The sequence below is a fragment of the Streptomyces sp. NPDC048504 genome (assembly GCF_043200035.1).
Classification (GTDB): domain Bacteria; phylum Actinomycetota; class Actinomycetes; order Streptomycetales; family Streptomycetaceae; genus Streptomyces.
In genome coordinates, this window is record NZ_JBICXA010000002.1 from 1 (window position 1) to 56,216 (window position 56,216).

51 protein-coding genes (1 of these 51 running past the window's edge) are annotated in these 56,216 nt (G+C 70.6%); 22 read left to right on the plus strand and 29 right to left on the minus strand.

What is annotated here, in order from left to right; translation table 11 throughout:
• Nucleotides 1-158 precede the first annotated feature (158 nt).
• The 6 genes from ACGFY9_RS04265 to ACGFY9_RS04290 all read right to left on the minus strand — a co-directional run bounded on the left by ACGFY9_RS04265 (nt 159) and on the right by ACGFY9_RS04290 (nt 6,610).
• Nucleotides 159-1,139, minus strand: a complete 981-nt coding sequence (locus tag ACGFY9_RS04265; RefSeq protein ID WP_393751808.1) for a cation diffusion facilitator family transporter — start codon at nt 1,137-1,139, stop codon at nt 159-161.
• Nucleotides 1,140-1,284: 145 nt separating this feature from the next.
• Nucleotides 1,285-2,436 carry a mannose-6-phosphate isomerase, class I gene (gene manA, locus ACGFY9_RS04270; RefSeq protein WP_393751810.1) on the minus strand — a complete coding sequence of 384 codons (1,152 nt, stop codon included), beginning with the start codon at nt 2,434-2,436 and terminating at the stop codon, nt 1,285-1,287.
• Between the two features lie 109 nt (nt 2,437-2,545).
• Nucleotides 2,546-3,673, minus strand: a complete 1,128-nt coding sequence (locus ACGFY9_RS04275; protein ID WP_393751812.1) for an SIS domain-containing protein — start codon at nt 3,671-3,673, stop codon at nt 2,546-2,548.
• A gap of 31 nt (nt 3,674-3,704) precedes the next feature.
• Entirely contained in the window at nt 3,705-3,875 is a 171-nt protein-coding gene (locus tag ACGFY9_RS04280; protein ID WP_019072213.1) for a Trm112 family protein, read from the minus strand.
• Between the two features lie 646 nt (nt 3,876-4,521).
• Nucleotides 4,522-5,886 carry a phosphomannomutase/phosphoglucomutase gene (locus ACGFY9_RS04285; protein ID WP_393751814.1) on the minus strand — a complete coding sequence of 455 codons (1,365 nt, stop codon included), beginning with the start codon at nt 5,884-5,886 and terminating at the stop codon, nt 4,522-4,524.
• A gap of 292 nt (nt 5,887-6,178) precedes the next feature.
• The gene (locus ACGFY9_RS04290; protein WP_078532602.1) at nt 6,179-6,610 is read right to left on the minus strand and encodes a DUF3499 domain-containing protein; all 432 of its coding nucleotides are present in this window, start codon (nt 6,608-6,610) and stop codon (nt 6,179-6,181) included.
• A 279-nt stretch (nt 6,611-6,889) separates the two neighbouring features.
• Here ACGFY9_RS04290 and ACGFY9_RS04295 point away from each other — a divergent pair, with 279 nt between their 5' ends.
• Nucleotides 6,890-7,339, plus strand: coding sequence for a metallopeptidase family protein (locus tag ACGFY9_RS04295; RefSeq protein WP_366498950.1), 450 nt, complete (start codon nt 6,890-6,892; stop codon nt 7,337-7,339).
• A 31-nt stretch (nt 7,340-7,370) separates the two neighbouring features.
• On the opposite strand, the gene ACGFY9_RS04300 is transcribed toward ACGFY9_RS04295, so the two are convergent.
• From ACGFY9_RS04300 to ACGFY9_RS04310, 3 genes are all read right to left on the minus strand, one after another.
• Nucleotides 7,371-8,861: a DUF5719 family protein gene (locus ACGFY9_RS04300; RefSeq protein ID WP_393751816.1), complete on the minus strand. Its 1,491-nt coding sequence runs from the start codon at nt 8,859-8,861 to the stop codon at nt 7,371-7,373.
• Nucleotides 8,858-12,580 (minus strand): glycosyltransferase, encoded by a 3,723-nt coding sequence (locus ACGFY9_RS04305; RefSeq protein ID WP_393751818.1) that lies wholly within the window; start codon nt 12,578-12,580, stop codon nt 8,858-8,860. Before ACGFY9_RS04305 ends, ACGFY9_RS04300 begins: the two co-directional genes overlap by 4 nt.
• A 198-nt stretch (nt 12,581-12,778) precedes the next feature.
• Nucleotides 12,779-13,042, minus strand: a complete 264-nt coding sequence (locus ACGFY9_RS04310; RefSeq protein ID WP_003975777.1) for a WhiB family transcriptional regulator — start codon at nt 13,040-13,042, stop codon at nt 12,779-12,781.
• A gap of 610 nt (nt 13,043-13,652) precedes the next feature.
• Between ACGFY9_RS04310 and ACGFY9_RS04315 the strand changes: the two genes are divergently transcribed.
• The 4 genes from ACGFY9_RS04315 (at nt 13,653) to ACGFY9_RS04330 (ending at nt 17,643) form a co-directional block, all read left to right on the plus strand.
• Nucleotides 13,653-14,162 carry a cysteine dioxygenase gene (locus ACGFY9_RS04315; protein WP_393751820.1) on the plus strand — a complete coding sequence of 170 codons (510 nt, stop codon included), beginning with the start codon at nt 13,653-13,655 and terminating at the stop codon, nt 14,160-14,162.
• Nucleotides 14,163-14,206: 44 nt separating this feature from the next.
• A complete protein-coding gene (cofD, locus tag ACGFY9_RS04320; protein ID WP_393751822.1) occupies nt 14,207-15,166 on the plus strand; it encodes a 2-phospho-L-lactate transferase in 960 nt (319 codons plus the stop codon).
• Entirely contained in the window at nt 15,163-16,479 is a 1,317-nt protein-coding gene (locus ACGFY9_RS04325; RefSeq protein WP_393751824.1) for a coenzyme F420-0:L-glutamate ligase, read from the plus strand. The genes cofD and ACGFY9_RS04325 overlap by 4 nt, the downstream gene beginning before the upstream one ends.
• 162 nt (nt 16,480-16,641) lie before the next feature.
• Nucleotides 16,642-17,643, plus strand: coding sequence for a DNA-3-methyladenine glycosylase family protein (locus ACGFY9_RS04330; RefSeq protein ID WP_393751825.1), 1,002 nt, complete (start codon nt 16,642-16,644; stop codon nt 17,641-17,643).
• A gap of 110 nt (nt 17,644-17,753) precedes the next feature.
• On the opposite strand, the gene ACGFY9_RS04335 is transcribed toward ACGFY9_RS04330, so the two are convergent.
• Both ACGFY9_RS04335 and ACGFY9_RS04340 read right to left on the minus strand, forming a co-directional pair.
• Nucleotides 17,754-18,836, minus strand: coding sequence for a sugar phosphate nucleotidyltransferase (locus tag ACGFY9_RS04335; RefSeq protein WP_393751827.1), 1,083 nt, complete (start codon nt 18,834-18,836; stop codon nt 17,754-17,756).
• Between the two features lie 150 nt (nt 18,837-18,986).
• On the minus strand, nt 18,987-20,318 hold the full coding sequence (locus tag ACGFY9_RS04340) for a peptidoglycan recognition protein (protein ID WP_393751829.1): 1,332 nt from the start codon (nt 20,316-20,318) through the stop codon (nt 18,987-18,989).
• A 138-nt stretch (nt 20,319-20,456) separates the two neighbouring features.
• Here ACGFY9_RS04340 and ACGFY9_RS04345 point away from each other — a divergent pair, with 138 nt between their 5' ends.
• The 4 genes from ACGFY9_RS04345 (at nt 20,457) to ACGFY9_RS04360 (ending at nt 26,214) form a co-directional block, all read left to right on the plus strand.
• Nucleotides 20,457-21,194, plus strand: coding sequence for a TIGR03089 family protein (locus tag ACGFY9_RS04345; protein ID WP_393751831.1), 738 nt, complete (start codon nt 20,457-20,459; stop codon nt 21,192-21,194).
• Nucleotides 21,195-21,398: 204 nt separating this feature from the next.
• Nucleotides 21,399-22,580: an LCP family protein gene (locus ACGFY9_RS04350; RefSeq protein ID WP_393752834.1), complete on the plus strand. Its 1,182-nt coding sequence runs from the start codon at nt 21,399-21,401 to the stop codon at nt 22,578-22,580.
• Between the two features lie 208 nt (nt 22,581-22,788).
• The gene (locus ACGFY9_RS04355) at nt 22,789-24,516 is read left to right on the plus strand and encodes an LCP family protein (protein WP_393751833.1); all 1,728 of its coding nucleotides are present in this window, start codon (nt 22,789-22,791) and stop codon (nt 24,514-24,516) included.
• Between the two features lie 129 nt (nt 24,517-24,645).
• Nucleotides 24,646-26,214: an LCP family protein gene (locus ACGFY9_RS04360; protein ID WP_393751835.1), complete on the plus strand. Its 1,569-nt coding sequence runs from the start codon at nt 24,646-24,648 to the stop codon at nt 26,212-26,214.
• A 32-nt stretch (nt 26,215-26,246) separates the two neighbouring features.
• Here ACGFY9_RS04360 and ACGFY9_RS04365 read toward each other — a convergent pair whose 3' ends face one another.
• On the minus strand, nt 26,247-27,281 hold the full coding sequence (locus ACGFY9_RS04365; RefSeq protein WP_393751837.1) for a glycosyltransferase family 2 protein: 1,035 nt from the start codon (nt 27,279-27,281) through the stop codon (nt 26,247-26,249).
• A 126-nt stretch (nt 27,282-27,407) separates the two neighbouring features.
• Here ACGFY9_RS04365 and ACGFY9_RS04370 point away from each other — a divergent pair, with 126 nt between their 5' ends.
• Entirely contained in the window at nt 27,408-28,865 is a 1,458-nt protein-coding gene (locus tag ACGFY9_RS04370) for an LCP family protein (protein WP_393751839.1), read from the plus strand.
• Between the two features lie 58 nt (nt 28,866-28,923).
• Here the strand turns inward: ACGFY9_RS04370 and ACGFY9_RS04375 are convergent, their stop codons facing one another.
• On the minus strand, nt 28,924-29,448 hold the full coding sequence (locus ACGFY9_RS04375; RefSeq protein ID WP_266769310.1) for an acyl-CoA thioesterase: 525 nt from the start codon (nt 29,446-29,448) through the stop codon (nt 28,924-28,926).
• Between the two features lie 118 nt (nt 29,449-29,566).
• On the opposite strand from ACGFY9_RS04375, the gene ACGFY9_RS04380 reads away from it, so the two are divergent.
• Entirely contained in the window at nt 29,567-30,859 is a 1,293-nt protein-coding gene (locus tag ACGFY9_RS04380; protein ID WP_393751841.1) for an LCP family protein, read from the plus strand.
• Nucleotides 30,860-30,869: 10 nt separating this feature from the next.
• On the opposite strand, the gene ACGFY9_RS04385 is transcribed toward ACGFY9_RS04380, so the two are convergent.
• Nucleotides 30,870-31,682 (minus strand): methyltransferase domain-containing protein, encoded by an 813-nt coding sequence (locus ACGFY9_RS04385; RefSeq protein WP_393751843.1) that lies wholly within the window; start codon nt 31,680-31,682, stop codon nt 30,870-30,872.
• A 70-nt stretch (nt 31,683-31,752) separates the two neighbouring features.
• Nucleotides 31,753-32,910, minus strand: coding sequence for an acyl-CoA dehydrogenase (locus ACGFY9_RS04390; RefSeq protein WP_393751845.1), 1,158 nt, complete (start codon nt 32,908-32,910; stop codon nt 31,753-31,755).
• A gap of 178 nt (nt 32,911-33,088) precedes the next feature.
• On the opposite strand from ACGFY9_RS04390, the gene ACGFY9_RS04395 reads away from it, so the two are divergent.
• The 6 genes from ACGFY9_RS04395 to ACGFY9_RS04420 all read left to right on the plus strand — a co-directional run bounded on the left by ACGFY9_RS04395 (nt 33,089) and on the right by ACGFY9_RS04420 (nt 39,172).
• Complete coding sequence (locus tag ACGFY9_RS04395) at nt 33,089-34,432, plus strand: UDP-glucose dehydrogenase family protein (RefSeq protein WP_393751847.1); 1,344 nt, start codon at nt 33,089-33,091, stop codon at nt 34,430-34,432.
• 409 nt (nt 34,433-34,841) lie between these two features.
• Nucleotides 34,842-35,471, plus strand: coding sequence for a hypothetical protein (locus ACGFY9_RS04400; protein ID WP_393751849.1), 630 nt, complete (start codon nt 34,842-34,844; stop codon nt 35,469-35,471).
• Nucleotides 35,468-36,826, plus strand: a complete 1,359-nt coding sequence (locus ACGFY9_RS04405; RefSeq protein ID WP_393751851.1) for a copper resistance CopC/CopD family protein — start codon at nt 35,468-35,470, stop codon at nt 36,824-36,826. Before ACGFY9_RS04400 ends, ACGFY9_RS04405 begins: the two co-directional genes overlap by 4 nt.
• A gap of 27 nt (nt 36,827-36,853) precedes the next feature.
• On the plus strand, nt 36,854-37,849 hold the full coding sequence (locus tag ACGFY9_RS04410) for a plastocyanin/azurin family copper-binding protein (RefSeq protein ID WP_393751853.1): 996 nt from the start codon (nt 36,854-36,856) through the stop codon (nt 37,847-37,849).
• 118 nt (nt 37,850-37,967) lie between these two features.
• Nucleotides 37,968-38,462, plus strand: coding sequence for a hypothetical protein (locus ACGFY9_RS04415; RefSeq protein WP_393751855.1), 495 nt, complete (start codon nt 37,968-37,970; stop codon nt 38,460-38,462).
• Complete coding sequence (locus ACGFY9_RS04420; protein WP_393751857.1) at nt 38,459-39,172, plus strand: plastocyanin/azurin family copper-binding protein; 714 nt, start codon at nt 38,459-38,461, stop codon at nt 39,170-39,172. The genes ACGFY9_RS04415 and ACGFY9_RS04420 overlap by 4 nt, the downstream gene beginning before the upstream one ends.
• Here ACGFY9_RS04420 and ACGFY9_RS04425 read toward each other — a convergent pair.
• Nucleotides 39,169-39,687 (minus strand): CGNR zinc finger domain-containing protein, encoded by a 519-nt coding sequence (locus ACGFY9_RS04425; RefSeq protein ID WP_393751859.1) that lies wholly within the window; start codon nt 39,685-39,687, stop codon nt 39,169-39,171. The genes ACGFY9_RS04420 and ACGFY9_RS04425 overlap by 4 nt on opposite strands.
• An 84-nt stretch (nt 39,688-39,771) precedes the next feature.
• Here ACGFY9_RS04425 and ACGFY9_RS04430 point away from each other — a divergent pair, with 84 nt between their 5' ends.
• Together ACGFY9_RS04430 and ACGFY9_RS04435 are read left to right on the plus strand one after the other, a co-directional pair.
• Nucleotides 39,772-40,137, plus strand: a complete 366-nt coding sequence (locus ACGFY9_RS04430; RefSeq protein ID WP_393751861.1) for a VOC family protein — start codon at nt 39,772-39,774, stop codon at nt 40,135-40,137.
• A gap of 34 nt (nt 40,138-40,171) precedes the next feature.
• Nucleotides 40,172-40,555: a VOC family protein gene (locus ACGFY9_RS04435; protein WP_393751863.1), complete on the plus strand. Its 384-nt coding sequence runs from the start codon at nt 40,172-40,174 to the stop codon at nt 40,553-40,555.
• A 10-nt stretch (nt 40,556-40,565) separates the two neighbouring features.
• Here ACGFY9_RS04435 and ACGFY9_RS04440 read toward each other — a convergent pair whose 3' ends face one another.
• The gene (locus ACGFY9_RS04440) at nt 40,566-41,708 is read right to left on the minus strand and encodes a dipeptidase (protein ID WP_393751865.1); all 1,143 of its coding nucleotides are present in this window, start codon (nt 41,706-41,708) and stop codon (nt 40,566-40,568) included.
• A gap of 366 nt (nt 41,709-42,074) precedes the next feature.
• On the opposite strand from ACGFY9_RS04440, the gene ACGFY9_RS04445 reads away from it, so the two are divergent.
• Nucleotides 42,075-42,929 carry a helix-turn-helix domain-containing protein gene (locus ACGFY9_RS04445; RefSeq protein ID WP_393751867.1) on the plus strand — a complete coding sequence of 285 codons (855 nt, stop codon included), beginning with the start codon at nt 42,075-42,077 and terminating at the stop codon, nt 42,927-42,929.
• Nucleotides 42,930-43,353: 424 nt separating this feature from the next.
• Here the strand turns inward: ACGFY9_RS04445 and ACGFY9_RS04450 are convergent, their stop codons facing one another.
• The 5 genes from ACGFY9_RS04450 to ACGFY9_RS04470 all read right to left on the minus strand — a co-directional run bounded on the left by ACGFY9_RS04450 (nt 43,354) and on the right by ACGFY9_RS04470 (nt 46,843).
• Nucleotides 43,354-43,605, minus strand: coding sequence for a hypothetical protein (locus ACGFY9_RS04450; RefSeq protein ID WP_393751869.1), 252 nt, complete (start codon nt 43,603-43,605; stop codon nt 43,354-43,356).
• Between the two features lie 50 nt (nt 43,606-43,655).
• Complete coding sequence (locus ACGFY9_RS04455; protein WP_393751871.1) at nt 43,656-43,868, minus strand: DUF397 domain-containing protein; 213 nt, start codon at nt 43,866-43,868, stop codon at nt 43,656-43,658.
• A gap of 106 nt (nt 43,869-43,974) precedes the next feature.
• Nucleotides 43,975-45,153: a dipeptidase gene (locus tag ACGFY9_RS04460; protein WP_393751873.1), complete on the minus strand. Its 1,179-nt coding sequence runs from the start codon at nt 45,151-45,153 to the stop codon at nt 43,975-43,977.
• A gap of 5 nt (nt 45,154-45,158) precedes the next feature.
• The gene (purE, locus tag ACGFY9_RS04465) at nt 45,159-45,695 is read right to left on the minus strand and encodes a 5-(carboxyamino)imidazole ribonucleotide mutase (RefSeq protein ID WP_393751875.1); all 537 of its coding nucleotides are present in this window, start codon (nt 45,693-45,695) and stop codon (nt 45,159-45,161) included.
• Nucleotides 45,692-46,843, minus strand: coding sequence for a 5-(carboxyamino)imidazole ribonucleotide synthase (locus tag ACGFY9_RS04470; RefSeq protein WP_393751877.1), 1,152 nt, complete (start codon nt 46,841-46,843; stop codon nt 45,692-45,694). Before ACGFY9_RS04470 ends, purE begins: the two co-directional genes overlap by 4 nt.
• 163 nt (nt 46,844-47,006) lie before the next feature.
• Between ACGFY9_RS04470 and ACGFY9_RS04475 the strand changes: the two genes are divergently transcribed.
• Nucleotides 47,007-47,525, plus strand: coding sequence for a GtrA family protein (locus ACGFY9_RS04475; RefSeq protein ID WP_393751879.1), 519 nt, complete (start codon nt 47,007-47,009; stop codon nt 47,523-47,525).
• Between the two features lie 22 nt (nt 47,526-47,547).
• On the opposite strand, the gene ACGFY9_RS04480 is transcribed toward ACGFY9_RS04475, so the two are convergent.
• Entirely contained in the window at nt 47,548-48,825 is a 1,278-nt protein-coding gene (locus tag ACGFY9_RS04480; protein WP_393751881.1) for an ATP-binding protein, read from the minus strand.
• 126 nt (nt 48,826-48,951) lie between these two features.
• A complete protein-coding gene (locus ACGFY9_RS04485) occupies nt 48,952-49,629 on the minus strand; it encodes a response regulator transcription factor (protein ID WP_174447603.1) in 678 nt (225 codons plus the stop codon).
• 337 nt (nt 49,630-49,966) lie between these two features.
• On the opposite strand from ACGFY9_RS04485, the gene ACGFY9_RS04490 reads away from it, so the two are divergent.
• On the plus strand, nt 49,967-51,463 hold the full coding sequence (locus tag ACGFY9_RS04490; protein WP_393751883.1) for an oligopeptide:H+ symporter: 1,497 nt from the start codon (nt 49,967-49,969) through the stop codon (nt 51,461-51,463).
• Nucleotides 51,464-51,565: 102 nt separating this feature from the next.
• Here the strand turns inward: ACGFY9_RS04490 and ACGFY9_RS04495 are convergent, their stop codons facing one another.
• The 5 genes from ACGFY9_RS04495 to ACGFY9_RS04515 form a co-directional block, all read right to left on the minus strand.
• Nucleotides 51,566-52,906, minus strand: a complete 1,341-nt coding sequence (locus ACGFY9_RS04495; RefSeq protein ID WP_393751885.1) for a hypothetical protein — start codon at nt 52,904-52,906, stop codon at nt 51,566-51,568.
• Nucleotides 52,903-54,018 (minus strand): hypothetical protein, encoded by a 1,116-nt coding sequence (locus tag ACGFY9_RS04500; RefSeq protein WP_393751887.1) that lies wholly within the window; start codon nt 54,016-54,018, stop codon nt 52,903-52,905. Before ACGFY9_RS04500 ends, ACGFY9_RS04495 begins: the two co-directional genes overlap by 4 nt.
• Nucleotides 54,015-54,866 (minus strand): hypothetical protein, encoded by an 852-nt coding sequence (locus ACGFY9_RS04505; RefSeq protein WP_393751889.1) that lies wholly within the window; start codon nt 54,864-54,866, stop codon nt 54,015-54,017. The genes ACGFY9_RS04500 and ACGFY9_RS04505 overlap by 4 nt, the downstream gene beginning before the upstream one ends.
• Nucleotides 54,867-55,011: 145 nt before the next feature.
• Nucleotides 55,012-55,719 (minus strand): LPXTG cell wall anchor domain-containing protein, encoded by a 708-nt coding sequence (locus ACGFY9_RS04510; RefSeq protein WP_393751891.1) that lies wholly within the window; start codon nt 55,717-55,719, stop codon nt 55,012-55,014.
• Between the two features lie 228 nt (nt 55,720-55,947).
• Nucleotides 55,948-56,216, minus strand: partial view of an ATP-binding protein gene (locus ACGFY9_RS04515; protein ID WP_393751893.1) — the 3' portion only. 259 nt of this gene lie beyond the right edge of the window; 269 of the gene's 528 nt are visible here — the last part of the coding sequence; its start codon lies off the right edge, out of view; its stop codon occupies nt 55,948-55,950.

The following is a 56,216-nucleotide window of genomic DNA, read 5'->3' on the forward strand; positions in this document are numbered from 1 at the left end:
ACAAACGTGACTACATCTTCAACGGCACCCTGACCGTCACCGCGATCGTCATCTGGCTCCGTGACACCGTCCAAGAGCCATCAGAAACGGCCTAGTTGCTGGGGCAGCGGGGCTCGTCGGACGTCTTGGCGGCCCTGTTGCCGTAGCGGCGGAGGGGCTCAGTGTTCGGCGGGGTGCTGGGCCGGGCCTCCGGGGGTGGCTTCGCGGTCGGGGCCCTTGGTGGCTTCGGACTCGCTGTAGATGTCGGGTTCGAGGTAGATGACGCGGGCGATCGGGACGGCTTCGCGGATGCGGGACTCGGCGGCGTTGATCGCGGTGGCGACCTCGGTGGCCGTGTCGTCGTGCTGGACGGCGATCTTGGCGGCGACGAGCAGTTCCTCGGGGCCGAGGTGGAGCGTGCGCATGTGGATGATGCCGGTGACCGTGTGGCCGTCGACGATCGCGGTCTCGATCTTCTTGACGTCCTCGATGCCGGCGGACTCGCCGAGCAACAGGGACTTGGTCTCGGCGGCGAGGACCAGCGCGATCAGGATGAGCAGGATGCCGATGCAGAGCGTGCCGATGCCGTCCCAGACGCCGTCGCCGGTGAGCAGGGCCATGCCGACGCCGCCGAGAGCGAGGACCAGGCCGATGAGCGCGCCGAAGTCCTCCAGGAGGACTACGGGCAGCTCGGGGGCCTTGGCGCGGCGGATGAACTGCGACCAGGAGTGCGTGCCGCGCAGTTCGTTCGACTCCTTGATGGCCGTACGGAACGAGAAGCCCTCGGCGATGATCGCGAACACCAGGACGCCCACCGGCCAGTACCAGTGCTCCAGTTCGTGCGGGTGCCTGATCTTCTCGTAGCCCTCGTAGACGGCGAACATGCCGCCGACCGAGAAGAGGACGATCGAGACGAGGAAGGCGTAGATGTACCGCTCGCGGCCGTAGCCGAAGGGGTGTTGCGGGGTGGCCTCGCGCTGGGCCTTCTTGCCCCCGATGAGCAGCAGGGCCTGGTTGCCGGAGTCCGCGAGCGAGTGGACGCCCTCGGCGAGCATCGAGGACGAGCCGCTGAAGGCGAACGCCACGAACTTCGATACCGCGATCGCGAGGTTGGCGCCGAGTGCCGCCACGATCGCCCTGGTGCCGCCTGACGCGCTCATGTGTTCGCGGTGTCCCTTCGCCTTCGTACGTCTGCCCCGGACGTCTGCCCTGAGCGGCTGTCCGGTCGTCTTTGCCCGTCCTTTGCCGGTGGGCCATTCTTGCAGCCCTGCCCGGCGACGGCTCGTCAGGTATCCACAGGCCCGGTCATACGATCACAGTGGCCCGGAAGACCGTGCCGACTCCGGACACCTCCGCCGTGTCTCCCGCCGGGACGAAGACCGACTGGCCGGGCGCCAGTTCGAACTCGCCCGCCTTCACCGCACCGGCCGTGCAGAGCAGGATCTGCGGGGTGCCGAGGGTGAGGTCGTGGGCGCCGGTGCCCTCCGGGAGGACGTACCGGGACAGCCGGAACTCGTCGATGGGGGTCTCGTAGACCTCCTCCCCGTCGGGGGACGCCTCGGGGCGCAGCACTCCGGGGTCGCTCGCCTCGAAGCGGACGATGCGCAGGAGTTCGGGGACGTCGACGTGCTTGGGGGTGAGGCCGCAGCGCAGGACGTTGTCGGAGTTGGCCATGATCTCGACGCCGAGGCCGTTGAGGTAGGCGTGCGGGATGCCCGCGCCGAGGAACAGGGCCTCGCCGGGCTGGAGTCGGACGTAGTTGAGGAGCATGGCCGCGATGACGCCGGGGTCGCCCGGGTAGTGGTGGGCGATGTGGGCGTAGGGGGCGTAGTCGCCGCCCAGGCGCGTGCAGGCGGTCGCCGCCGCGGTGACCGTGTGGCGCGTCTCCTCGGGGTCGGCGGTGAGGATCGCCGTGAGGACCTCGCGCAGGGCGGCTTCCTCGGGGTGTGCGTGCAGGAGGTCGACGTACGGCTTCAGGGAGTCGACGCCGAGGCCTGCGAGCAGGTCGGCGGCGTGCAGCGGGTCGCGGAAGCCGCACAGGCCGTCGAACTCCGTGAGCGCGCAGATCAGTTCGGGCTTGTGGTTGGCGTCCTTGTAGTTGCGGTGCGGGGCGTCCACGGGGATGCCCCGGCGCTCCTCGTCGGCGTAACCCTCCTTGGCCTGCTCCAGGTTGGGGTGCACCTGGAGGGAGAGGGGGGCGCCGGCGGCGAGGATCTTCAGCAGGAAGGGCAGTCGCGGGCCGAACTTGGCCACCGCCTTCTCCCCCAACTCCCGCTCCGGAGCTGCCTCGATGACCTCGACGAGCGTCCCGCGCGCGGTGCGCGAGGGTGCGCCCGGGTGCGCGCCCATCCACATCTCCGCCTGCGGCTCGCCGGTCGGCTCGACGCCGAGCAGCTTGGGGATGGCGGTGGGGGAGCCCCAGGCGTAGGGGCGGATGGTGTTGTCGAGGCGGTCCATGTGGCTCTCTACCGGTTCTCTCTGCGTACGACCCGAGGACGACCTGGGTACGACGTGGCTTCGCGCCCCGTACGACGGTGTACGGCGGCTCAGGGCTTCGACGACAAGATCAGGCGCCCGAGGCGAGCGCCAGGTAAACGGCGGCGAAATCCGTCATGGCGATCAGCTCCGCGAGGGTCTCCAACTCGCCGCCCTCCTCGGGCTCCAGCTCGCTGATCGGCGTGTCGTGGCTGAGGGCCAGGTCACGGGCGGTGGGCGCCGCCGTGAGACCGCCGATCGGGCGGTCCCGAAGCAGCACCACGCGTGCGTGCAGCGCGGGTGCCTCGTCGACACGGTCGCGGAAGAAGTCGTCGGGGTCGGCGCTGGCGGCGAGCGGGCCGGCCAGCAGCGCGTTGTGCTCGGCGAGCGCCTCGGGGAGTTCGGAGACGAGCGCGGGGCGACCGGCCAACTCGGCGAGCGCGGCGGCGAATCGACGGCCCGCCGGGCCTGCGGACGTGCCCTCCGTCCAGATCACCGGGAGCGAGTCGGCGAGTTCGGAGGCCAGGGTCTTCGCTGGATTGCTGTATGTCGCGACGGCGGGCCCGCAGCGCTCGGCAACCTGGTCGAGCCGGTCGGCGACCTTCTCCAGCGCCTCAGGCGGCGCGCTGAGCAGGCCGGTGCGGTCCAGGATCGCGAGCAGCGGGGTGAGCAGCGCCCAGAGCACTCCGGGGGCGGAGGCGGCCAACGGCTCGTCGTGTTCGTACGGTGCCGTCGCCATCGGTACGAAGAGGCCGTGGGCGCCGTCCACCGCCTCGGTGAGCGGGCTGCGGGTCGGTGCTACGGCTACGACGGTGCAGCCGCGCCGGTAGGCCTGCTCGGCGAGGAGGGACAGGCCGGGTTCGGTGCCGTCCGGGGTGGTGATCAGCAGGAGGTCCACGGAGCCCGCCCAGCCCGGGAGTTCCCAGCGCAGGGCGCCGGCCGCGGGGGCGACGCCGGTGGGCGCGAGGCGGGTGACGGGGCTGCCGGCGCCGGCGAGGGTGCCGAGCAGGTCGGCGACGCAGGTGGCGGCGGCGCCGGGGCCGGCGATCAGGATGGCGCGGGGGCGGCCGTCCGGTTTCAGGTCGTGAACCCCGGCCTCGGCGGCGTGCCGGGCGGCCGTGCGCACCCGGGCACCGGCTTCGGCAGCACCGCGGAGCAGGGCTCGGCGGTCGGCCTCGGCCAGTGCCTCCGGGGTGTCGAGCAGCGATTCGTCGAGCATGGGCGGCGGCCTCCGATCGCGTCGTCGTCGGTTACGCGGGGTGGCGGGCCTCGTCGACGAGCAGTACGGGGATGCCGTCCCGGACGGGGTAGGCCAGGCCGCAGTCCTCGCCGGTGCAGATCAGCTCGGTGTCCTGCTCCTTGAGGGGGGCGTGGCAGGCCGGGCAGGCCAGGATCTCCAGGAGGCCGGCTTCGAGCGGCATGAGGTGTCCCTCCGAGGGGGTGTCTGCGACGCTTGGGCGGATGTGCCTGGTCAGGGTACCGCCGCTCGAGAAGGCTCGCCGGGGTTGGGGCCGACGTCCCTGGGGGCTGCGCCCCCAGACCCCCCTTCGGCCTGAACGGCCTCGTCCTCAAACGCCGGACGGACTGAGAACGGCGGCCTGCGTTGGAGAGGCGCGGCTCCCCTCCTGGGTGGGCGTTAGGGACGCTGAACTCGGCCCCGACGCCAGACAGGTTGAAAATGCCAGCCTGCGTTCGAGAGGTGCGCCCCTCCAGGGCGGGTGGGGGTTCGAGACAGCTGACTCGGCCCCCAACGCCAGACGGGTTGAACTTGCCAGCCTGCGTTGCAAGGGTGCGGCCCCCTCCTGAGTGCGTGGGGGTTCGGGACAGCGAGCGCAGACTCCGGCGTGAGGCACGCCGAAAATGCCGACCCGCGCCGCAAAGGCGCACCCCCTCTGGATGGGGGCTGGAACGGTGCGCTCGGCCTCGGACACCGGACCGGCTGAGAATGCCGACCGGCGCCGGAGATGTGCGCCCCTCCTGGTGGGCGGGACGGTGAACCGGGCCCCAGATGCCGGGTGCGCTGGATCTACCGACCGGCATCGAGCGGAACCTCAGCCCAAGCGCCCGTCACCCCCGGATGATCCCCAGCACCTCGTCCCGCACCTTCGTCATCGTCGCCTCGTCCCGTGCCTCCGTGTTGAGCCGCAGCAGCGGTTCCGTGTTGGAGGGGCGGACGTTGAACCACCAGTCGGCGGAGGAGACGGTGAGGCCGTCGAGTTCGTCGAGGGTGAGGTCGGTCTGGTTCTCGTAGGCGGTGCGGATCGCCGCGAGGCGGGCCCGTTGGTCGTCGACCGTGGAGTTGATCTCGCCGGAGCCCACGTAGCGGTCGTACTGGGCCACGAGGGCGGAGAGGGAGCCGTCCTGGCCACCCAGGGCCGCGAGGACGTGGAGGGCGGCCAGCATGCCCGTGTCGGCGTTCCAGAAGTCCTTGAAGTAGTAGTGCGCGGAGTGCTCGCCGCCGAAGATCGCGCCGGCCTTCGCCATCTCGGCCTTGATGAAGGAGTGGCCCACGCGTGTGCGTACCGGTGTGCCGCCGTTCTCCTTGACGACCTCGGGGACCGACCAGGAGGTGATCAGGTTGTGGATGATCACGCCCTTGCCGCCGTTCCTCGCCAGCTCGCGGGAGGCCACCAGGGCGGTGATCGCGGACGGTGAGACCGGGTCGCCGTTCTCGTCGACCACGAAGCAGCGGTCGGCGTCGCCGTCGAAGGCGATACCGAGGTCGGCGCCCTCCTCGCGGACGCGTGCCTGGAGGTCGACGATGTTCGCCGGGTCGAGCGGGTTGGCCTCGTGGTTCGGGAACGTGCCGTCCAGCTCGAAGTACATCGGGACCAGCGTGAGCGGCAGGCCGGCGAACACCGTCGGGACCGTGTGGCCGCCCATGCCGTTGCCCGCGTCGACGACGACCTTCAGGGGGCGGATGGAGGTCAGGTCGACGAGGCCGCGGAGGTGCGCTGCGTAGTCCTCCAACGTGTCCCGCCGGGTGATCGTTCCCGTCGGCCCGGAGACCTCCGGCGCGCCCGAGTCCAGCCAGGACTCGACGAGTTGGCGGATATCGGCGAGGCCGGTGTCCTGGCCCACGGGGGCCGCGCCCGCCCGGCACATCTTGATGCCGTTGTACTTCGCGGGGTTGTGCGAGGCCGTGAACATGGCGCCGGGGAGGTCGAACGCGCCCGACGCGTAGTACAGCTGGTCCGTGGAGCACAGGCCGATCTCGGTCACGTCGACGCCGCGCGCCGCCGCCCCGCGCGCGAAGGCGGCGGACAGGCCCGGGGACGAGGGCCGCATGTCGTGCCCGGTCACGATCGCGCTCGCGCCGGTCACTTGGACGAAGGCCGCTCCGAACAGCTCGGCCAACGACTCGTCCCACTGGTCCGGGACGACGCCCCGTACGTCGTACGCCTTCACGAGCTGTGACAGATCAGCAGACACGGCCAACCCTCCAGAGTTCCATCGGTCGCCTCAAACTACCCGCCAGGGCCGCCGTGCGACGTGCGGCAACCGAGCCGTCCACACACCGTTACCTCAGCTCAGGGCGGCATCTACCCGAGCGGCACAGGGTGGTTGGGTGAGGGGCCGCGTGAATCGTTGAACAACTCGCCCGCGGGTCAGGCGGATCGTTGAACGACTCGATCACCGAACGAGCGGATCGTTGAACGACCGGCTCGCCGAGCGACAGGATCGTTGAACGAAACTCCAGGAGCGAACTCCGGGACAGGCGCCGTCAGTTGTCCGGTGAGCGCAGCACCCGAAGATGACCTCGGCGTGCGACCTCCATCGGGTCCGCCGTGCGGGCCCCGCCTCCGCCGCCGGCGCCTGCCGCGCGCTCCTGAGGGCGGGCCGCCTCGCGCACGGCGTTGGCGAGCGCTTCCAGGTCGTCGCCGCTCGGGCGGGCCGGAGCGGAGCTGTCGAGGAGGCGGACGACTTCCCAGCCGCGGGGCGCGGTGAGGCGCTCGGAGTGCTCGGCACACAGGTCGTAGCAGTGGGGTTCGGCGTAGGTGGCGAGCGGGCCGAGGACCGCGGTCGAGTCGGCGTAGACGTACGTCAGCGTCGCGACGGCGGGGCGGCCGCAAGCGGTGCGCGAACAGCGACGTACAGGGCTCACGACGTTGGACGGTACCGCACTCTTGAGCGGGCCGCGACGACTCTCCCCCAGGTCACCCCACCGTGTCGGGCTGTGAAACGCCCCACACACACCACCGGCAACACGCCGCTGACCTGCACGGACACCCCTTCCCGAGATCTCGAACGGGGTCGGACCCGGTCACCACTCGGCACAAACACCGTCAATTGCCTTGAGAGGGACGGTCTTCGAGACATACGGAATCGAGCCCAACCTTGGCCGGAATGGTCATCCGGCGACATGCCGTGCGGAGCACCCGACGGCGGGTGGAGTCGGGCGGCCGGACCCGGCGGGGACTACGCTTCACCAGTGATGGACACCCCCGTACCGCCCTCCGCCGCCGGCCCCGGGCCCCGCCGCCGCGATCGCCACGGCCGGGGCATGCGCGGCCCGATCGCGCCGCCCCAGGTTCCGCTCGCCGCGAGCCGCGCCGACGCGTTCGCGGACCTGGTGCAGGACTCCGTGGAGCGCCTGGAGCGACGCTGGCCACAGTTGTCCGAGATCGATTTCCTCGTCCTCGAAGTCCCTCGACTGGGTGGTGCGGGCGAGGGCTGGAACGACGAGTCGGTGCCCCTGGGGGGCACGATCGCCGCCCGCGAGGGGCAGCCCGCGCGCGTGGTGATCTACCGGCGCCCGGTCGAGATCCGCACGAAGGGGCGCGACGAACGGGCCGCCCTCGTCCACGAGATCGTCGTGGAGCAGGTCGCCGAGCTGCTGGGGCTCACCCCGGAGACGGTCGATCCGCGCTACGGGGAGGACTGAAACCCTCCCCACGCACGCGTGCCCCCGACTCCTACTTCTTCTGCAGCACCGACAGGTCCTCGTCCGTCTGAGGCACCGACACCGTTCCCCGGTCGTCGGGCAGCGTCTGGATCGTGAAGCCCGGTACGCCCTCCTCGGTCGCCGACAGCGTCCGGGCCGCGTACACCGGGCCGCCCGACTGCGGTTCGACCGTCAGCGCGTACGTGCCCTTCAGGCCTGCGGGGACCGGGAGTTCGACGTCCTCGGTGGTGCCGGCCTTGATCGTGTACGTCTTCGAGACGGGCGTACCGCCGCCGCTGCCCGCGGACGCGGTGACCTTGACCGTCGCGGCGCGGGTGGGGGCGACCAGGGACAGCGTGGAGCCCTTGGCGCTGTTGTCGGCGGACGTCGCGCGCGTGCCGACCTGGCCGGTCGCCGGGATGAACGCCGTCTCCTGCTTGCTGCCCTTGCCCCGTACGACCTTCAGCGCGGCGACGATGGGCACGGACTGGTCGGTCGGTGTCAGGACCAGGGAGCCCGGGTCGCCGCGCGTGACGTCGCCCAGGTCGACGGCGGTCGTCATGCCCGCCTTCACGTGCACGGTCTCGTGCCCGGCCGGCGTGATCATCCCCGTGGGTGACGACAGCCGCACCTTCAGGTCGGCGTCCGAGTCGCCCGGCGTGAAGGCGATCAGCCGCACGGAGGTGGCGTCCTTCGGGATGCCCGGCATCACCAGGCTGCCGGCCGGGTCCGTGGACGCGGCCAGCCAGTCACCGCCGAGCTTGGCGTCGAGGGCCTGCACGGACGCGCCGACCCGGCCGCTGCGCACGCTCACGTGCACGGTCAGGTCGGTCTCCTGGTCGTCGGTGAGCGTGGACAGCAGGATCGGCTCGCTGGCGTGCGGCTCGACCGTGATGCCCTCCCCCACCGTCGACTTGAGGTCGCCGTCCTTGCCGTAGAGCTCGATGTCGACGACGGCGGCGGAGTCGTCCGGGTTGGTGAGGTGCACGTAGTCGGTGCGGCCGGTGGCGGTGCTGGCGCCCGGGAACCAGAACTCGGTGTCCGGGGCGGTGCAGTTGACGCCCTGGAGGCCGCGGCCGTTGCCCGCGGCGACCTCGGTGGTCTCCTGGACGGACCAGCCGGGCGCGTACTTGCCCTCGGCGGTGCCGAGCAGCGCGGGCGCGTCGGCTCCGGAGCTGTCGCCGGTGGCCGGGGTGCCGGGGGCCTTCGGCTCCAGGACGGGCTTGGCGGGCTTCTTCTTGCTGCTCGTGCCGTCGCCCGACTCCTCGGTGGCGGACTGGAGTTCGGCCTTGCCACTGCTGTCCGCGCCCGTAGTGACGGGTGTGAAGGACGTGTACGAGGTGTCGGCGAGATCGGAGGTGCTGGGCGCCGGGCAGAGCAGGCTGGTGCGCTCCACGGGCAGCCGGGCGGCCGCCTGGGCGGTGCCGGTGCCGGACGCGGCCGGTGCCTTCATCTCGGCGAACCCGGTGACGGCGGCGAGCGCGACCACGCCGGCGAGGAGGGACAGGGTGGGGCGGTTCACTGCTGGCTCCCGTCGGGGCGCTCATCGCCGTGCGGTTGTTGCTGCTGGGCCGGGTCGTACGTCGGGTCGTAGGCGGGGTCGTAGTTCGGGTCGTAGCCCTGGTTCTGCCCCTGGTTCTGGTCGTAGCCCTGGTCGTACGTCGGGTCGTACGCCGGTGCCGCGGGCTGGCCGCCGTACGCGTACGGGTCGTACTGGCCGCCCTGGTAGGGGTCCGCCTGGTACGACTGGTCGTACGTGCCCGCCGGGTACTGCTCGCCTGCCTGGTACTGCTCGCCGCCGTAGGTGCCGTACTCGGCGCCCGCGTAGCTCGCCGCGTCCCACTCGCCGTAGGACTGCTGCTGCGGGATCGCGGCGACGGCCTCCTCCTCCGGAGGAGGCGTGGCACCCGCGGCGAAGGCGTCGAACTGGCCGGTGTCCGCGGTCTCGTCGGTCTCGTCGGCGGTCTCGGCCTCCGCCTGGGCGCGCAGCCGGCGGGCCCTGCGGCCCTCGCCCGCGACCGCCTGGGCCGGGATCAGCTCCTCCTCGGGGAGGTCGTCGTCGACCTCACGGCGGCGGCCCGGGAGGGCGAGCACGACGAGGACGAGGGCGAGCGCGCCCTGTGCCCACAGCCAGGCGGTGTGCCCGATCGGGTCGTCGTAGGTGACGTCCAGCTTGCCGCCGGAGGCGGGGAGTTCGAAGCCCTGGGCCCAGCCGTCGACCGTGGTGCGGGTGAGCGGTTTGCCGTCCAGGGTGGCCGTCCAGCCGGCGGCGGCCGAGTCGGCGAGGCGCAGGACGCGGCCGGTGGCGCCGGACGGGATCGTGGTGTGGATGTCGACGGGTCCGGCGGCGACGGGCTTCGGGGTGGCGGAGCCGGTGACGATCGCCGCGCGGGAGACCTCCTCGTCCACCTGCCACAGGGCACTGCCGTCGGCCTGGCTGAGCCTGCTGAGGCCGGGGGTGGCGTCCAGGACGCGGCTGACCTCGCGGGGCGCGCCCTTGTGGACGAGGACGTAGCGCACGGCGAAGCCGCCGAGTTCGTCGGCCTGGTCGGCGCCGGAGCCGGCGACGAGGTTGGCGACGACCTTGTCGAGCTTGGTGTTCTCGCCGTCCGCCGCGGCGAACTCGCCGTCGCCCATGCGGGCGCCGGAGCCGCGCACCAGCATGTAGCCGACGTGGGCGGCGGAGTCGCTGTCGAGGACGAGGGTGCGGGCCTGGTCCCGGGTGCCGCTCTCCTCGGCGACGAACGCGGGCACCTGGGTCGGGTCGTGGCGCTCCAGGGGGCCGTCGGCGCCGCGGATCATCCAGCCGGCGGCGACGAGCAGCGGGCCCGCGGCCGAGGCGAAGGCGATCAGCACGGCCACCGGCTGGCGCCAGCCGAAGCTCTGCTCGGCCACACGCGCGCGTGCCCCGTCGGCGCCGAGCGCGGCGGCGGCGAGGAGGGCCAGGCCGTAGACGAGGGTCGCGGGGCCCGCCCAGGTGGAGCTGTTGGACAGGACGGCGAAGACGAGGCCCACCAGGGCGACGCCCCAGGCCGTCCAGATTCCGAACTGACGCTCACTGCGCAGCAGGGCGGCGAGCGCGGCCAGGACGATGCCGATGAGCATCAGGCCACTGACCGTGCCGGGGCCGCCCGGGCTGGCGCCGAGCAGGTCGAGGGGGGACGCGGCCCCGGAGCCGTACTCCAGGCCTGCCTGCTGGAAGAAGCCGAACGGGAGCAGGGTCAGCGACCAGGGCGCCAGGATCAGCAGGGGGGTGCCGTACTGGGCCAGGAAGCGCGGTCCGTAGCCGACGAGGTCGCCGCGGCGCACGGCCAGCAGCGCGACGCCCAGGAGCAGCGTGATGGGCCAGATGATCGGCGTGAAGGCCGTGGTGACCGTCAGGAGCAGGGCGTACGCCCAGGTGGCGCGCCAGCTGCCGCGGGCCCCGGAGGCGTGGGTGAGGCCGCTGGCCGCGATGCCCGCGCGGGCCATCAGCGGGAGCAGTATGGCGAGTACTGCGGTGCCGATGCGGCCGCCGGCGAGGGCGCCGGTGGCGGCGGGCAGGAAGGCGTAGACGACGGCCGTCCACGCGCGCAGCAGGCGCGACTCGACGAGCGGGCGGGACGCGAAGTAGGCGGTGAACCCGGCCAGCGGGACCGAGGCGACCAGGAGGACCGTGACCGCGAGGCCGGTCGAGCCGAAGAGCAGCGAGGAGAGCATCGCGACGAACGCGAGGTACGGCGGCGCGGACGGGGTGCCGCCGACGCCCACCGGGTGCCAGGAGTCCAGGAAGCGTGACCACAGCTCACTGGAGTCGCCCGGGGCGGGCAGCAGCGCGCCGCCCGTGAGCGCGCCGCTGGCGAGCAGGCCGCGGCAGGCGACGAGGGAGACGAGGAGCAGCACCAGGAACAGCACCGGGCCCGGCTTGCGGGCGATGCGCTTCACGCGCGCGAACTGCTCGATCTCCAGGAAGTCCGCGTCGTCGCCGCCGGGTCCGGACTCGACGGCGCCGCCGTGCCGGCCGGCTCCGGAGGTGATCTCGGGGTCGGAGGTGTCGACGAAGCTTCCGGCGACCTGTTCGAAGGTGGCCCGCACGGTCGCGCCCGGCGGCGGGAACAGCGGCCGCAGTTCGGCCTTGTCGATCTGGGCGCCGGCGCGCCTGCGCCGTCCGGCGAGGATCCGCTCGGGGCGCAGCAGGGTCCCCAGGAGGCCGCGGATCTCGTCGAGGGCCTGTCCGGGGACCTTGCCGACGAGGTTGGCGACGGTCCGCAGCAGTGTGCCGACGACGACCCTGAAGAGGACCCAGGGCAGCACGGCCGTACGGCTGTTGACGAGCAGGGTGTAGACGGCGCCGGCCTTGTCGACCTTGTGCGGGGAGGCGACGGTGCGGCCCGCGCAGTCGACGGCGCGGCGCTCGCGGGAGGCCGCCTCGGCGTGCCGTACGACCGCCTCGGGGGCGACCAGGACACGGTGGCCGGCGGCGGTGGCGCGCCAGCACAGGTCGACGTCGTCGCGCATCAGGGGCAGCCGGCGGTCGAAGCCGCCGAGTTCGTCGAAGACGTCGCGCCGGACGAGCATGCCGGCGGTGGACACGGACAGCACGGGCCGTACGTGGTCGTGCTGGCCCTGGTCCTGTTCGCGGCGGTCGAGGCCGGTCCAGCGGCGGCCGGAGTGGGCGATGGTGACGCCGACCTCCAGCAACTGCCGCCGGTCGTACCAGCCGCGCAGCTTGGGGCCTACGACGGCCACGTCGTCGCGGCCCAGTTCGTACTCCTGGTCCACGACCCGCAGCAGTTGTGCCAAGGCGTCTGGCTCCGGGGCGGAGTCGTCGTGCAGCAGCCACAGCCACTGGACGGGCTCGCCGTACGGCAGTTCGGGCATGTCGTAGGCGTCGTCGCGCCACGTGCGCGTGACGGGGTCCCAGCCGCTGGGGCGCTTCAGGTACGGCAGCTCGTCCGGGGTCAGCAGGGGCGCGGTGCGGTTGGCCTCCTCGACGGCCTGGCCGAAGCCGGTGCGCCGGGCGAGGTGGAGCACGCGGTCGGCGCCGAGGGCGTCGGTGACCAGCTGGGCGGAGTCGTCCGCGCTGCCGGTGTCGGCGGCCATGACGCTCTGCACGGGGCGCTCCTGGCCGAGCAGCCCGGCGAGCGCGTCGGGCAGCCAGCGGGCGCCGTCGTGGGAGACGAGCACCGCGGTCACCACGTGACGCGGGAACTCAGGAGTGGCAGCGTCGTGTTGGCCTGCCGTGTGGCTGTGCACGGACATCGAGGTACGGGCCCCGGTTCGATGGACTGCGGTGGACGCCCGTGTCCCGAGGGGACCGCGGTACGTCTCGGACGAGCGCCCACACTATCGGCTGGGCATGACGACGGCCCGCCGCCTGTGGATAACCCAGCTGCGACGGGCCGTTCAGTACATCCCGAGGTATGCCCCGAGCCATGTCCCGAGGTGTGCCGTCCGGCTTCAGACGGCGGCCTTCTTGAGCCGACGGCGTTCCCGCTCGGAGAGGCCGCCCCAGATGCCGAAGCGTTCGTCGTTGGCGAGGGCGTATTCGAGGCACTCGGAACGGACCTCACAGGCCAGGCAGACCTTCTTGGCCTCGCGGGTGGAGCCGCCCTTCTCGGGGAAGAAGGACTCGGGGTCGGTCTGGGCGCACAGCGCGCGCTCCTGCCAGCCGAGTTCCTCGTCCGCGTCGTCGACCAGCAGTTGCTGCACCAGCTCGGTCATGTGCGCCCCTCGTCTGTCTTTCGCGTCCCCGTGATGTGGCCGCCGTTACCGATGTCGGCTGAACGACACGAGTGAAATTACAAGTGTGCTGCTCCGGGCGAGTCAAGCCGAGATCTGCTATTGGGCCCCTTATTCACTCTGCGGAACCAAGGGCTAGCGGAAAGTGTTCAAATCGGCATAAACCTTGACAAGCAAAGGAGACCCCCTGAGCGCCTCCTACCCCGAGACGGAGCCTGTACGGGGGAGGACGCTCAGGAGTTCGATCTCGTTCCACTGGGGTTTGTGCGCCCGGTTGTGCGCCATGTGTCCCGGTAGACACCTGAACAAACCTTTCACCTCGGAGATGAACCGGATGAGGTGAAACATGTCCCACATACCGGGCGTCGAGTTGACAGTGCGGGTGTGAACCGCTGTCCTTGTGGGCATGTTCGCGAACTCGGCACTCACCTCGACCCGCACCGCCGGGTCCCTCGGTGCTGCCCACGCTCGCTGTAGCTGTTGTTGCTGTTCCGGCTGTTGAGCCCCACGCGCTCCGGCCCCACTTGCTTGTCTGTTTGGTGACACCCAGCCCCCGCCGTTACTTCTTACGCCGAGGAACCACCGCACCCCCATGAACAGCGACAGCGACCTCCAGATCGCCGGCGACATCCTCGAAGTCCCGCACCTCCTCCAGCCGCCGCGCGAACACCCCGCCACCCTGGCCGAGTTCGTCGGCCTGGCGCGCTCCGTCGCGGCCGACCGCGCCCAGTGGGAGCACCTCGTCGAGTACGACGCGACGACCCGCTGGTACCACCGGCTGAGCACGGGCCCCGGCTACGAGGTGTGGCTGCTGTCCTGGGTGCCCGGACAGGGCAGCGGGCTGCACGACCACGGCCGCTCCTCCGGTGTGCTGACCGTCCTGGACGGCACGCTGACCGAGCGCACCGAGCGGGGCACGCGCTCGTTGGGGGCGGGCGCGCAGCGGGTGTTCGCGCCGGGGTACGTCCACGAGGTCGTCAACGACACCCTCGAACCGGCCATAAGCCTGCACGTCTACTTCCCGGGCCTGACCGAGATGCCGATGCACACGGCGTGCGCGCGGCGCACCGGGTCGGAACCGGTCGATGCCGTGACTGCCTGAGACTGCCTGCCGCGTTGTCGTACCCGCCTGCAAGACTTGTGCCCATGCGCATTGTGGTTCTGGCAGGCGGTATCGGTGGTGCCCGGTTCCTGCGCGGTCTCAAGCAGGCCGTGCCGGACGCGGACATCACGGTGATCGGCAACACGGGGGACGACATCCACCTCTTCGGGCTGAAGGTCTGCCCGGACCTCGACACGGTGATGTACACGCTCGGCGGCGGCATCAACGAGGAGCAGGGCTGGGGTCGGGCCGACGAGACCTTCCACCTCAAGGAGGAGCTCGGGGCGTACGGGGTCGGGCCCGAGTGGTTCGGGCTCGGCGACCGGGACTTCGCCACGCACATCGTGCGGACGCAGATGATCGGCGCCGGGTTCCCGCTGAGCGCGGTCACCGAGGCGCTGTGCGACCGGTGGCAGCCCGGGGTGCGGCTGATCCCCATGACGGACGACCGCGTCGAGACGCACGTCGCCGTCGAGGTGGACGGCGAGCGCAAGGTGATCCACTTCCAGGAGTACTGGGTACGGCTGCGCGCGTCGGTCGCCGCCGAGGCCGTCGTACCGGTCGGGGCCGAGCAGGCCAAGCCCGCGCCCGGTGTCCTGGAGGCGATCGCGGAGGCGGACGTCATCCTCTTCCCGCCGTCCAACCCCGTCGTCTCCGTCGGCACCATCCTCGCCGTGCCCGGCATCCGGGAGGCGATCGCCGAGGCCGGGGTGCCCGTGGTCGGCCTCTCCCCCATCGTCGGGGACGCACCCGTGCGCGGGATGGCCGACAAGGTGCTCGCGGCGGTGGGCGTGGAGTCCACGGCCACGGCGGTGGCCGAGCACTACGGCTCGGGGCTGCTCGACGGCTGGCTCGTCGACACCGTTGACGCGGCCGCCGTGGCGGAGGTCGAGGCGGCCGGGATCCGCTGCCGGGCCGTGCCGCTGATGATGACCGACACCAAGGCGACCGCGCGGATGGCGCGCGAGGCGCTGGCGTTGGCGGAGGAGGTGCGGGCGGCATGAGCGACGTGGCACCGGTGGAGGGGTACCGGGTCTGGGCCGTGCCCGGGATGCCCGAGGTGGCGGCCGGGGAGGATCTGGCCAAGCTGATCGCCGCGGCCGAGCCCGGGCTCGTCGACGGGGACGTGCTCCTCGTCACCTCGAAGATCGTGTCCAAGGCGGAGGGGCGGATCGTCGAGGCGGCCGACCGGGAGGCCGCGATCGACGCCGAGACCGTACGGGTCGTCGCGCGGCGCGGGCCCCTGCGGATCGTGGAGAACCGGCAGGGGCTGATCATGGCCGCCGCCGGCGTCGACGCCTCCAACACCCCTGCCGGGACCGTGCTGTTGCTGCCCGAGGACCCGGACGCGTCCGCGCGCGCGATCCGCGACGGGCTGCGGGACGCGCTCGGCGTCGACGTCGGCGTCGTCGTCACCGACACCTTCGGGCGACCGTGGCGCACGGGGCTCACGGACGTCGCGATCGGCGCCGCCGGGGTGCGTGTACTGGACGATCTGCGCGGGGGCACGGACGCGTACGGCAATCCGCTGAGCGCGACCGTCGTGGCCACGGCGGACGAACTGGCCGCCGCCGGTGATCTCGTCAAGGGCAAGGCCGCGGGGCTGCCGGTCGCCGTGGTGCGGGGGCTGCCGCATGTCGTGACCCCCGAGGATGACGAGTTGGGCGCGCGGGCCATGGTGCGGGGCGGGCGCGACGACATGTTCCGGCTCGGGACGTCGGAGGCGGTACGGGAGGCGGTGACCCAGCGTCGTACGGTGCGGGCCTTCACGGACGAGCCGGTCGACCCCGGTGCCGTACGACGGGCCGTGGCCGCGGCGGTGACCGCGCCGGCGCCGCATCACACGACGCCGTGGCGGTTCGTGCTGCTGGAGTCCGCCGAGTCGCGGGGTGCGTTGCTGGACGCGATGCGGGACGCGTGGATCGAGGATCTGCGGCGGGACGGGAAGCCCGAGGAGTCCATCGCGAAGCGGGTGCGGCGCGGGGACGTGTTGCGCGGGGCGCCGTATCTCGTGGTGCCGTGTCTCGTCATGGACGGGTCGCACACGTATGGGGACGTGCGGCGGGACGGGGCGGAGCGGGAGATGTTCGTGGTGGCGGCGGGGGCGGGTGTGCAGAACTTCCTGGTGGCGCTCGCCGGGGAGCGGTTGGGGTCGGCGTGGGTTTCGTCGACGATGTTCTGCCGGGATGTTGTGCGGGGTGTCTTGGGGTTGCCGTCGGGGTGGGATCCGATGGGGGCGGTGGCTGTGGGGCATGCGGCGGCGGCGCCTGCGGCTCGGGCCGAGCGGGATGCCGGGGCGTTTATTGAGGTGCGGTGATTCGCCGTCGAGGCTCGTCTCGGTTGCGGGTGCGGGCCGTTTGTGGCTGGTCGCGCCCACGCGGCGGAGCCGCAAATAAACACAGCCCCGCGCCTGAAGGGGCGCTTACGCCTAGGCTCCTAGCACTCTTCAGGTACCTCTCATCACCTCTGGAATCTCACCGTGGCCGGACGTTTTGCTCCTCGGCCCACTCGTACGACTGTGCGGGGTGGGGACGTTGTCGTGCCTGGGGGTGTGCCCCGGCAGGGCTTGGAGGCCGGGCGGGTTCGGACCTGGGTGCCGAACGGGGTGCTTGATCTGGGGCTGGTGCTGGGGCCGTTGCGGCGGGGGCCCGGGGATCCCACGTTTCGGGTGGACGCGGACGGGGCTGTGTGGCGGGCCAGTCTTACGCCCGTCGGGCCGGGGACCCTGCGGGTGTCCGCTCACGGGGCTGCGGTGCGTGGGGAGGCCTGGGGGCCGGGGGCGGAGTGGTTGTTGGAGCGGTTGCCGGAGATGCTCGGCGCCGCTGACGAACCTGAGGCGTTCGTGCCTCGGCATCGACTGGTGGCGGTGGCTCAGCATCGGCGGCCGGGGTTGCGGTTGACGCGGACCGGGCTGGTGCTGGAGTCGTTGATTCCGTCGGTGTTGGAGCAGAAGGTGACGACGGACGAGGCGTATCGGGCCTGGCGGTCGTTGGTACGGAAGTTCGGGGTGCCGGCGCCTGGGCCTGTCGGCGGGCGGATGTGGGTGATGCCGACGCCGCGGGCGTGGGCGTTGATCCCGTCATGGGAGTGGCATCGGGCCGGGGTCGACGACAAGCGGGCCTCGACGATTCTGCGTGCCGTACGGGTTGCCGCGCGGCTTGAGCAGGCCGGGGCGATGTCCGCGGAGGATGCGCGGGCTCGGTTGGAGGTGGTGCCGGGGGTGGGGGTGTGGACGTCCGCGGAGACCGTGCAGCGGAGTCATGGGGCGGCGGATGCGGTGACCGTGGGGGATCTGCATCTGCCGGGGATCGTGGGGTGGGCGTTGGCCGGGGACCGGGACGCGGACGACTCGGTGATGTTGTCGTTGCTGGAACCGTATGCGGGGCAGCGGCACCGGGCGGCGCGGTTGATTCTGCTGAGCGGGAGGACGCCGGCCAGGCGGGCGCCGAAGATGCCACGGGGTGACATCGGGAAGTTGTGATGCCGGTGGAGACAGCCAGCCAGTCCGGCGTTTGAGGACGAGGCCGTTCAGGCCGACGGGGGGGCCGGGGACGCAGCCCCTGGACAGCGCCCCCGGACCACCCGCACGAACTACTGGTCCGAAGAGAACCGAACCGACCCCGCCGGAATCCGCGCGTCGCACCACACCCGCATGCCGTCGCGGAGTTCGTTGTCGGCGCCGATGACCGCGCCGTCTCCGATGACTGTGCCGGTGAGGACGGAGCGTTCGCCGACTCGGGCCCGGGTGCCGATCAGGGAGTCGGTGATGACCGCGCCCGGTTCGATGACCGCGCCCGGCAGGATCGTCGAACCGAAGACCCTCGCGCCCTCCGCCACGAAGGCGCCCTCGCCCACCACTGTGCCGCCCGTCAGTTTGGCGTCGGCGGCCACACGGGCCGTGGGGAGGACCAGGCGGTCGCCGCAGCGGCCTGGGATCGCGGGAGATGGGGCTCGGCCCAGGACCAGGTCCGCCGAGCCTCGGACGAAGGCCGCCGGAGTGCCCAGGTCCAGCCAGTACGTCGAGTCCACCAAGCCCTGCAAGTGGGCGCCGGCCGCCAGCAGATCAGGAAACGTCTCCCGTTCCACCGACACCGGGCGGCCCGCCGGGATCGTGTCGATGATCGAGCGGCGGAAGACGTAGGCGCCCGCGTTGATCTGGTCGGTGACGATCTCCTCGGGGGTCTGGGGCTTCTCCAGGAAGGCCAGGACTCGGCCCGTGTCGTCCGTGGGGACCAGGCCGTACGCGCGCGGGTCCGTGACCTTCGTCAGGTGGAGGGAGACGTCCGCGCCCGTTGTCTCGTGGGTGTGGACCAGGGCCCTGATGTCGAGGCCCGTCAGGATGTCGCCGTTGAAGATCAGGACCGGGTCGTCGGGACCCGAGTGGAGACGCGAGGCCACGTTGCGGATCGCGCCGCCCGTGCCGAGGGGCTCGTCCTCCGTGACGTACTCGATGTGGAGGCCGAGGGACGAACCGTCACCGAAGTGCGGTTCGAACACCTCCGCCAGATAGGAAGTGGCCAGGACGATGTGGTCCACGCCCGCCGCTCTCGCTCTCGCCAGCTGATGCGTGAGGAACGGCACCCCCGCCGCCCTGACCATCGGCTTGGGGGTGTGCACCGTGAGCGGGCGCAACCGGGTGCCCTTGCCGCCGACCAGGAGGATCGCTTCTGTCACCTGTCGTCTCTGCTTCCTGCCGGGACCGGCCGAACTGTTTTTTCGGCCGGCCAGTGTATGCAGACCGTGAATCTGCGCAGCCACGCGTCACTGTGCGGCCGCGCAGGTGTTCCGCAGACCCTCCCCGGCCCCCCTGTCGGTCCGTCCCGGTCAGCGGCCCTGGTACCGGGCCGACGTGGAACGGGCCGAGCCGAGCTTGCCGTAGAGCTGCCGTCCTGGGCAGTCCGTGGCGAACCCGTCCCGATGGCCGGAGATCACATTGAGTCGTACGTTCTTTCCTTTTCGGTAGAGATTGCCACCACCGGACTTCAGGTATGTCTTGCCGCGCGGATTGACCCCGTAGAGGCCGAGCTTCCAGGCGGTGAGCCTGGCGATGGCGGTCACTGCCGCCGAGGACGGTCTGGCGCTGCTGAAGGTCCCGAGGACCGCGATCCCCATGCTGTTGGTGTTGAAACCGAGGGTGTGGGCGCCCATGACCGGCTTCGCCACTCCCCCGGCGCGGCCCTCGTAGATGGTCCCGCACTTGTCGACGAGGAAGTTGTAGCCGATGTCGCGCCAGCCACTGCTCTCGACGTGGTAGCGGTAGATACCGCGAATGACTGAAGGAGCTTGCGAGCAGCGGTAGTTGTTGCCGGTCGCGGTGTGGTGCACGAAGGCCGCCTTGACCTTCTTCGTGTACACGAACCCCTTCTCCCGCAGCTTCTCGTCGGCACCCCAGCCGTGCCGGGTGACGATGCGCGGCCGCGGCCCGATGTACGGCTGCACCTTGCCGCCCACGGCGACCAGTTCCCGTTCCGTGGCCTGCCTGCTCAGCGCCGGGAGCTCGGTGGCGGCGAGGCGGGGGGTGGCGGTGCGGTTGGTGGTCGTGGGGCGGGCGCCCGCGGACGGGGCTTCCCCCGCGCCCGGGTCCACCAGTTCCAGGTGCAGGCCGGTGGGGAGCAGGGACGGCTGTTCGTCGGTGTTTCCTACGGTCCTTGTCGCCGCCGTGTCCGCTCTTACGCGTACGTCCACTCCGTCCGAGTCGCCCACCCACAGCGGGGCCGTGGAGCCGTGGACGTGGCCCGAGTCGCGTTCGGCGGTGCCGGGGTCGGCGCCGTGGTCCTCGTTGTGGGTGTCGATGTCCTGCCAGCCGGACCAGTTGCCCGTGGCGGTGGCCCGGGTGCGGACCTGGACCCGGCCGCGCAGTTCGGTGTCGGGGTCGGACCAGGTGACGCCGACGAGGGAGAAGCGGTGCACGTCGTCGCGGGTGAGGCCCTGTTCGGGGGCCGCGCCCAGGATGCGGTCGCGGGTACGGGGGGTGAGGGGCAGCGACTGGGTGCTGCCGGGGAGGTCCGGTGCGGCGGTCGTCGACGCGGTTCTCGCGCCGCTCGTTGGCTGCGCCGCCGATGCCGATGCCGGCGCCGCGGCCGCGGGCAGGGTGAGCGGGAGGGCCAGTGCGGCCGCGCAGGTGACGCCGATCGAGGAAGCAAGGAATCCACGCATGCCCCTGATCCTGGACATAGTCATACATATCTGTCTATCGGGGAATTGACGGACCGTCGGCTGCCGTTCGTCCGAACCGGTGGTCCGGCGCCGGACGCGGGGGCGTGCGGCGGTGGGCGCCCGCGTACGCTTGCGCGGGTGAACGCCACCGATCGCACCCCTGCCGACCTGCTGCGTTCCGCGCTCGCCGCGGATCCCGGCCGTCCCCTGGTGACCTTCTACGACGACGCCACGGGGGAACGTGTCGAATTGTCCGTGGCCACCTTCGCCAATTGGGTGGCCAAGACCGCGAACCTCCTCCAGGGGGATCTCGGTGCCGGCCCCGGTGATCGGGTCTCGGTGTTGTTGCCGGCGCACTGGCAGACGGCGGTGTGGTTGCTGGCGTGTTCGTCTGTGGGGGTGGTCGCGGACGTGGGTGGGGATCCGTCCGGGGCCGATGTGGTTGTCAGTGGGCCGGAGTCGTTGGACGTGGCTCGGGCGTGCGGTGGGGAGCGGGTTGCTCTTGCCTTGCGGCCGCTCGGGGGGCGGTTTCCGCAGACTCCGGCCGGGTTCGTCGACTATGCCGTTGAGGTGCCGAGCCAGGGGGATCGGTTTGTGGCGTTCTCTCCCGTTGACCCTGAGGAGCTTGCGCTGGTCGTGGGTGGGGTGGAGTTGACCGGGGCGCAGGTTGTCGAGCGGGCTCGGGCCGACGGGGATGCCGGGGCTCGGGTGTTGTCCGGGCTCTCGTACGACACGTGGGACGGGTTGAGCTCGGGGTTGTACGCGCCGCTTGCCTCTGGGGGGTCTGTGGTGTTGTGCCGGAATCTGGAGCAGCTGGGTGAGGGTGCCTTGGCCAAGCGGGTTGAGAGTGAGCGGGTGACCGTTTCGCGCCTCTGAGAGGGGGTGGCGGGGGTTGTTTGGCGGGTGCGGGCGCGTTGGGGCTGGTCGCGCAGTTCCCCGCGCCCCTTAAGGGCGTCTCGTCACCCGAATAGCCCCCTACCGCCCACCCTCCCCACCCCATCCACGCCATGGTCGTAAGAGCAGAACCACACGCAGGACCACACACTCTTACGACGGCCATGAGGGGTGGAACCGCACGTGTTGGACGACACCGTGGGAGGCGTTCTCGGGCCGGGTGCGGGGGCTTCCGCTTCCGGGGCGGGGCTCGTACGGCGGCGGCGTCGGCGGTGGGTGCGGTGGGTCGGGGCCGGGGTGGGAGTGGTCGTCGTAGGAGCCGCCGGTGTCGGATGGGGTGTCTACGCCAAGCTCGACTCGAACATCACGCCCGACAACGCCGCCGCCGCCGAGCTCGCCCGGTATGAGAAGGAGCGGCCGACCGCCCTCGTGAAGGGGGCGCAGAACATTCTGCTGATCGGGTCCGACTCGCGGTCGGGGGACGGGAACGCGGAGTACGGGCGGGACTCGGGGACCGAGCGGTCGGACACGACGATCCTGTTGCATCTGGCGGCGGACCGGCGCAGCGCGACCGCCGTGTCGTTGCCGCGGGATCTGATGGTGGATGTGCCGGGTTGTCTGCGGCCGGACGGGACGCGGACCGAGCCGATGTTCGCGATGTTCAACTACGCGTTCCAGGTGGGGGGTTCGGGGTGCACGATCCGGACCGTGGAGAAGCTGACGAACGTGCGGATCGACCATCACATGGTGGTGGACTTCCATGGGTTCAAGGACATGGTCGATGCCGTGGACGGGGTGGAGGTCTGCCTGAAGGCTCCTATCCGTGACAAGGCCGCCAAGTTGAGGCTGCCCGCGGGCAAGGTCACCCTCGATGGAGAGCAGGCGCTCGGATATGTGCGGGCCCGGAAGTCGCTCGGGAACGGGAGTGACACCGATCGGATGGACCGTCAGCAGGGGTTTCTGGGGGCGCTCGTCAACAAGGTGCAGAGCGATGACGTGCTGTTCAATCCGGTCAAGCTGTATCCCGTGCTCGATGCGGCCACCTCTTCGCTGACCACCGATCCGGAACTGGCTAATCTGCGCGGTTTGTACGAACTGGTGCGCGGGCTGCGGAACATCCCCACCGAACATGTGCAATTCCTCACCGTTCCGAGGGAGTCGTACATTTACAACGCGAATCGCGACCAGCTCGTGGAGCCCGAGGCCGAAAAGCTGTTCGCCCGGCTGCGGGCGGACGCGACCGTCGCCGTGCGGAAGCAGGTTCCGCAGGATTCCGTCGCAAACGCCCGTAATACGGCGCCCGGTTCAGGGGTCTCGCCCGCGCCCACGTTTCGTGGGAACACCGCCGCCGAGGACACCTGCGGGTAAGGCGACCACCAAGTCGACGAACTTTTGTTCCGAAAAATAGGGCGGATTGACCGGTTGTAGGGACGTGGAATTTGTCACCGCAGTCACTTGCCGCTCAACTGGACGGATAGTGTGAGCGATCCGGTGTGCTTGCCGCACTGGATGAACGAGACCCGAGCGCCTGGAGGGGGAAGGCGCCGCGTGGCCCCGACGGAGGATTCGGTAAACCGTGGACGCGCAAGGCCGTGGGCGGGCGGACGACATCGACCCCGCAGACCAGTGGGTACTCAATCCGAACACTGGTGAATACGAACTGCGACTGACTCCTTCCACACCGCAGTCAGCGGTGCCGGGGCCCCGCAGAGCCACTGCGCAGAACCGCAGTGTCGCGGCGCCGGAGCGGGAGACGGTCCCGAGGAGTCCGGGGCGTGAGGTGCCGCCGCCGCGCAGACGGCGCGGCGCGCCCGAGGAGCCACCGGCCCGGCGCGGACGCCGGCCGGTGAAGAAGAAGGCCAAGGGCAAGAAGGTCCTGATGTGGACCGGCGGCGGGCTGGCCTTCGTGCTGGTCGCCGTCTCCGCGGCCGGGTACCTCTACATCAAGCACCTCAACGACAACATCACGGCCGTCTCCGACGACGGCGCGAGCACCGGTGGCTTCAGCAAGGGCAAGGCCATCAACCTGCTGGTGATCGGCACCGACAAACGCACCGGCGCGGGCAACGAGGGCTACGGCGACGCCGGCAGCGTCGGCCACGCGGACACCACGATCCTGCTGCACGTCTCCAAGGACCGCTCGAACGCGACCGCGCTCAGCATCCCCCGCGACCTGATCACCGACGTCCCGGACTGTCCTACGACCCAGTCGGACGGCACGTCGAAGGTCATCCCGGGGACGACCAGCGTCCGCTTCAACACCAGCCTCGGGCAGGACGGGCGTACGCCCAGCTGCACCGTGCGGACGGTCACCGAGCTGACCGGGATCCAGCCCGACGACTTCATGGTGGCCGACTTCAACGCCGTGAAGACGCTCACGGACGCCGTCGGCGGGGTCGAGGTCTGTCTGGCCAAGGACATCGACGATTCGGACTCGCATCTGAAGCTGTCCAAGGGCACGCACAACCTCTCGGGCGAGCAGGCGCTGGCCTTCGTGCGGACCCGGCACTCGGTCGGCTTCGGCGGTGACCTGAGCCGGATCACGCTGCAGCAGCAGTTCCTGAGCGCGCTGATGCGGAAGCTGAAGTCCAACTCCACGCTCACCAACCCCACGAAGATGCTGAAGCTGGCCGAGGCCGGCACCAAGGCGCTGACCGTCGACGACAACCTCGACAGCATCAGCAAACTGAAGGACCTCGGTCTGGAGCTGGGCAAGCTCAACCCGAAGAACCTGACCTTCACCACCGTGCCGGTCGTCGACAACCCGGCCGAGAAGACCCCGGTGACGGTCGTCCTCAACAACACGACCGCCCCGCAGGTCTTCTCCCTGATCAAGAGCGACACCTCCTTCACCGCGGTCAAGCAGAAGGCCGCGAAGGAGAAGGCCGCCGTGGCCGCCCGGCTCAAGGGCACCAAGTCCGCCGCCTCCGCGGTGCGGGTGCGGATCCTCAACGGAGGGGCCGTCGCCGGCAGCGCACAGGAAACTCTTACGTGGCTGCAGAATGATGAGGGCGTGCTCAAGTCCGAGAACGCGGGCAACGCTCCGGCGGTGCTCGCGAAGACGACCCTTGAGTACGCGCCCGACCAGGCGGACCAGGCTCGCAGGCTCGCCGCCATCATGGGCCTCTCGGGGTCCGCGATGAAGCCGGGCAAGAGTGTGCAGAACTCCCAGGGACTGCCGGCGATGACGCTGACCCTGGGCAAGGACTTCAAGGGAGCCGGCGTCCCGCTCACCTCGACCGCGGGGTCGACGCCGGAGGGGGTCCAGAAGTCCACGGCGGACAAGGTTGAGTGCGCCAAGTAAGTGACCACACGGGTCCGTTCCGCGTCTCACAGGGCGCGGGGCGGACCCGTGCGTCAGGGCGCGTCGTGGAGGGGTGGGGACTTGACTCGGAGCAGTGTGCGTGGGGAGGTGCCGGCGGTTGAGGACACGATGTCGCTCACGCCGGCGGACGGAAAGAGACCGGCGGCGGGGAAACGCCCGTCGGACGGGGACGGGGGCAGACGCAAGGGCCGTAGCCGGCGGGCGTTGCGCTGGTCGGCGAGTGTCCTCGTGCTGGTCATACTCGGGACGGCCGGCGCCGGATACCTGTACTACCAGCACCTCAATCACAACATAAAGAAAGACCCCCTGAACATCGGGGACGAGAAGGACCGGGCGGCCGAGTCCAAGGCCAACGCGGCCGGGCAGAAGCCGTTGAACATCCTGCTGATCGGTTCGGACGCGCGGGACTCCGCGGAGAACCAGAAGCTCGGCGGCGCGAAGGACACCTTCGACACCCCGGCCCGCGCCGACGTCCAGATGCTGCTCCACGTCTCCGCGGACCGCAGCAACATGTCGGTCGTGAGCATGCCGCGCGACACGTTGACGGACATCCCCAAGTGCACGGACCCGGACACCGGCAAGACGTACGCGGCCGAGACCGACGTCATCACGAACGACTCGCTGGGCCGCGGTGGCCCCGGGTGCACGGTGGCGACCTGGGAGAAGCTGACCGACATCCACATCGACCACTTCATGATGGTCGACTTCTCGGGTGTCGTGTCGATGGCGGACGCGATCGGCGGGGTGCCGGTCTGCGTGGACGCCAACATCTACTCGCACACCTCCTCCGGCAAGGGCTCGGGCCTGAAGCTGAAGGAGGGCACCACCGCCGTGAAGGGCAAGCAGGCCCTGCAGTGGCTGCGCACGCGCTACGGCTTCGAGGACGACACCGACATCGCCCGGACCAAGGCGCAGCACCAGTACATGAACTCGATGGTCCGCCAGCTGCGCGAGAACGCCACGCTGAGCAACCCGACGAAGCTGCGCAGCCTCGCCGAGACGGCCACCAAGGCGCTCACGGTCGACAACGGCCTCGGGACCGTCGCCAAGCTGTACGACCTGAGCAAGGAACTGAAGAAGGTTCCGACGAACCGCATCACCATGTCGACGATGCCGTGGGAGTACTCGGGCAGCAGCGGCCGGGTAGTTCCCAAGACGACCGACGCCGACCAGCTGTTCCGGCTGGTCCGTGAGGACATCGCGCTGGACGGCAAGGACAAGAAGAAGTCGGCCACGGCGGTGAAGGCGTCCACCGATCCGGCCGCCGCCGACGACGAGATCGCCGTACAGGTGGAGAACGGCACCCGCACCGACACGACCGCCGCGGTCCGCGGCCGGGCCACCTCGATCGCCCAACTCCTCGTCGGCAAGGGCTTCAAGGAGGCGGTCGCCGACTCCTCGACGACCCCCAGCCAGGCCACGACGCTCGTCCGCTACCCGAGCGCCGACCTGGAGGGCGACGCCCAACGGGTCGCCAAGGCGCTCGGCATCCCGACGAGCGCGGTGAAGAAGTCCACGAGCGTCTCCGGCGTCACCCTGGTCGTCGGCGCGGACTGGACCACCGGCACGAAGTACAAGGCCCCGGCCGAGGACGACAAGACCCCGACGTCGGCGGACGCCCTCAACGGTTCGGACACCACGGCGTGCATGCACGTCGACCCGAACTACGTCTGGTAGCGGTCCGGGCCGTCGTCGCCGCGGTGCTCGGTTCAGCTGCTGGTCGAGCTGAGCACCGCGGGCCGTCGGGACGCGATGACCCTGCGCGCAAGGGACTTGGGGCTGGTGAGGAAACCGTAACCCCAGGACATGTGCATGGTGGCGAGGGCGACCGGGATCTGGAGGCGGGCCTTCAGGGACAGGCCCTTGCCCGCCGGAAGGGAGCCGAGGGCGATCGCCGCGAGGTAGCCGGCGGGGATCAGGAAGCCCCAGGGGGTCAGGGCCGCGCCGACGACGATGCCGGCCGCGATCGCGCAGACGGCGGTCGGCGGGGCGAGGTATCGGAGGTTGATGGAGCCCTCGTGGTAGCGGGCGACGACGTGCCGCCAGCGGCCGTAGTCCTTGTACTGCTTGGCGAGGGCCTTGACGCTCGGCCTCGGGCGGTACGACACCCGCAGCTCCGGTGAGAACCAGATCAGGCCGCCCGCCTCGCGGATGCGGAAGTTCAGCTCCCAGTCCTGGGCGCGGATGAACTCCTCGTTGTAGCCGCCCTGTTGCTCCAGCGCCTCGCGCCGGAACACGCCGAGGTAGACCGTCTCGGCGGAACCCGCCTCCCCTCCCGTGTGGAAGGCCGCGTTGCCGACGCCGATCTTCGAGGTCATCGCGGCGGCGACCGCGTCCTCCCAGGCGTTCTCGCCCTCGGCGTGCATGACGCCGCCGACGTTCTGCGCGCCGGTCTCCTCCAGGAGACGTACGGCGGTGGCGATGTAGTTCGGCGAGAGGATGCCGTGGCCGTCGACGCGGACGACGATCGGATGGCGGGAGGCCTTGATCGCGGCGTTGAGGGCGGCGGGTGTGCGGCCGGCCGGGTTCGGGACGGTGTGGACACGGGGGTCTTCGCGCACGAGCTCGGCCGCGATCTCGTCCGTGCGGTCCTTCGAGGGACCGAGGGCGAGCACGACCTCCATCTCGCCGGCGTACTCCTGCGCGAGGATCGCTTGGACGGCTCCGCGCAGATGCCGCTCCTCGTCGAGGACGGGCATGATCACAGAAACGGCGGGGAGTCGCACGTCGGGATTGGCGTTCATAGGGGGCTCACGTTACCGCGAACGGGGGACACGGACGCGCCCCGCCCGGGCGGCTGCGGTGGTATCAGATCGTATCGGCCTACGGTGCTCAAGATCCCACGTACGGCCCTCGCGGAGGTGTCCCCCATGCCCACGCCGCCCCGCCGCTCCCCCGCCGCCCGTCCACCGCAGCGGCGCCCACGGCCACCCGTACGACCGAAGAAGAAGCCGCGCTGGGCCATGCGGGCGGCGACCACGCTGTCCGTGGTGGTGCTCGCGTCCGCCGGGATCGGGCACGCGGTGGTCACCAGCCTCGACGCCGACATCGCCCGCGTCGACCCCTTCAAGGACATGAAGAACCGCCCGCGCGCGGGCCACGGCATGAACGTCCTGCTCGTCGGCACCGACGGCCGCGACAAGATCACCGAGGCGGAGCGGCACAAGTACCACCTCGGCGGCGCGCCCTGCCACTGCACCGACACGATCATGATCGTGCACATCTCGGAGGACCGGGAGCGCGCCAGCGTCGTCAGCCTCCCCCGCGACTCCTACGCCATGACGCCCCCGCACGTCGACCAGACCACCGGCGAGCACCACGGCCCGCACCCCATCAAGATCAACGCGGCGTACGCGGAGGGCGGTCCCAACCTCACCGTCCAGACGGTCGAGTCCATGACCCACGTGAAGATCGACCACTACCTGGAGGTCGACTTCACCAGCTTCATGAAGACGGTCGACGTCCTCGGCGGGGTGAAGATCTGCACCGCCGAACCCTTGAAGGACTCGTACACCGGCCTCGATCTCCCCGCCGGCACGCACACCCTGATGGGCGGGCAGGCCCTGCAGTACGTCCGCTCGCGGCACGTCGACGGGGCCTCCGACCTCGGCCGGATGAAGCGCCAGCAGCGCTTCCTGGCGGCGCTGATCGACCAGGCCACCTCCTCCGGGGTGCTGCTGAACCCGCTGAAGTTCCGTGACGTGACCCGGGCCGTGCTCGGCTCGGTCCGCGCGGACAAGGGCTTCGGCACCGACGAACTGCTCGACCTGGGCCGCGCGATGCGCACCTTCTCGCCGTCCTCCTCCGAGTTCACCACCGTCCCCATCGGGCAGATGGGATACGTCGTCAAGGGCATCGGCTCCACCCTGAAATGGGACGAGCCGAAGGCGGCCAAGCTCTTCCAGGCCCTGCGCGACGACAAGCCCCTGACCGTGCACAAGGCGCCGCGCGCCAACGCCGTGAAGGTGGACGTGGCCCCGCAGCAGATCCAGGTCCAGGTGGAGAACGGCACAGCGACCGGCGGTCTCGGCAAGCGCGTCGACGCGGCACTGGCGGCGACCGGCTTCCGCACGACGCACCTGCCGACGAGCGCAGCCGACCACGCCGTACGACGGACGGTCGTCGCCTACGACCCCCGCTGGGACCGTTCCGCGAAGTCCCTCTCCGCCGCGCTGCCCGGGAGCGAGCTGCGGGCGGTGAAGGGGCAGGGGCCGGTGCTGAAGGTGATCGCCGGGAGTGACTTCAAACAGGTCACGCGGGTGCGGGCGACGGATGTGCAGCAGGGTGAGTTCGGGGTGGTGACCGGGGACGAGGTGGGGTGTTCGTAGCGAGGCGGGGCGTTCGTAGTGAAGTGGGGTGTTTTGTAACAGCGTCGGCGGGTGGGCCTCAGTCGTCGAGGCCCTCCGCGGCCCGCTTCTCGCGCAGTTCCATGATGGCGCGGCGGCGGGCCAGGCGGTGGGTGCGGCGGATCTGGGCCTCCTGGTAGCGGCGCTCGTCGCGCTCCGTCTCCGGGAGGACGGGCGGCACCGCGCGGGGCTTGCCGTCGGCGTCGACGGCGGCGAAGACGAGATACGCGGAGCCGACCTGGGTGGCCGGGGTCGACTCGTTCCACCGCTCGGCCATGACCCGTACGCCGACCTCCATGGAGCTCCGCCCGGTCCAGTTGACCTGCGCCTTCACATGGACGAGGTCGCCGACGCGGACCGGCTCCAGGAACGCCATCTCGTCCATCGACGCGGTGACGGCCGGTCCGCCGCTGTGCCGTCCGGCGACGGCGCCCGCCGCGTCGTCGACCAGCTTCATGATGACCCCGCCGTGCACCGTCCCCAGCAGGTTCGTGTCGGCGTTCGTCATGATGTGGCTGAGGGTGGTCCGGGAGGCGGACGTCGGCTTGCCCGGCAGATCTGTCATGGACGCCACCCTATGGGAGTGGACATCTGCGGACTTTGTGTTGGCTTCGCAACAGCAGTGCCCTGATTTTCCTACGACCCTTGTAAACGACATAGCCGCTACCTGCACACTGGGCCCCATGAACGATTGGCCCGAGGCATGGTCCGGCGACGACCGCGGCAATCAGTACGGACGCGGCAGCGCGAACGCACAGCCGGAAAGCGCACGTGTGATGCGCCAGGTACGACGCGGCCCGCAGGCCCCGCCGTACGGCGCGGGAGTCCCGCCGCAGCCGTCGTACACGGGCGGCCAGGGCTATGACGAGGGCCAGAACGGCTACGGCCAGGGCGGCTACGACAACAACGGGTACGACGGCTACAACACCGGCCAGGTCTACGGCGGTGGCGGGCCGGGCGGACCCGAGGGCCCCGGCGGCCGCGGCCCGCGCCGCGCGCCGAACTGGCGCCGTCGTATCAAGTGGGGCGCGATCACCCTGGTCACCGTGCTGGTCGTGACCTCCGTGGCGACCTACTTCTGGGCCGACTCCAAGCTGAACCGCGACGTCGACCTGTCGAAGGTGATCGACCGGCCGGAGGCGGGCGACGGCACGAACTACCTGATCGTCGGCTCCGACAGCCGCGAGGGGCTGACCGCGGCCGAGAAGAAGAAGCTGCACACCGGTTCCGCCGCGGGCAAGCGCACGGACTCGATGATGATCCTGCACGTGGGCGACAGCGGCGACACGCTGATCTCGCTGCCGCGCGACTCGAACGTCACGATCCCGTCGTACGTGGGCTCCACCTCGGGCAAGACGTACCAGAACACGGGCCGCCAGACGAAGCTCAACGCGGCGTACGCGGAGGACGGCCCGACGCTGCTCGTCCGCACGGTCGAGTACAACATGGGCCTGCACATCGACCACTACGTCGAGATCGGCTTCAACGGCTTCGCGGACATCGTGGACGCGGTCGGCGGGGTCACCATCGACATCGACAAGGGCTTCAAGGACTCGTACTCGGGCGCCGACTTCAAGGCCGGCAAGCAGACCCTGAACGGCGAGGAGGCCCTGGCCTTCGTCCGCACCCGGCACGCGTTCGCCGCCTCGGACCTCCAGCGCACGAAGAACCAGCAGAAGTTCCTGTCGGCCCTGGCCCACCAGGTGGCGACCCCCGGCACCCTCCTGAACCCCTTCAAGCTCTACCCCACGCTCGGCGCGGGCCTGGACTCGCTGAGCGTCGACAAGGACATGTCGCTGTGGGACCTGGCGTCCATGTTCTGGGCCATGAAGGGCGTCAGCGGCGGCGACGGCACCTCGATGAACATGCCGATCTCCGGCTCCACCGGCGGCAACCTCGTCTGGGACAAGGCGAAGGTGAAGACACTGGTGAACGAGCTGAACAACGACCAGAAGGTCACGGTCTCCGGCAACTGAGGCCCGAGGCTCAGGCCCTGCCGCACGCCAGCACGGCGATGTGCGGCAGGGCCAACTCATGTCCTTCTACGGCGAATTCACCGGCCAGCCGCTCGTACTCCCGCCTGATCCGTACGACCGTCCCCTCGTCCTGCGAGGTGACGATGAGCCCGGCGGTGGCGACACCGGCGGCGGGCCCGCCCCACCACTCGCCGACGGTGGTGCGGTGGTCCCACTCCAGCTCGGCGGCCCGGGCGTCGGTGAAGCCGGCCTCGCGGAGCAGCTCCGCGAACCCGTCCGCCGTGCGCACGAAGTCCTCCGCGGGATCGAGTCGCCGCAGATCGTCCGGCACCACGGCCCCCGCCGCCGCGAAGGCCCGCCCGAACAGCTCCTGCCCGGCACCGCGCCGCGCGCCCCACGAGGTCAGCGCGACCCGTCCACCCGGCTTCAGCACGCGCCGCAGTTCGGCCAGGGCGGCACGCGGGCGGCCCACGTGATTAACGACGAAGTTGGCTACGACTGCCTCGAACTCGCCGTCGGGGTAGGGCAGTTCGGGCAGGAGAGCGACCTCCGCCTCGACGCCCGCGGCCCGCGCGGCGGCCACCATCCCGGCGTCGGCGTCCACGGCACACACCCGCGCGCCCCGCGCCGACGCGGCCAGGGCCGCCGTACCGGTCCCGGTGCCGACGTCGAGGACGTACGTCCCCGTCCCGACCTCGGCCGCGTCCAGCAGCCGTTCCACCGGGTGTGCGCAGAGCCGCGCGAAGCTCGCCGCGTAGGCGTGGGCGCGGCCGGCCCACATGGTGCGTTCGGCGGTGTCGAAGGCCTGGCTCGGGTCGGTCATGGGCCGCAGCATGCCTGACGAAACGGCGAGGGCACCCGCCAGGGGTGCCCTCGCCGCTGTTCGTCGTTCCTTACGGCAGGTTGCGCGCCATGACGATGCGCTGGACCTGGTTCGTGCCCTCGTAGATCTGGGTGATCTTGGCGTCGCGCATCATGCGCTCGACCGGGTAGTCGCGAGTGTAGCCGTAGCCGCCGAGGAGCTGGACGGCGTCGACGGTGACCTCCATCGCGACGTCCGAGGCGAAGCACTTGGCGGCCGCGCCCCGGAAGGTGAGGTTCTTGTCGCCGCGCTCCGACGCCGCCGCGGCCTGGTAGGTGAGGGCGCGGGCGGCCTCGATCTTCATGGCCATGTCGGCGAGCATGAACTGGATGCCCTGGAAGTCGGCGATGGGCTTGCCGAACTGCTTGCGTTCCTTGACGTAGCCCTTGGCGTAGTCGAGGGCGCCCTGGGCGATGCCGAGGGCCTGGGCCGCGATGGTGATGCGGGTGTGGTCCAGGGTCTTCATCGCGGTGGCGAAGCCGGTGCCCTCCGCGCCGATCATGCGGTCGGCCGGGATGCGGACATTGTCGAGGTAGACCTCGCGGGTCGGGGAGCCCTTGATGCCGAGCTTCTTCTCCGGGGCGCCGAAGGAGACACCCGCGTCGGACTTCTCGACGACGAAGGCGCTGATGCCCTTGGAGCGCTTCTCCGGGTCCGTCACCGCCATCACCGTGTAGTACTCGGAGACGCCCGCGTTCGTGATCCAGCGCTTCACGCCGTTCAGGACGTAGTGGTCGCCGTCGCGGACCGCCTTCGTCTTCATGCCGGCCGCGTCGGAGCCCGCGTCCGGCTCCGAGAGGGCGTACGAGAACATCGCGTCGCCCTTGGCGAGCGGGGTCATGTACCGCTTCTTCAGGTCCTCGGAGCCCGAGAGGATCACCGGGAGCGAGCCCAGCTTGTTCACCGCGGGGATGAGGGAGGAGGAGGCGCAGACGCGGGCCACCTCCTCGATCACGATCACCGTGGCCAGCGCGTCCGCGCCGGTGCCGCCGTACTCCTCGGGTACGTGGACGGCGTGCAGGTCGTTCGCGACGAGGGCGTCGAGGGCCTCCTGCGGGAAGCGGGACTCCTCGTCGACCGCTGCGGCGTACGGCGCGATCTTCGCCTCGGCCAGGGAGCGGATCGCGTCGCGGAGCATGTCGTGCTCCTCCGACGGGCGGTACAGGTCGAAGTCAGCCGATCCGGCCAAGGTCTCTCACGCTCCAAGGACGCTGTGATCACAGTGCTAATTACCGTTAAGTAACCCAAATTTTAGGGGCCCGCCCACGGGAGGGATACGTGAGCTTGGCGACAGGGGGAAAGGTGCCCGGTGAGAGCGCCGGTTATGCTCGGGCGCGCATCGCCCCCGTACCCCTTCTGGAGCACTCATGGCCCTCAAGATCACCGTGATCGGCACCGGCTACCTGGGCGCCACGCACGCCGCGGCCATGGCCGAGCTGGGCTACGAGGTGCTGGGTCTGGACGTCGTCCCCGAGAAGATCGCGATGCTCCAGCGGGGTGAGGTCCCGATGTACGAACCGGGGCTTGAGGAGCTGTTGCGCAAGCACGTCGCCGGGATCGAGGGCTCCACCGGGCGGCTGCGCTTCACCATGGACTGGGCCGAGGTCGCGGAGTTCGGCGACGTCCACTTCATGTGCACGAACACCCCGCAGAAGCACGGCGAGTACGCCTGCGACATGTCGTACGTCGACCGGGCCTTCGAGCTGCTCGCCCCGCACCTCACCCAGCCCGCGCTCATCGTCGGCAAGTCCACCGTGCCGGTGGGCTCCGCGGACCGGCTGGCCGCGTATCTGGCCGAGCACGCGCCCGTCGGCGAGGACGCCGAGCTGGCCTGGAACCCGGAGTTCCTGCGCGAGGGCTTCGCCGTCCAGGACACCCTGCATCCGGACCGGATCGTGGTCGGCGTACGGAGCGAGCGGGCCGAGAAGCTGCTGCGCGAGGTGTACGCCTCGCCGATCGCGGCCGGGTCGCCGTTCGTCGTGACGGACTTCCCGACCGCCGAGCTGGTGAAGACGGCCGCGAACTCCTTCCTCGCCACGAAGATCTCCTTCATCAACGCGATGGCCGAGGTCTGCGAGGCCGGGAACGGCGATGTCGTGAAGCTGGCGGAGGCGATCGGGCACGACGAGCGGATCGGGAAGAAGTTCCTGCGGGCGGGGATCGGTTTCGGTGGCGGGTGTCTGCCGAAGGACATCCGGGCGTTCATGGCTCGCGCCGGTGAACTGGGTGCCGACCAGGCGCTGACCTTCCTGCGCGAGATCGACTCCATCAACATGCGGCGCCGCGGGGCGATGGTGGAGATGACCCGCGAGGCGCTCGGCGGCGGCTCCTTCCTGGGCAAGCGGGTCGCCGTGCTCGGCGCGACCTTCAAGCCGGACTCGGACGACGTCCGCGACTCCCCCGCACTGAACGTCGCCGGCCAGATCCACCTTCAGGGCGGCCAGGTCACGGTGTACGACCCGAAGGGCATGCCCAACGCGCTACGGCTGTTCCCGACGCTGGGCTACGCCGACACCGCCGCCGAGGCCGTACGCGGCGCCGACGTGGTCCTGCACCTGACGGAATGGCGCGAGTTCCGCGAACTGGACCCGGCGGAACTCGGCGAAGGCGTGCGGGCCCGGCTCATTCTCGACGGGCGGAATGCGCTCGACCCGGAACTGTGGCGGCGGGCCGGGTGGACTTACCGGGCGATGGGCCGGCCCACCGCATAACGACCCCGGGAACGGGGGTTTCTGAAGTACCTCATGGCGCGGCCTTCCGGAATTCCGGGAGGCCGCGCGGTGCCGTACCACCCGGGCCGGGCTTGGGCTCTGAGGCCTGTACGGCCGCGCGCACGCACGCACTGGCATATGCCATCTTCGGGAATTCGTGGACCGGGTTCGCATCCCATTCTCGTCATGTGTGGGAATCGCTCCGCCTCTGCTCGCTTTCTTCACATTCGTATTGCGCGGAATAACGTCGATGTCACCCGGTCTCACAGTCGGGCCGCACCCGAAAGAGAGCTAGGCAACAGGCGGTTAACTGGCCTGTAGCCACGGGGAATCCGCATTCCACTGCACTGAGTCGCGTTCGCCGCATTCAGCGGTCGGATTGACCTGAGCATGCCAGGAGTGTCTCATCATGCCCTTGTTCCGCCGGGCGGAGTGGCCGAGAGATCACCGCGACGAGCTGGTCGCGGGCGCGCTGGTCGGAGCCGTGGTGATCGTGCTCGGCTACGCGTCGGGCATCGGCGCTCCCACGGCCTCCGGCGAGGCCGCCGCTCCCGCCCCCACGCCGCCCGCCGCCACCGCACCGCCGGCCGCCGCATCGGTGCCGGCCGACTCCGCCCCGGGCGGTTCGCAGGCCCAAGTCCCGGGCGACACCGGGGTGTTCCCGATCTCCGGCGGCACGGGCGCCGGGACCGGCACGGGCGTCGGCACCGGGCAGACCGGCACCGGTCACGACCACGGCACCTCGCCCACCTACGGGCCCACGCCGACCCCCACCTCCACGTCCCCCTCTCCCGCCCCGTCCGGTTCCCCGACCGCGACGCCGCCCGCCGACGGCGACGGCTGCGCGGACGGCGAGGTGCGTCTCGTACGACCGCTCCTCACCGGCCTCACCCAGTCCCTCTTCGGCGTCCTCGACGGCGCGGACGCCGAAGGGCCCACCGCGCAGCCCTCGCCGTGCGTCGGACTCGCCCCGCTCGACGGTCTGCTGGGCGCCACGGCGGCACCGTCCGCGTCCCCGTCGCCGGAGGCCACCCCATGACGACCGTGCCCGCCGTGACGACCGTCCGCCGCGTTCTCCTGGTCCTGTTCTCCGCCGCCCTCCTCGGTCTCCTCACCACCACCCCCGCCGCCGCCCACACCGAACTGGTCCGCTCCACCCCCAAGGACGGCGCCCGGCTGGCGAAGGCCCCCGACGACCTCACCCTCGTCTTCGACGAGCCGGTCGACCTGGCGGACGTACGCGTCATGACCCTGGACGGCGACCGGCTGCCCGTGACCCGGGTGCCGGGCAGGAGCAGTGCCACAGTGCGGGTCGCGCTGCCCCGCGCGACCGGGAACACCCTCGCGGTCACCTGGTCCGTGATCGACGAGGAGGACGGCCACGCCTCCTCCGGCCGGCTCACCTTCGGTATCGGCGCGAAGGACACGAAGACCGCGCCGGACACCCAGGACCGCGGCGGCGAGACCACGGCCGCTCCCGCACCGTCCCCCTCGGTACGGAAGGGTCTCGTCGCCGCTCGCTGGACCGGTTATCTGTCGCTGGCCCTGTTCGTGGGCGGGCTCGCCTTCGTCGCGCTGCTGTGGCCGCGTGGCGCGGGCGAGCCGCGGGCCCGGGTGCTGCTCGGTCTCGCCTGGACGTGCGGGCTGCTGTCGACCGTGGCGAGCCTCGGACTGCAGGGCGCGTACACCGCGCTCGGCGGCCCACGGGACGCGCTGCGCGCGGCGACGTACGCCGACGTCCTCACCACCGGGCCCGGTCTCGCGCTCGCCGCCCGGGGCCTGTTGTGGGTGCTCGCGTCCGTGGTGCTGGCGGCTCTGTTGCAGGGCGGCGCACGGACCGCCCGCTCGCCCGGCTGGCGGGTCGGCGCCGGCGCGGTGGCCCTCGGGCTGCTGCGGGCGACCGGCATGGCGGGCCACAACTCCGAGGGCACCGAGCCCAGTTGGGGCGCGGTCGCCGATCTCGTCCACCTGCTGGGCGTCTCCCTCTGGATCGGCGGGCTCGTCATGCTCACGGTGGCCGTGCTGCCGCGCCGCGAGCCGGGCGAACTGGCCGCCGTGGTACCCGGCTACTCGAAGCTGGCCGCCGTGAGTGTGACGGCGATCGTCGCCGCCGGCCTGGTGCTCGCCTGGCAGATCGTGGGGTCCTACGACGCCCTGCTGCACACCTCGTACGGGCATCTGCTGCTGCTCAAGACGGGCGTCCTCGCCGTCGTGCTGGCCGCCGCCTGGTGCAGCCGCCAGTGGACGCGGACGCGTCTCGATCTCGCCGTACTGCTGCGCGGCGACGCCGCCACCGTGCGGCCCTTCGGTTACTCGGTCGCGGCGGAGACGGGGCTCGTCCTCGTCGTGCTCGTCGTGACGAGTCTGCTGGTCACGGCCGATCCCGGCCGCTGAACTCCCCCATGAAACAAAGGAGTTGTTTTGAAACGCACTGAAGAGACCGGTGACCGGCGGCGCCGCTCACCGGCCGGCAACCGGGCCCTGCTGGTCGCCGGGCTCGGCGCCGCCCTCGCGGCCGTGCTCAGCCTGGGGCTGCTGCAGGCCGCCGCGGGCAGCGCCAAGACCTCGGACACGTCGGCAGCGGGCGCGGCTCAGGCGCCCGCAGCCGCCGCGGCCGAGGTGCGGCCGGCGGCGGCCGCCACGCCGGACTACCAGGTCGACATCTCGAACTACACGTTCGGCGACGGCAAGCAGCTCGTCGTCAAGGTCGGCCAGACCGTCCGGTGGACCAACAAGGACACCGCCCCGCACACGGTCACCACGACGAAGGCCCCGGTGAAGTTCGACTCGGGCACCCTGAACCAGGGCGACTCGTGGTCGTACACGTTCACCAAGGCCGGCACGTACGAGTACTACTGCGCCGTGCACCCGGACATGGTGGCGTCGGTGAAGGTCGTCGCGGACGACAGCGGTGGCGGCACGGGCGGCGGCTCGGGCGGTACGACGCCGACCGCCACGCCGACCGCCGGCCCCACTGGCATGCCCATGCCGACCGCCACGCCCACCGCCACGGCCACGCCGACCGCGACCCCGACCGGCTCCGACGGCGGCGGTGACAGCACACAGTGCACCAGCGTCCAGGACGTGCTCCTGCCGATCCTGCAGCACATCAACACCGCGCACCTGGAACGCTCTCCGGCCCAGCAGGTGCAGGACGCGCTCGCGCTCGACTCCTACATCAAGATGCACACGGTGTGGGTCGAGACGATCCTCAAGCCCGTCACCGAGGGCGGGGGCACGGTCCTCGACAGCACGCTCACCGTGCTCCTCAACCACATCGACAAGGCACACCTGGAGGAGTCGCTCGGACAGCAGATCACCGATCTGCTCGACGTCGACGGCTACGTGAAGATGCACACGGTCTGGGCCGAGCAACTGCTCACGCCCACCGAGGACTTCGTCACCGGCAGCTGCTGACGCGGTCCGCGAGGGGACAAGGACGCCGGTCCGGCCGAGGCTCAGTCGGCCGGACCGGCGCCCGCTCATTCTCCACGCGTTCACCTCATCTCCGGAACCGCTTTCCAAGGAGACCTGGATGACAACCGTCACTCTCCCCACCGTCCCGCCCCCACCGGAGTCGCATACCGGCACACGTCGCCTGCCCCTGCCCGGCGACTACACGGTGGCGCCCGGCCGCTCGCTCGTCGAACTCACCGGCTGGTACGGCCCGTTGCCCACGCTGCGCCGCCGCATCGCCCTCGCCGACGCGTCCCTCACCGTGCCGGACTCCTCCGAACACCCGTCGTTCCGCTTCGAGTTCGACGATCCGCGCCTCACGGCCCGGCTCACCTCCGAGGAGGTAAAGCCCCTCGCCGGCGGTCGCCGACTGCAGCTCGCCGCCGACCTCGACATCGACGGGACCGCCTTCCCCGTCCTCCTCCGGCTGCGGGTCGTCGAGCACGCGGACGACCGGCTGCTCGTGGTGGGTACGGCCACGCTGCCGTACCGGCTGCTGCGCCGCGCCACGGGATTCCGGGCCGGCCGCCCCGCCACCCGGCTGCGGCTGCTGGTCGCCGCGGAGTTCGCGTGAGGGCGGCCGGACGGGCGGCGTGGGGTGTCGCGGCCGCCGTACTCGCCCTCCTCGGTCTGCTGGTGCTGCCCGCCGGGCAGGCCTCGGCCGCGTCGTACCACGTGCTGATGAAGGGGTACGCCTTCTCGCCCGCGGCCCTGACGATCACGGCCGGCACCACGGTGACCTGGACCAACGAGGACACCGCCCCGCACGACGTGAAGACCACATCGGGTCCAGTCGCGATCCACTCCCCCATGCTCAGCAAGGGCCAGAGCTGGAGCTTCACGTTCACGACGGCCGGATCGTACGGCTATGTCTGCACCGTCCACCCGGACATGACGGCCCGGATGGTGGTGAAGGCGGCGGCACCGGCGACCTCCGCGGCCCCCACGGCGCACGAGCACAGCGGCTCGTCGTCCGGGTCGGGGCAGCGGCACTCGACCGTGCCGAGCCGGACCGTCGCGGCGAGGACGCCCGCGCACACCTCGTCCCCGTCCCACGCGATGTCGATGCCGGCCACCTCACCGACCTCCACCGCGGCGGCGGCCGCACCGGCGCCCACGACGGCCGCACCGCAGGCCGGGCAGGTCCAGCAGGCGGCTTCGACGTCCCGCCCGCTGGATCCGTTGCTGGTGCTGGCCGGGCTGGTGGCGGGAGTGGCCGTCATGTGTCTGCTGCTGGTGGGGTCGCGGGCCGCGCAGGCAGGCGGGGGCGAGGCGAAGGGCTAGGACGTCTCTCCGGCCTGCCGGGCGCGGTACGTCCGCATCTTCGCGCGCGCACCGCAGACCGCCATCGAGCACCAGCGGCCCCGGCCGGCCGGGCTGCGGTCGTAGTACGCCCAGTGGCAGGTCGGGGCCTCGCAGGCCTTGAGGCGGGGCCAGGTGCCCTCGACCAGTGATCCGGCGATCGCTGCCGCCACTCGGGAGAGCAGGGGTTCCGCGTCGGCGGGGGTGAGGCGGGCGGAGCCGTCGTGGGCGTCGAGTTCGATCAACAGCGGGGCCCGTGCGAGCAGTTCACCCAGCGGGGTCACGTCCTGGTGCGCGGGGTGGCCCGCGTGGGCCAGCAGCGTGGCGCGCAGGGACTCGCGGAGTTCGCGGGCGTGCGGGACCTGGTGTGCGGTGAGCCCGAAGGGGGTCCGGCCGTCCTCGGTGTCGAGCGCGTCGGCTCCCGCCTCGATGTCCAGCGTGTTCACCAGGGCCTCGATCAGGGCCAGGTCGCCGGGCGCGGAAACTCTCTCACTCATGCTTGCGACGTTACCTCCTATGCGGGAGCATGCAGTAACCGTTACCGCCTGGCGGTATCTATGGGTAACCCGAAGGAGTCCGTCATGGCCATCGCCGAGCTGGGTGCCGTCGTCCTGGACTGTCCCGATCCGCGCGCGCTCGCCGCCTTCTACGCCGGGATCCTGGGCGGCACCGTCGAGGACGAGGACGGCGGCGAGTGGGTGGACCTGAAGCTGCCGGACGGGCGGACGCTGGCGTTCCAGAAGGCCCCCGGGCACGTACCGCCGGAGTGGCCCGCGCCCGGCGGCTCCCAGCAGTTCCATCTCGACCTGACCGTCACGGACCTGGACGCGGCCGAGAAGGACGCACTGGCGCTGGGCGCGACGCCGCTGGACACCGACGATCACTCGCGCACGTGGCGTGTGTACGCCGACCCGGCGGGGCACCCGTTCTGTCTCTGCGCCTGCTGAGACCGCCGACACCGCCGACACCAGGGAGATCACCATGCCCGCCGTGGCACGTTTCCGTTCCACCGTGCTCGACTGCCCCGACCCGCTCGCGCTCGCCGAGTTCTACGCCGGGATTCTCGGCGGCACGCCCCACGTCGCCCACGACGAGTGGGTCGTCCTCGAAATTCCGGACGGGCCCCGGCTCGCCTTCCAGCGGGTGGCGGACTACACCCCGCCCCAGTGGCCGCGCGCGGACCGGCCGCAGCAGCTCCATCTCGACTTCGACTCCGGGCCGACCTGGGAGGAACTGGAGGTCGCGGAGGCGAAGGCGCTGGCGCTCGGCGCGCGGCCGTTGCACCAGGAGGACAAGGAGGACTTCCGGGTGTACGCCGATCCGGCAGGGCATCCCTTCTGCTTCTGCCGGATCGACCAGCCGTAGGTCCTGTGCGCTAACTGTCCAGCTCGGCGATCTTCGCCGTCGACGGCTCGCGGCGCTGCTGGGCGGCGCGGGCCGTGAAGTCGGCGCTGCGCAGGGCGCGTTGGACGTTGCCCCAGCTGAGCAGGGCGAGGTCGGGCTCGGACCAGCCGCGGTGGAGGAGTTCGGCGAAGAGGTTCGGGTAGCAGGAGGCGTCGGCGAGGTCCTGCGGGTGGGCCGTACCGGCGTCGTACGTGCCGGACAGGGCGACGCACTCGCGGCCCGCGATCTCGTGGACGTGGTCGAGGTGGTCGGCGACGTCCCGGACGGACGGCCCGGTCTGCTCGGCGGTGAGCGGCACCATGCACAGGCCCTTGGCGGCGCCGACCGCGGCGAGGAGTTCGTCGGAGAGGTTGGCCGGGTGCGGGCGCAGCGTGCGGGCGGCGGAGCGGGTGAACAGCACCGGTGCCTTGGAGACCGCGAGGGTGCGGCGGATGGTGCCGTCGGAGGCGCCGGAGAGGTCGGCGAGCACGCCGAGGCGGTTCATCTCGCGCACGACCTCCTCGCCGAACCGGGTCAGCCCGGCCTCGCTCGCCCAGGACACCCCGGACAGCGTGAGGACCCGTAGGCCCAGCGCGTGCAGGGAGCGCAGGATGCCCAGGGAGTCGCCGAGCGCGGTGGCTCCGGCGGGGCCGAGCAGCACGGCGATACGGCCGCAGTGGCGCACGTCGGTGGTCTCGCCGGCGGTGTACGCCAGGCGCAGGCCCTCGGGGTGTGCGCGGACCACCGTGTTCACGAGGTCGAGCTGTTCCAGGGTGGCGCCGACCGCCCGGTCCCCGGCCAGGCCCTCGGGCAGGTGCAGCGACCAGAACAGCGCGCCGACATGCCCTTCGCGCAGCCGCGGCACATCGGTGTCCACGGAACTCTCCCCCAGCTCCAGGTCGAACCACGGCAGGTGCCGCAGCGCCCACGGCAGCCCGCTGTAGCCGTCCGCGACCGGGTGCGCGGCGAGGATGGCGTGCGCGCGCTCCAGCGGGGCGGCGGCCGGGTCGGAGACGGGGTCGTACAGTTCCGCGGTGTCCGGCGGGAAGGGCCCGCCGGGAAAGGGCTCGGGGACCAAGTCGTCGAGCTCGCCGACCTCGGTCGGCACGTGCAGTTGGTCCTGGAGGTCGGCCATGGCGGGCTCCGTACGTCGTTACGGCAGTACGGTCACCGTCGCACGGAGCTTGGGGGACTTCCTGGTGGACGGGGCGTTCGGGGGTACGGCCCTCCACCACGCCCTTTTCGGCGTTTCTCCGGCCTCCGTCGCCTCAGAGGCATCTTTTCCCTCTCCTGCGACGCGACCCACGGAATCCTTCCGGTCTACTCCAGCTGAGGTCGATTAGACATATGGCTTTCGGGTAATCACCCGTTTGACGGCGTCTGTTGGCGCCTGGCTTTAGGCATAAGTCGATTCGAGTCCGGTCTACGCGACCTACTACGATTGCTGGTTTCGGCATGCCTAGTGCCATCGCCACTGCCGTCTCACCTGAAGGAGCACCCGATGCCCACCGCCGTCGACCCCAGCCTCAACCGCCGGAAGCTACGACTCGCCCTCAAGACGGCCCGTGACAAACGTGGCCTGACCCAGCGTGACGCCGCGGAAGCGCTGGAGTGGTCGCTGTCGAAGCTCATCCGCATCGAAGCGGGCACGGTCAGCCTGTCCGTCACGGACCTGCGGGCGATGCTCCAGGAGTACGGGGTCGAGGATCCGAAAGTCGTCTCGGAGCTGGAAGAGGCGGCCCGAGGAAGCAAGGGCCAGTCCTGGTGGTCCGAGTACAACGACGTCATCGCTCAGCCGTTCGCCCAGTACCTCGGCTACGAGAGTGCGGCGAACGAAATCAGGGGCTACCACCCAAGTCTGATCCCCGGCCACTTGCAGACCGCGGACTACGCCGCAGCCCTTTTCGAGGTCGCCCAGCCCGACCCCAAGAACCAGCGGCGCATCGACCTGCGCCTGGCCCGGCAGGAACGGGTCCTCCAGGAGGACGGCCCGAAGGTGGAGATGGTCCTGGACGAGGCCGCATTGCGCCGCCAGGTGGGCGGGCCCGCTACCTTGCGCCGTCAGCTGTCCTTTCTCAAGGAACTGGTGGCCGAAGGCCGGGCGACACTGCTCGCGCTGCCCTTCACCGCTGGTGCGCACAACAGTCTGGAGAGCAGTTTCTTCCTGCTGGGCTTCCAGGACGACGAGGACGTGCTCTATGTGGAAGGCCCGGGAGGCACCCTCAGCAACCGCGACAACCGTGAACTGATCGCCCAGTACCAGGAATGCTTCGAGGACCTGAAGAACAAATCGCTCTCCGAGGAGGACACGATGGCGCTGATCGACGAACTCATCGAACAATTCCGCCGCACCTGACGCTGAGTCAATGTGCCACGGGGCCCAGGGGAAGCCATGACGACCGACAAAGGGAGGAACAGGCGCCGCGTACGGGGTTCACACCCCGGGGACGCGAGCGCCGCCCCCACACGTCCGACTGCCGTTCCTGGGCCCCGTCAGCTGCCGGAACGGACCGTGCCGGCTTCACCCGGCAGAACCGGCGGCGCAGGCGCCCGGGCCTGGTCGCTCCGGCGGAAGAAGGCAGAAACCGACCTCCGCATCCGAAGCAGGCGGGCTCACGTCGACGGCCTAATACGTGTCATACGCACCCTGGCCGCGCTGGTCGTTCTGTGCTCCGCCTTCTCCGTCCTGGTGGCCTACGCAGGCATCCGGATGGGCGTGCCACCGGAAGTCTGTTGGGTCAGCACCGTCAGCGGCGGCCCGGTGTTGGTCAGAACCTTCATCAAGCTCTTCGAGACGATACGTCCCGCGCTGCCTGCCGTACGAGAAGATCCACCGTCCACTGACGAGCCGTAGCCGGGGAGCGGACCCACCACCAGCCCGCCACCGCGCACACACCGACCCACACCATCAGCCACACGGTGAGCCGCACCCAGAGGCTCCCGCCCAGCAACGAGGCGCCCGCTCCGGCGGCCCCCGCGAGTGTGCCGGCCACCAGGCAGTACCCCAGAAGGCCGGGTTCCCTGGTCGTCACCCGCCCACCTCGTCGGCTGCTCATCCCACATCCGGCTGGATCGGTGTCGCTCATGGCTCTGCCGCTGTGCGGCCCTGGGCCAGGAACAACGCCAACGCCGAACGCCAGGCGGAGTGGGTGAAGCTCACCACCGCCGCGTCCGACCGCTTGGAGTCGCGTACCCGAATCCCCTCACGCGACATGGCGACCTCACAGCACTGGCCCTCGGAATTCCCGGAGTAGCTGCTCCTCCGCCAAGAAACCGCGCCCCGTTCGTCAGTCAACGCTGCCCCCTCTCGCGAGGCTCCACCCGAGAACGTCGTACGCGCATCACGTTCTTACCCGCCGTCGCGCCCCTTCAACAGAACACAGGCGTTCCCGGGCCGGGAATCAGCCGTCCAGCGACTCGATCGTCGCGTTCGACGGCCCCCGCGTCGCCTGGATCCCGCGTGCCACGTCCTCCGCCGCGCCCAGCACCCGTACCGCGTTCTTCCAGGTCAGCTTGGCCAGGTCGGCCTTGGACCAGCCGCGGTCGAGGAGTTCCGCGATGAGGTTCGGGTAGCCGGAGACGTCGCCCAGGCCGTCGGGGGTGAAGGCCGTGCCGTCGTAGTCGCCGCCGATGCCGAGGTGGTCGACGCCGGCGACCTCGCGCATGTGGTCGAGGTGGTCGGCGACCGTGGAGACGGTGGCGACGGGGCGCGGGTTGCGCTCCTCGAAGGCGTGATGCACCTTCATCGCCTCTTCGGTGGTCTCCAGGTGGTGCAGGCCGTGCGCGCGCATGTTGTCGTCGGCCGCGGCCGTCCAGTCGACGGCGGCCTGGAGCACGAACTTCGGTACGAACGTCACCATCGCCATGCCGCCGTTGCCGGGCAGCCGCTCCAGCACGTCGTCCGGGATGTTGCGCGGGTGATCACAGACCGCCCTCGCCGACGAGTGGGAGAAGATCACCGGAGCCGTCGACGTGTCCAGCGCGTCGCGCATCGTCGTCGCCGCCACGTGCGAGAGGTCGACGAGCATGCCCTCACGGTTCATCTCCCGCACGACCTCACGGCCGAACGCCGACAGTCCGCCGACCCCCGGCTCGTCCGTCGCCGAGTCCGCCCACGCCACGTTGTCGTTGTGGGTGAGCGTCATGTAGCGGACGCCGAGGGCGTACAACCCCCGTAGCGTGCCGAGGGAGTTGGCAATCGAGTGCCCGCCCTCCGCACCCATGAGGGAGGCGATACGGCCTTCCCCGCGCGCCGACTCCATGTCCGCGGCGGTCAGCGCGGGCGCCAGGTCCTGCGGGTAGCGGGCGAGCAACTGCCGTACGCAGTCGATCTGTTCGAGCGTCGTCGGCACCGGGTCGGGCAGGTCCGAGCGCACGTACACCGACCAGTACTGCGCGCCGACGCCGCCCTCGCGCAGGCGCGGGATGTCGGTGTGCAGATGCGCGTTCTGGTGGACGGCGATGTCGCGGGCGTCGAGGTCATAGTTGACCTGCTTGCGCAGCGCCCAGGGCAGGTCGTTGTGCCCGTCGACGACCGGGAACTCGCGGAGCAGCTCCCGGGCCTGGTCCAGTGACGTCATCGCCGTCACTTCCCGAAGCCGAAGCCGCTGCCGGAGCCCTCGGCCTTGGCGCGCAGGCGCTTGCCCTTCTCGGTGGCCTGGTCGTTCAGCTCCTGCTGGAACTCCCGCATGCGGACGAGGAGTTCGTCGTCGTGCGTGGCCAGGATGCGGGCCGCGAGCAGGCCCGCGTTGCGCGCGCCGGCGACCGAGACGGTGGCGACGGGGACACCGGCCGGCATCTGCACGATGGACAGCAGCGAGTCCATGCCGTCCAGGTACTTCAGCGGCACGGGGACGCCGATCACCGGCAGCGGGGTCACCGAAGCGAGCATGCCGGGGAGGTGGGCGGCGCCGCCCGCGCCCGCGATGATCACCTTGAGGCCGCGGCCGTCGGCCCGCTCGCCGTACGTGATCATCTCGCGGGGCATGCGGTGCGCGGAGAGGACGTCGACCTCGTAGGCGATCTCGAACTCGTCGAGGGCCTTCCCGGCGGCCTCCATGACGGACCAGTCGGAGTCCGACCCCATGACGATTCCTACGACGGGTCCTGCGACGAAGCTCATTCGGTGATCGTGCCTCTCAGATAGCCGGCTGCGTGACGGGCGCGGTCCAGGACGTCGTCCAGGTCGTCGCCGTAGGTGTTGACGTGGCCCACTTTGCGGCCGGGCTTCACGTCCTTGCCGTACATGTGGATCTTCAGCTGGGGGTCCCGGGCCATGCAGTGCAGGTACGCGGAGTACATGTCCGGGTAGTCGCCGCCGAGAACGTTACACATCACGGTCCAGGGGGCCCGTGCGCGCGGATCGCCCAGCGGGAGGTCGAGGACCGCGCGGACGTGGTTCGCGAACTGGCTGGTGATCGCGCCGTCCTGGGTCCAGTGACCGGAGTTGTGCGGGCGCATGGCCAGTTCGTTGACGAGGACACCAGAAGACCCGTCGTCATTGCGGGTCTGGAACAACTCGACGGCGAGGTGGCCGACGACACCGAGTTCCTTGGCGATGCGCAGGGCCATCTCCTCGGCCTGGAGCGCGAGCGACTCGTCGAGGTCGGGGGCGGGCGCGATCACCGTGTCGCAGACGCCGTTGACCTGCTGGGACTCGACGACCGGGTAGGCGACGGCCTGGCCGTGCGGGGAGCGTACGACGTTGGCCGCCAGCTCCCGGACGAAGTCGACCTTCTCCTCGGCGAGCACGGGGACACCGGCGCGGAACGGCTCGGCGGCCTCCTCCGCGGAGTCGACGACCCACACGCCCTTGCCGTCGTAGCCGCCGCGGACGGTCTTGAGGACGACGGGGAAACCGTCCCCCTCGGCCGCGAACGCGACGACATCCACCGGATCGCTCACGATCCGGTGCCGCGGGCACGGCACGCCGATCTCGGCGAGCTTCGCGCGCATCACGCCCTTGTCCTGGGCGTGCACGAGCGCGTCCGGGCCGGGGCGCACGGGGATGCCGTCCGCCTCCAGAGCGCGCAGATGCTCGGTGGGTACGTGTTCGTGATCGAAGGTGATCACATCGCAGCCCCGCGCGAAGTCACGCAGCGTGTCGAGGTCGCGGTAGTCGCCGATGACGACATCGCCGACGACCTGCGCCGCGGAATCCTGAGGGGTGTCACTGAGGAGCTTGAATTTGATGCCGAGCGGGATGCCCGCCTCGTGTGTCATACGAGCGAGCTGCCCCCCGCCGACCATGCCGACTACCGGGAACGTCACTCCCCCAGGGTATCGGTCACGCCACGGCGGCCTGATTTCCGTACCTCTTACCGTTCTTTTCCGGGTCTCTTCCCGACCTGTGAGCGGCTTCACGGGCGCCGGGGGAAAGCGGTGGTTAGCATGGCTGGGTCGAGAATCCGAGAAGACGGGGGCCTGCACAACCATGGAGCCTGGTTCCGAAGGGCCTTTCAAACGGCTCGCCCGCGAGGTCGCCAAGTTCGGCGCGGTGGGCGTGGTGGGCACCGTGGTGAACTTCGCGGTCTCCAACCTGCTGTGGCATCTGACCAGCCTGCAGGCCGTGCGCGCCAACGTGATCGCGACGATCGTCGCCATCGCGTGCAACTACGTCGGCTTCCGGTACTTCACCTACCGTGACCGCGACAAGAGCGCCCGCACCAAGGAACTGAGCCTGTTCCTGGCGTTCAGCCTGGTCGGCCTGGTGATCGAGAACGGCATCCTGTTCGCGGCGATCTACGGCTTCGGCTGGGACAGCTCGCTGCAGCGCAACGTCTTCAAGGTGCTCGGCATCGGCATCGCGACGCTGTTCCGCTTCTGGTCGTACCGCAGCTGGGTGTTCAAGGCGCTGCCGGTGGAGGACGAAGAGGCCGAGGCCCCGATCGCGGGGGCCTTTCTGAAGCCCCAGCCGGAGCCGCTGCCCCGCCCCAAGCAGCACGTGAGCTGAACAGCCCACTCCCTCCGGCCCCCTAGCGGACCGTGGGCTCGTCGTCGTCCACGGGCAGCCGCTTCGTCGGCGGCGTACGCGACAGGAAAAGCCCGAACACCGGCGGCTGCGCCTGCAGCATCTCCAGCCGCCCGCCGTCCGCCTCCGCGAGATCCCGCGCTACGGCCAGCCCGATCCCGGTGGAGTTACGACCGCTGATCGTCCGCTCGAAGATGCGCGCACCGAGGTCCGTGGGAACCCCGGGCCCCTCGTCCGTGACTTCCACGACGGCCTGGTTGCCGGTGACGCGGGTGCGCAGGGCGACCGTGCCGCCGCCGTGCATCAGGGAGTTCTCGATCAGCGCGGCCAGCACCTGCGCGACGGCGCCCGGGGTGCCGACGGCCTGGAGATGCCGCTTGCCCGAGCTGACGATCGCGCGGCCCTCGCTGCGGTAGGCGGGGCGCCACTCGGCGAGCTGCTGCTGGATGACCTCGTCGAGGTCGAAGGTGACGGCGGAGCCGGTGCGGGGGTCACGCGCGTTCGTCAGCAGCCGCTCCACGACGTCCGTGAGCCGCTCGACCTGCGTCAGCGCGATCGTCGCCTCCTCCTTCACCGTGTCCGGGTCGTCGGTGAGGGTGATCTCCTCCAGCCGCATGGACAGCGCGGTCAGCGGCGTACGCAACTGGTGTGAGGCATCGGCGGCCAGCCGTCGCTCGGCGGTGAGCATGCGGGCGATGCGCTCGGCGGAGGAGTCGAGGACGTCGGCGACCCGGTCCAGCTCGGGGACGCTGTACCGCTTGTGCCGGGGCCGCGGGTCACCGGAACCGAGCCGCTCCGCGGTCTCCGCGAGGTCGGTGAGCGGCGAGGCGAGCCGGTTGGCCTGCCGTACGGCGAGCAGCACGGCGGCGACCACGGCCAGCAGGGCGACGGCGCCGATGATGAGCAGCGTCCGCCCGACCTCCCGGGTGACGGTCGAGCGCGGCTCCATCACGGTGACCGTCTCGCCCTCCTCGCCCTTGGCGGTGGAGCGGATGACGTCACCGGCCGGCTTGGTGCCGACCTCGATCACCGGGTCACCCGGGATCCGGATCACGGCGTACCGGTCCTCCGTGACCTGCGTGCGCAGCACCTCGGAGTCGACGATCTCCGCCCCGAGAATCCGGCTGTCCACGATGCTGGCCAGCCGGAGCGCCTCGGAGTCCACCCGTTCCTGGGCGCTGTTACTGATCGTGCGCGTCTCCACGATGACAAGAGACACACCAAAGACAGCGATCACGACGAGCACCACGGCAAGCGTGGACTGAATAAGACGACGACGCACGGCACTCTCCGAGAAACGGCGACTTCAGCGCCCTAAAGGGGCGCGGGGAACTGCGCGACCAGCCACGAACCACGGCCAGTCGCGCACATCACACCAGGCACCCACGGCGCAACGCGCGTAGCCGACCTAGCTTTTCTCGAACCGGAACCCGACACCCCGCACCGTCGCGATGTACCGGGGGTTCGCCGCATCGTCACCGAGCTTCTTCCGCAGCCAGGAGATGTGCATGTCGAGGGTCTTGGTCGACGACCACCACGTCGTGTCCCACACCTCGCGCATCAACTGGTCACGAGTCACCACCCGCCCGGCATCCCGCACGAGCACCCGCAGCAGGTCGAACTCCTTGGCGGTGAGCTGGAGTTCCTCGTCGCCCATCCACGCACGGTGGGACTCGACGTCGATACGGACGCCGTGTGTGGCGGGCGGCTGCGCGGGCTCGGCCGCGCCGCGCCGGAGCAGGGCCCGGACGCGGGCGAGCAGTTCGGCGAGCCGGAAGGGTTTGGTGACGTAGTCGTCGGCGCCCGCGTCGAGGCCGACGACGGTGTCCACCTCGTCGGCGCGCGCGGTCAGGATGAGGATCGGGACGGTGTGGCCCTCGGCGCGCAGTCGGCGGGCCACTTCCAGGCCGTCCATGCCGGGCAGGCCCAGGTCCAGGACACACAGGTCGATGCCGCCCTGGATGCCGGCGTCGAGCGCTGTCGGTCCGTCCTCGCGCACCTCGACCTCGTAACCTTCCCGTCGCAAAGCGCGGGCCAGCGGCTCCGAGATGGACGCGTCGTCCTCGGCGAGCAGTACACGGGTCATGAGGTGATGGTAGTCCGCCTCGGACAGCGGTCGGGGTGTGATCGCCGCGAGTGATTCTTACCTTGGGGCAAGTCGGATTCGCAGCGGTGAAGAATCTGGTCCGAACCTGTGCCTGTGGGATGCCATCCTTGTATTCACCTTCGAAAGATCGACCACGGTTCCACTTATCCCTGTGATCGATGTCTCAAGTCCTTCCATTTCCGGCGGTGTCCTGCCGTATGGTGACCTGACCGCCTGTAGTAGCACCGGGGACCTTTGGCGAGCATTTCCAGCTGAAGGTCTCTTTTGTGTGCGGGCTGGCCCGCTGCCAGCCTCCCCCCACCAGCAAGGAACGACCATGGCGTCCAGCCTGACGAAGGACTCGGTGACTCCGGGCACCCCCGGTTCCGAGAAGACCTTCTTCGGCCACCCCCGCGGACTGGCCACTCTCTTCATGACCGAGATGTGGGAGCGATTCTCCTACTACGGCATGAAGGCACTGCTCCCGCTGTACCTGGTGGCACCGGGCGGCCTGCACATGAGCGCGGCCACCGCGACCGCGATCTACTCGGTGTACCTGTCGCTCGTGTACCTGCTCACCCTTCCCGGCGGCTGGTTCGCGGACCGTGTCCTCGGCCCGCGCAAGACGGTCGCCGTCGCCGGCGTGATCATCATGCTCGGCCACCTCACCCTGGCCCTCCCGTCCTCGGGCACGTTCTTCGCGGGCCTCGGCCTGGTGGCGATCGGCTCGGGTCTGCTGAAGGCCAACATCTCCACGATGGTCGGCCACCTCTACGAGGGCCCGGACGACCCGCGCCGTGACGGCGGCTTCACGCTCTTCTACATCGGCATCAACATCGGCGCGTTCGCCGCGCCGCTGGCCATCGGCACCGTCGGCGAGAACTACAACTGGCACCTCGGCTTCGCTCTCGCCGCGGTCGGCATGGCCATCGGCCTCGCCCAGTACCTGCTCGGCACACGCCACCTCAGCTCCCGCTCGGACATCGTCCCCACGCCGCTGTCCGCCGAGGAGAAGGCGGCCACGCTGCGCAAGTCGGGCCTGTGGGCGGCCGTCGCCGTCGTCTTCTACGCGATCGTCGGCTTCTCCGGCCACTACACGCTGAACTGGCTGCTGGTCCCGATCACCGTCGCCGGCCTGCTGATCCCCGTCCTGGTCATCGCCCGCATCAAGCGCGACAAGGACCTCGACCGGGCCGAGCAGTCGAAGATGTCCGCGTACATCTGGTTCTTCGTCGCCGCGGCCGTGTTCTGGATGATCTACGACCAGGGCGGCTCGACGGTGTCCCTGTTCGCCGACTCCTCCGCGAAGAACACCGTCTTCGGCTGGAACTTCCCGATCTCCTGGTACCAGTCGGTCAACCCGGTCCTCATCATGGCCCTGGCCCCGGTCTTCGCCTGGGCCTGGCTGGCCCTGGCCCGCCGCGGCAAGGAGCCGAGCACGGCGACCAAGTTCGCGATGGGTCTGGTCCTCATCGGCGCGTCCTTCTTCCTCTTCCTGGCCCCCCTCGCGATCGCCGACGGCGGTCACAAGGCGGCGGCGATGTGGCTCGTGGCGATCTACTTCGTCCAGACGGTCGGCGAGTTGACCCTCTCCCCCGTCGGCCTCTCCGTCACCACGAAGATGGCCCCCGCGAAGTACGCCTCCCAGATGATGGGCGTCTGGTTCCTCGCGGTGACGGCGGGCGACGCGACGACGGGCCTCCTGTCCATCGCCGGCGTCGACCTGAACAAGACGGGCATCGTCACCCTCCAGGCCTTCCTCGCGGTCCTCGCGGGCGCGGCGGTGTGGATGTACCGCAAGAAGGTCAGGGAACTCATGGGCGACGTCCACTGACACTCGTCTACGGCAACGCGACAAAGGGCCGCTGGATCCTTCGGGGTGTGGCGGCCCTTTGTCGCATGCCCGGTGTTTCCACTGACCGTTGGGCCGTACTTGTCAGCGCAGTCGCCTCCGCCCCGGCATGAACGTGAACACCGCCACGCCGAGCAGGATCGCCGTACCGGAGACCAGGCCGAGCGCCTTCAGGCCGCCGTGGCTGTCCGAGCCGGTTTCCGCCAAGCCTCCCGAGGTGGATGTCGACGTTGACGTACCGCCCGATGTCGAAGAGCCGCCGGACGCTCCGCTTGCCTGTTCCGTCGTGTCCAGAGTCAGGGAGACCTCCGACTTCGTGGGGGTGCAAGTCGTCGTCGTGCCGAGGGCGTTGACCGTCAGGACGCCGGGGGACAGTGTCGACGTACCGCTCGCGCCGGGCTTGTACGTGCCGGTCAGGTCCGGGATCTCTATCGGGTCGCCGGACTTGATGGCGGCGGAGTTGGTCGGGCCCTCCACGTGGACCGTGCCCTTGTCGGCGCCGCCCAGGACCACCTCCATCGACGGCTTCACGGAGTCCGCCGGGATGTCCGCAGGGCTGTCCATCACCGACCCGTTGAACTTCACGGTGAGGTCGTAACTCCCGCCGTCCTTCGTGGCGTTGATCTGGACAGGCGAGGTCGCGTTCTTGTCGCCGATCGGCGTCTTGCACGCGTAGGGGACGGAGACCTCCTTGCCGGTGAAGTCCGTCTGACCGGTTCCGGTGCCGTCGCTCGCGGACGCGGACGCGGATGCCGATGCCGATGCCGAGTCACTCGGCGACGCTGACTCCGATGCCGATGCCGATGCCGACGTCGAGTCCGATGGGGTGGGGGACGTGCTGGACGAACTGCCGTCACCCGCCGTCACATTGATCGTCGCCGAAGGCGAGACCGTCGCCGTCGGCGTGCACTTCGTGTCCGTCGAGAACGCGTTGACCGTGTACGCGTCCGGTGTCAGCGTCACCGACCCCGCCGTCGTCAGCTTCAACGTGCCCTTCATGTCGGACAGGGTCATCACCGCGCCCTTGGGGATCGCCGGGTTCGTGCGCGGGCCCTGCATCGCGATGTCGGCGGTCTGTGCGCCGCCCGCCTTCAAGATCCCGGACGGCTGGACCGAGTTGGCGGGCAGGTCGATGATGTCGGGGTTCTTGGACGCGGCCTGGGTGAACTTCCAGACGACGTCGACCGTGTCGCCCACCTTCGCCGTGGCGGGCGCGGTGATCTCGACCTTGGTGGTGCCGTCGACCGGGTCGATGCCGGCGGGCGGCACGCAGTGGGTGGCGTAGGACACCTCGGCGGCCTGCGCGGACCCGGCGGTCAGGCCGAGCGCGAGGCCCGCAACGCCGAGGACCAGCGCGAACGTGGCCGCGCCCGCTCTCCGTACGCCGCCTCCGCCGGCCGGTGTGACTCTCCTTCGCTTGCTCACGTAAGTCCCTTCCTGGTGGGAGTCGTCGGACTCGTCGGGCTGTCGTCGTGCGGTGCGGAGAGTCGACCGGCCGTGCCCGGATCGGAGTCCGGGGTGAACCACGGCAGGGTCGAGGTCGTAGGGGCGGCCGCGGCTGCTTCCCGGGAGGCGGCCGCCTTGCCCAACTTCGGCATGCGCAGGGTGACTTGGGTGGGCATGTGCAGGGCCCTGTGCCGGGGCGGGCCCGTGCTGCGGGCCGCCTTGCGTGGCCGTAGCCGGTCCACCACGGCCATGCCGATGCGGAACACCGCCGCCGGTACGACCACGCAGACCAGGATCCAGAACAGGGTCACGCCCCAGGGGCGGCCGACTCCCCATGGCTGTTCGGCGAGTACCCGGCCGCCGTACTTCATCGAGACGGTGTAGTCGCCGTGCGCTCCGGCCGAGAGTTCGACGGGGAGTTTGATCTCCGCCTTGCCGCCGGGCGCGATCGTGCCGCTGAACTGCTGGTCGTCCCACTGCGGCGCGAACACCCCGTGGGAGGTGCCGACTTGGAACACGGGGTTCTTGACGGGGGACGAACCGGCGTTGCCGACGGTGAAGACCAGTGTGCGGGACGGTGGCGCCCCGAACCAGGTCAGCAGCCCGCTCGAACCGTCCAGCCGGGTGTCGGAGAGCACCGACAGGCGGCCGGTCGACGGCTCCGCGGGCAGTGGTTCGATCGCGTGGCCCGCCACCTGGAAGACCGTGTCCGCCGACGCGCTCGCACCCGTCACCGTCGCCACATGCACCACGCACGGGCACGGCACCGGCGGTTCGGACACCGGCAGCTTCCTGCTGAAGACGCCCTTGGCGTCCGTCGTGACGGCTCTGCCGTCCGCGTTCGCACAGGAGTTGGTGCCGCCGATCACCCCGCGCGCGGGCGTCGCCTGCCCGCAGACCAGCATCATCAGCAGGGCGTGCGGCCGCCAGCCGTTCCCGGAGACGGTGATCGAACCGCCCGTCCCCGCCTGCGACTTGGAGAGCTTCACACTCGGACCGCCCGCCGCCGCGGCAGACGTCGCCCCCGCCAACGGCAGCAGAAGCAGCGCGAGCACCGCCACCAGCGCCGGAATCCGCACCTTGCCGCTCACATCACCGCTCCCGTCAACTCGGCCTGCGTGCGCGGGTGTTCGGCCGTCTCGTCGCCTTCGTCCGTACGGCGCCGGTGACGTCGTAGTCGTACGAGAAGCAGCGCCGCCCCGGCCGTCAGCGCACCCCCGGTCCCCGCCACCGCTCCCCACGGCACGAACCGTGTCGACACGGCCGCCGTGTCGTGGGCGCCGCCCGTCGCCGTGACCGTGAGGCGTAGGTCGACCGCGTCCAGGGTGGGGTGGTCGGGCCAGGGTTCGGTGAGCTTCAGGCTTTGGCCCGGCGGGAGTTGGACGGGGAGGGTGCGGGGGGTGCGGTCCAGGAGGGTGCCGAAGACGCCGGTGGCGTGGACGGCGACGTTCGGGGTGAGGGGTGTGGTGCCGCGGTTGACCAGTTCGTAGGTGATGCCGCTGCCGTGGACCGCTACGTGTTCGATGGTTAGTGCTGACAACGCCGGTCCGGCTATGTGGAGTTGGAGCCGTACGGTCGCCTCTCGGCCCTTCGTGTCGCGCGCGGTGATCGTGGCGGTGCGGTCGCCGGGGGCGGCGGTCGTCGGGACGTTCACCGTGAAGGGGATGTCGGCTCGGGTGCGGGCCGGGACCCCGACTCCCGTGTCGGCGAAGGTGATCGGGACGCCTGTGGCCCGCAGTCGTACCGTGATCGGGCGGCCGGTCGGGTTGGTCACGGACACCGCGTCCTGGAGGGTCGTGCCGGGCTCGCCCTCGGCGTAGAACGTCGGGCGTCCGCCGCCCGCGGGCGCAACGGTCCATCCCCCGGCGGCCGTTGCGGTCGGTGCGGCCGCCAGGAGGGCGAGGAGGGACAGACACAGGACGCGGGCGGTTGACAGCATGGGCGGCTCCATAGAACAGGTGCGGCGCAAAGCGCCCCGAAGGGGCGCGGGGCAGTGTCGATTTGCGGCTCCGCCGCGCGGGCGCGACCAGCCACGACGGCGCCGCAGCCGATCGACGGCACTTCCCGGCACTTCAGCGGAGCTCCTAGCGGCGGGCGCGGGCCGTCTGGTTGCGCCGGGTCAGCCACAGGGTGCCCGCCGCGCCCGCGAGCAGGACCGTGCCGCCGAGCGTGCCGAGGGCGACGACCGAGTCGTCGGGGCCGGTCTTCGGGAGCGTGCCGCTGGAGTCGGTGCCCGTGCCGGTGTCGCTGCCGGTCGAGCCGCTGGATCCCGACGAGCCGCCCGCCGCCGTGACGTCCAGCGTGAGGGACGGGCCGGGGCTGTTGGTGGGCGTGCACGTCGTCGTCGTACCGAGGGCCTTGATGGTGAGGACGGCCGCCGTGAACGTGACCTTGCCGGACGCCTTCGGGGTGTACGTGCCCGTCAAGTCGTTGATTTTGATGGGGGTGTTGGCGGGGATCGCGGCCTGGTTGGCCGGGCCCGACACCGAGACCGTGCCGCTGTCCGCGCCGCCCACCTTGATGGTGGCGCTCGGGCTCATGGCGCCCTTGCCGAGTTCGACGGGGCTGGACGAGACGCCCTTCTGCCAGGACATGGTGAGCTTGTAGCCGCTGCCGCTCTTGACACCCTTGATGTCGATCGGCGAGACGGCGGTCTTGACGCCGATGGGCGTCTGGCACTTGTAGTTGACGTCGACCACGTCGGCCCGGGCTGCGGGGGCGGCCATGAATACCGCCGAGCCGGCCAGGGCCGCGACGGACGCGAGCGCTGCGGTTCGTTTCTGGTACGACACGGTCCCCTCATTCCTGACGGCACATCAGATCGGCCGTCAAGGTACGCCCGGCGTCGTGAGGAGGGAAGACAAGACGCACGCCGGAGTTGTGACGATCCGGCGTGCGCGAAGGGGTTACGGAGTGGAGGGGGTGACCGGGGGTAACCCGAGGTGGACGAGTGGGGGGCCAGGTCAGGGCGCGGGGACACGGACATCCCGACCAGGCAAAGGCTCCGGCTCCGGGCAGGGCTAGGCGGGGGCGCCCAGCTCCGCCCATACCGTCTTGCCGGTGACTCCCGGGGCGCGGACGACCCCCCAGTCCAGGCAGAGCCGCTGCACGATGAACATGCCGTGGCCGCCGGGGCGGCCCGCGCGGTGCGGGGTTCTGGGGGCGGGCTGGCCCGTGCCGCAGTCGGAGACCTCGACCCGGATCTTCTTGTTCTCGCAGGTGATCCACATCTCGTCCGGGCCCTCGGCGTGCAGACAGGCGTTGGTGACCAGTTCGGAGACGACGAGGA

What these genes read in the sequence shown, in the direction of transcription:
- ACGFY9_RS04490 (WP_393751883.1), top strand. Translation starts at nt 49,967, where the DNA reads ATGGCGTCCAGCCTGACGAAGGACTCGGTGACTCCGGGCACCCCCGGT.
- ACGFY9_RS04280 (WP_019072213.1), bottom strand. Translation starts at nt 3,875, where the DNA reads ATGCCGCTCGAAGCCGGCCTCCTGGAGATCCTGGCCTGCCCGGCCTGC.
- ACGFY9_RS04385 (WP_393751843.1), bottom strand. Translation starts at nt 31,682, where the DNA reads ATGACCGACCCGAGCCAGGCCTTCGACACCGCCGAACGCACCATGTGG.
- purE (WP_393751875.1), bottom strand. Translation starts at nt 45,695, where the DNA reads ATGAGCTTCGTCGCAGGACCCGTCGTAGGAATCGTCATGGGGTCGGAC.
- ACGFY9_RS04365 (WP_393751837.1), bottom strand. Translation starts at nt 27,281, where the DNA reads ATGAACGCCAATCCCGACGTGCGACTCCCCGCCGTTTCTGTGATCATG.
- ACGFY9_RS04415 (WP_393751855.1), top strand. Translation starts at nt 37,968, where the DNA reads ATGACAACCGTCACTCTCCCCACCGTCCCGCCCCCACCGGAGTCGCAT.
- ACGFY9_RS04435 (WP_393751863.1), top strand. Translation starts at nt 40,172, where the DNA reads ATGCCCGCCGTGGCACGTTTCCGTTCCACCGTGCTCGACTGCCCCGAC.
- ACGFY9_RS04275 (WP_393751812.1), bottom strand. Translation starts at nt 3,673, where the DNA reads ATGCTCGACGAATCGCTGCTCGACACCCCGGAGGCACTGGCCGAGGCC.
- ACGFY9_RS04405 (WP_393751851.1), top strand. Translation starts at nt 35,468, where the DNA reads ATGACGACCGTGCCCGCCGTGACGACCGTCCGCCGCGTTCTCCTGGTC.
- ACGFY9_RS04445 (WP_393751867.1), top strand. Translation starts at nt 42,075, where the DNA reads ATGCCCACCGCCGTCGACCCCAGCCTCAACCGCCGGAAGCTACGACTC.
- manA (WP_393751810.1), bottom strand. Translation starts at nt 2,436, where the DNA reads ATGGACCGCCTCGACAACACCATCCGCCCCTACGCCTGGGGCTCCCCC.
- ACGFY9_RS04430 (WP_393751861.1), top strand. Translation starts at nt 39,772, where the DNA reads ATGGCCATCGCCGAGCTGGGTGCCGTCGTCCTGGACTGTCCCGATCCG.
- ACGFY9_RS04375 (WP_266769310.1), bottom strand. Translation starts at nt 29,448, where the DNA reads ATGACAGATCTGCCGGGCAAGCCGACGTCCGCCTCCCGGACCACCCTC.
- ACGFY9_RS04310 (WP_003975777.1), bottom strand. Translation starts at nt 13,042, where the DNA reads ATGACCGAGCTGGTGCAGCAACTGCTGGTCGACGACGCGGACGAGGAA.
- ACGFY9_RS04440 (WP_393751865.1), bottom strand. Translation starts at nt 41,708, where the DNA reads ATGGCCGACCTCCAGGACCAACTGCACGTGCCGACCGAGGTCGGCGAG.
- ACGFY9_RS04485 (WP_174447603.1), bottom strand. Translation starts at nt 49,629, where the DNA reads ATGACCCGTGTACTGCTCGCCGAGGACGACGCGTCCATCTCGGAGCCG.
- ACGFY9_RS04325 (WP_393751824.1), top strand. Translation starts at nt 15,163, where the DNA reads ATGAGCGACGTGGCACCGGTGGAGGGGTACCGGGTCTGGGCCGTGCCC.
- ACGFY9_RS04370 (WP_393751839.1), top strand. Translation starts at nt 27,408, where the DNA reads ATGCCCACGCCGCCCCGCCGCTCCCCCGCCGCCCGTCCACCGCAGCGG.
- ACGFY9_RS04380 (WP_393751841.1), top strand. Translation starts at nt 29,567, where the DNA reads ATGAACGATTGGCCCGAGGCATGGTCCGGCGACGACCGCGGCAATCAG.
- ACGFY9_RS04395 (WP_393751847.1), top strand. Translation starts at nt 33,089, where the DNA reads ATGGCCCTCAAGATCACCGTGATCGGCACCGGCTACCTGGGCGCCACG.
- ACGFY9_RS04400 (WP_393751849.1), top strand. Translation starts at nt 34,842, where the DNA reads ATGCCCTTGTTCCGCCGGGCGGAGTGGCCGAGAGATCACCGCGACGAG.
- ACGFY9_RS04425 (WP_393751859.1), bottom strand. Translation starts at nt 39,687, where the DNA reads ATGAGTGAGAGAGTTTCCGCGCCCGGCGACCTGGCCCTGATCGAGGCC.
- ACGFY9_RS04295 (WP_366498950.1), top strand. Translation starts at nt 6,890, where the DNA reads ATGGACACCCCCGTACCGCCCTCCGCCGCCGGCCCCGGGCCCCGCCGC.
- ACGFY9_RS04315 (WP_393751820.1), top strand. Translation starts at nt 13,653, where the DNA reads ATGAACAGCGACAGCGACCTCCAGATCGCCGGCGACATCCTCGAAGTC.
- ACGFY9_RS04475 (WP_393751879.1), top strand. Translation starts at nt 47,007, where the DNA reads ATGGAGCCTGGTTCCGAAGGGCCTTTCAAACGGCTCGCCCGCGAGGTC.
- ACGFY9_RS04340 (WP_393751829.1), bottom strand. Translation starts at nt 20,318, where the DNA reads ATGCGTGGATTCCTTGCTTCCTCGATCGGCGTCACCTGCGCGGCCGCA.
- ACGFY9_RS04265 (WP_393751808.1), bottom strand. Translation starts at nt 1,139, where the DNA reads ATGAGCGCGTCAGGCGGCACCAGGGCGATCGTGGCGGCACTCGGCGCC.
- ACGFY9_RS04360 (WP_393751835.1), top strand. Translation starts at nt 24,646, where the DNA reads ATGTCGCTCACGCCGGCGGACGGAAAGAGACCGGCGGCGGGGAAACGC.
- ACGFY9_RS04305 (WP_393751818.1), bottom strand. Translation starts at nt 12,580, where the DNA reads ATGTCCGTGCACAGCCACACGGCAGGCCAACACGACGCTGCCACTCCT.
- ACGFY9_RS04460 (WP_393751873.1), bottom strand. Translation starts at nt 45,153, where the DNA reads ATGACGTCACTGGACCAGGCCCGGGAGCTGCTCCGCGAGTTCCCGGTC.
- cofD (WP_393751822.1), top strand. Translation starts at nt 14,207, where the DNA reads ATGCGCATTGTGGTTCTGGCAGGCGGTATCGGTGGTGCCCGGTTCCTG.
- ACGFY9_RS04505 (WP_393751889.1), bottom strand. Translation starts at nt 54,866, where the DNA reads ATGCTGTCAACCGCCCGCGTCCTGTGTCTGTCCCTCCTCGCCCTCCTG.